The sequence below is a fragment of the Terribacillus sp. AE2B 122 genome (assembly GCF_902497585.1).
Taxonomy (GTDB): domain Bacteria; phylum Bacillota; class Bacilli; order Bacillales; family Amphibacillaceae; genus Terribacillus; species Terribacillus saccharophilus_A.
Genome location: NZ_LR700942.1, coordinates 548974 through 599250 on the forward strand (window position 1 = coordinate 548974; position 50277 = coordinate 599250).

52 protein-coding genes, 1 other RNA gene and 1 pseudogene are annotated in these 50277 nt (G+C 43.7%); 47 read left to right on the plus strand and 7 right to left on the minus strand.

Translation table 11 applies throughout. From position 1 onward, the window contains the following. The 13 genes and pseudogenes from AE2B122_RS19085 to nth all read left to right on the plus strand — a co-directional run. Positions 1 to 176, plus strand: a pseudogene (locus AE2B122_RS19085) (methylglyoxal synthase); the annotation flags it as partial. Beyond that, a complete protein-coding gene (bshA, locus tag AE2B122_RS02885) occupies positions 173 to 1297 on the plus strand; it encodes an N-acetyl-alpha-D-glucosaminyl L-malate synthase BshA (protein WP_095217903.1) in 1125 nt (374 codons plus the stop codon). The pseudogene AE2B122_RS19085 and the gene bshA, both read left to right, overlap by 4 nt. Further along, entirely contained in the window at positions 1297 to 2466 is a 1170-nt protein-coding gene (locus AE2B122_RS02890) for a CCA tRNA nucleotidyltransferase (protein ID WP_175073028.1), read from the plus strand. Before bshA ends, AE2B122_RS02890 begins: the two co-directional genes overlap by 1 nt. Further along, positions 2450 to 3430, plus strand: a complete 981-nt coding sequence (locus AE2B122_RS02895) for a biotin--[acetyl-CoA-carboxylase] ligase (protein ID WP_095217901.1) — start codon at positions 2450 to 2452, stop codon at positions 3428 to 3430. Before AE2B122_RS02890 ends, AE2B122_RS02895 begins: the two co-directional genes overlap by 17 nt. Positions 3431 to 3434: 4 nt before the next feature. Further along, positions 3435 to 4265, plus strand: coding sequence for a 3-methyl-2-oxobutanoate hydroxymethyltransferase (gene panB / locus AE2B122_RS02900; protein WP_175073029.1), 831 nt, complete (start codon positions 3435 to 3437; stop codon positions 4263 to 4265). Between the two features lie 2 nt (positions 4266 to 4267). Continuing rightward, on the plus strand, positions 4268 to 5137 hold the full coding sequence (panC, locus tag AE2B122_RS02905; RefSeq protein WP_175073030.1) for a pantoate--beta-alanine ligase: 870 nt from the start codon (positions 4268 to 4270) through the stop codon (positions 5135 to 5137). Positions 5138 to 5153: 16 nt separating this feature from the next. Continuing rightward, a complete protein-coding gene (gene panD / locus AE2B122_RS02910; protein WP_095217898.1) occupies positions 5154 to 5540 on the plus strand; it encodes an aspartate 1-decarboxylase in 387 nt (128 codons plus the stop codon). Positions 5541 to 5618: 78 nt separating this feature from the next. Continuing rightward, complete coding sequence (gene dinG / locus AE2B122_RS02915; protein ID WP_175073031.1) at positions 5619 to 8384, plus strand: ATP-dependent DNA helicase DinG; 2766 nt, start codon at positions 5619 to 5621, stop codon at positions 8382 to 8384. Between the two features lie 201 nt (positions 8385 to 8585). After that, positions 8586 to 8759: a YpmA family protein gene (locus AE2B122_RS02920; protein WP_084160690.1), complete on the plus strand. Its 174-nt coding sequence runs from the start codon at positions 8586 to 8588 to the stop codon at positions 8757 to 8759. Next, positions 8725 to 9255: a DUF5590 domain-containing protein gene (locus tag AE2B122_RS02925; protein ID WP_175073032.1), complete on the plus strand. Its 531-nt coding sequence runs from the start codon at positions 8725 to 8727 to the stop codon at positions 9253 to 9255. The genes AE2B122_RS02920 and AE2B122_RS02925 overlap by 35 nt, the downstream gene beginning before the upstream one ends. Positions 9256 to 9294: 39 nt before the next feature. Beyond that, positions 9295 to 10587: an asparagine--tRNA ligase gene (gene asnS / locus AE2B122_RS02930; protein WP_095268806.1), complete on the plus strand. Its 1293-nt coding sequence runs from the start codon at positions 9295 to 9297 to the stop codon at positions 10585 to 10587. Between the two features lie 72 nt (positions 10588 to 10659). Beyond that, positions 10660 to 11367 carry a DnaD domain-containing protein gene (locus AE2B122_RS02935; protein WP_095217894.1) on the plus strand — a complete coding sequence of 236 codons (708 nt, stop codon included), beginning with the start codon at positions 10660 to 10662 and terminating at the stop codon, positions 11365 to 11367. Between the two features lie 16 nt (positions 11368 to 11383). Then, a complete protein-coding gene (nth, locus tag AE2B122_RS02940) occupies positions 11384 to 12037 on the plus strand; it encodes an endonuclease III (protein ID WP_095217893.1) in 654 nt (217 codons plus the stop codon). 52 nt (positions 12038 to 12089) lie between these two features. Here the strand turns inward: nth and AE2B122_RS02945 are convergent, their stop codons facing one another. Both AE2B122_RS02945 and recU read right to left on the minus strand, forming a co-directional pair. Then, positions 12090 to 14714 (minus strand): transglycosylase domain-containing protein, encoded by a 2625-nt coding sequence (locus AE2B122_RS02945; RefSeq protein WP_175073033.1) that lies wholly within the window; start codon positions 14712 to 14714, stop codon positions 12090 to 12092. Continuing rightward, entirely contained in the window at positions 14714 to 15322 is a 609-nt protein-coding gene (gene recU / locus AE2B122_RS02950; RefSeq protein ID WP_371809490.1) for a Holliday junction resolvase RecU, read from the minus strand. The genes AE2B122_RS02945 and recU overlap by 1 nt, the downstream gene beginning before the upstream one ends. Before the next feature lie 92 nt (positions 15323 to 15414). On the opposite strand from recU, the gene AE2B122_RS02955 reads away from it, so the two are divergent. From AE2B122_RS02955 to AE2B122_RS03040, 18 genes are all read left to right on the plus strand, one after another. Then, the gene (locus AE2B122_RS02955; protein ID WP_175073035.1) at positions 15415 to 16374 is read left to right on the plus strand and encodes a DUF2515 family protein; all 960 of its coding nucleotides are present in this window, start codon (positions 15415 to 15417) and stop codon (positions 16372 to 16374) included. A gap of 268 nt (positions 16375 to 16642) precedes the next feature. Beyond that, positions 16643 to 16858, plus strand: a complete 216-nt coding sequence (locus AE2B122_RS02960; RefSeq protein WP_038560843.1) for a hypothetical protein — start codon at positions 16643 to 16645, stop codon at positions 16856 to 16858. Positions 16859 to 16903: 45 nt separating this feature from the next. Next, positions 16904 to 17311: a DUF1798 family protein gene (locus tag AE2B122_RS02965; RefSeq protein WP_254593398.1), complete on the plus strand. Its 408-nt coding sequence runs from the start codon at positions 16904 to 16906 to the stop codon at positions 17309 to 17311. Continuing rightward, on the plus strand, positions 17289 to 17705 hold the full coding sequence (locus AE2B122_RS02970) for a cytidine deaminase (protein ID WP_175073036.1): 417 nt from the start codon (positions 17289 to 17291) through the stop codon (positions 17703 to 17705). Before AE2B122_RS02965 ends, AE2B122_RS02970 begins: the two co-directional genes overlap by 23 nt. Positions 17706 to 17831: 126 nt before the next feature. After that, complete coding sequence (locus AE2B122_RS02975) at positions 17832 to 19355, plus strand: NAD(P)/FAD-dependent oxidoreductase (protein ID WP_175073037.1); 1524 nt, start codon at positions 17832 to 17834, stop codon at positions 19353 to 19355. Further along, entirely contained in the window at positions 19352 to 20833 is a 1482-nt protein-coding gene (locus AE2B122_RS02980) for an NAD(P)/FAD-dependent oxidoreductase (protein ID WP_175073038.1), read from the plus strand. The genes AE2B122_RS02975 and AE2B122_RS02980 overlap by 4 nt, the downstream gene beginning before the upstream one ends. Then, positions 20802 to 21656: a phytoene/squalene synthase family protein gene (locus AE2B122_RS02985; RefSeq protein ID WP_175073039.1), complete on the plus strand. Its 855-nt coding sequence runs from the start codon at positions 20802 to 20804 to the stop codon at positions 21654 to 21656. The genes AE2B122_RS02980 and AE2B122_RS02985 overlap by 32 nt, the downstream gene beginning before the upstream one ends. After that, positions 21653 to 22384, plus strand: coding sequence for a carotenoid biosynthesis protein (locus AE2B122_RS02990; protein ID WP_175073040.1), 732 nt, complete (start codon positions 21653 to 21655; stop codon positions 22382 to 22384). The genes AE2B122_RS02985 and AE2B122_RS02990 overlap by 4 nt, the downstream gene beginning before the upstream one ends. Further along, on the plus strand, positions 22350 to 23012 hold the full coding sequence (locus AE2B122_RS02995; RefSeq protein ID WP_175073041.1) for a lysophospholipid acyltransferase family protein: 663 nt from the start codon (positions 22350 to 22352) through the stop codon (positions 23010 to 23012). The genes AE2B122_RS02990 and AE2B122_RS02995 overlap by 35 nt, the downstream gene beginning before the upstream one ends. A gap of 16 nt (positions 23013 to 23028) precedes the next feature. After that, positions 23029 to 24150: a glycosyltransferase family 2 protein gene (locus AE2B122_RS03000; RefSeq protein ID WP_175073042.1), complete on the plus strand. Its 1122-nt coding sequence runs from the start codon at positions 23029 to 23031 to the stop codon at positions 24148 to 24150. Next, entirely contained in the window at positions 24147 to 25616 is a 1470-nt protein-coding gene (locus AE2B122_RS03005; protein WP_175073043.1) for an NAD(P)/FAD-dependent oxidoreductase, read from the plus strand. The genes AE2B122_RS03000 and AE2B122_RS03005 overlap by 4 nt, the downstream gene beginning before the upstream one ends. 23 nt (positions 25617 to 25639) lie before the next feature. Beyond that, positions 25640 to 26680 carry a type 2 isopentenyl-diphosphate Delta-isomerase gene (fni, locus tag AE2B122_RS03010; RefSeq protein WP_175073044.1) on the plus strand — a complete coding sequence of 347 codons (1041 nt, stop codon included), beginning with the start codon at positions 25640 to 25642 and terminating at the stop codon, positions 26678 to 26680. An 80-nt stretch (positions 26681 to 26760) separates the two neighbouring features. Continuing rightward, positions 26761 to 27201, plus strand: a complete 441-nt coding sequence (locus tag AE2B122_RS03015; RefSeq protein ID WP_175073045.1) for a CotD family spore coat protein — start codon at positions 26761 to 26763, stop codon at positions 27199 to 27201. 80 nt (positions 27202 to 27281) lie between these two features. Beyond that, entirely contained in the window at positions 27282 to 27851 is a 570-nt protein-coding gene (locus AE2B122_RS03020) for an SLOG family protein (protein WP_095268818.1), read from the plus strand. A 75-nt stretch (positions 27852 to 27926) separates the two neighbouring features. Further along, entirely contained in the window at positions 27927 to 28301 is a 375-nt protein-coding gene (gene gpsB, locus AE2B122_RS03025; protein WP_175073046.1) for a cell division regulator GpsB, read from the plus strand. 62 nt (positions 28302 to 28363) lie between these two features. Then, an RNA gene (gene rnpB / locus AE2B122_RS03030) (RNase P RNA component class B) lies at positions 28364 to 28737 on the plus strand. 94 nt (positions 28738 to 28831) lie between these two features. After that, entirely contained in the window at positions 28832 to 29965 is a 1134-nt protein-coding gene (locus tag AE2B122_RS03035) for a class I SAM-dependent RNA methyltransferase (RefSeq protein WP_175073286.1), read from the plus strand. A gap of 17 nt (positions 29966 to 29982) precedes the next feature. After that, entirely contained in the window at positions 29983 to 31473 is a 1491-nt protein-coding gene (locus AE2B122_RS03040; protein WP_175073047.1) for a carboxypeptidase M32, read from the plus strand. Positions 31474 to 31506: 33 nt separating this feature from the next. On the opposite strand, the gene AE2B122_RS03045 is transcribed toward AE2B122_RS03040, so the two are convergent. Next, positions 31507 to 32034 (minus strand): hypothetical protein, encoded by a 528-nt coding sequence (locus AE2B122_RS03045; protein ID WP_175073048.1) that lies wholly within the window; start codon positions 32032 to 32034, stop codon positions 31507 to 31509. Positions 32035 to 32225: 191 nt separating this feature from the next. Between AE2B122_RS03045 and AE2B122_RS03050 the strand changes: the two genes are divergently transcribed. Beyond that, the gene (locus AE2B122_RS03050; RefSeq protein ID WP_095217875.1) at positions 32226 to 32507 is read left to right on the plus strand and encodes a DUF6123 family protein; all 282 of its coding nucleotides are present in this window, start codon (positions 32226 to 32228) and stop codon (positions 32505 to 32507) included. Here AE2B122_RS03050 and AE2B122_RS03055 read toward each other — a convergent pair. The 3 genes from AE2B122_RS03055 to AE2B122_RS03065 all read right to left on the minus strand — a co-directional run bounded on the left by AE2B122_RS03055 (position 32501) and on the right by AE2B122_RS03065 (position 33919). Then, complete coding sequence (locus AE2B122_RS03055) at positions 32501 to 32893, minus strand: ribonuclease HI family protein (protein ID WP_095268821.1); 393 nt, start codon at positions 32891 to 32893, stop codon at positions 32501 to 32503. The genes AE2B122_RS03050 and AE2B122_RS03055 overlap by 7 nt on opposite strands. A 12-nt stretch (positions 32894 to 32905) precedes the next feature. Continuing rightward, entirely contained in the window at positions 32906 to 33589 is a 684-nt protein-coding gene (locus AE2B122_RS03060; RefSeq protein ID WP_175073049.1) for a queuosine precursor transporter, read from the minus strand. A 129-nt stretch (positions 33590 to 33718) separates the two neighbouring features. Further along, a complete protein-coding gene (locus AE2B122_RS03065; RefSeq protein WP_095217872.1) occupies positions 33719 to 33919 on the minus strand; it encodes a cold-shock protein in 201 nt (66 codons plus the stop codon). Between the two features lie 381 nt (positions 33920 to 34300). Here AE2B122_RS03065 and AE2B122_RS03070 point away from each other — a divergent pair, with 381 nt between their 5' ends. The 9 genes from AE2B122_RS03070 to AE2B122_RS03110 all read left to right on the plus strand — a co-directional run bounded on the left by AE2B122_RS03070 (position 34301) and on the right by AE2B122_RS03110 (position 43342). Then, positions 34301 to 35152, plus strand: a complete 852-nt coding sequence (locus AE2B122_RS03070) for a DUF72 domain-containing protein (protein WP_254593399.1) — start codon at positions 34301 to 34303, stop codon at positions 35150 to 35152. 15 nt (positions 35153 to 35167) lie between these two features. Further along, positions 35168 to 35782 (plus strand): HD domain-containing protein, encoded by a 615-nt coding sequence (locus AE2B122_RS03075; RefSeq protein ID WP_175073050.1) that lies wholly within the window; start codon positions 35168 to 35170, stop codon positions 35780 to 35782. Between the two features lie 14 nt (positions 35783 to 35796). Then, complete coding sequence (locus tag AE2B122_RS03080) at positions 35797 to 36753, plus strand: thymidylate synthase (RefSeq protein WP_095268824.1); 957 nt, start codon at positions 35797 to 35799, stop codon at positions 36751 to 36753. Between the two features lie 12 nt (positions 36754 to 36765). Beyond that, positions 36766 to 37260, plus strand: a complete 495-nt coding sequence (locus AE2B122_RS03085) for a dihydrofolate reductase (protein ID WP_175073051.1) — start codon at positions 36766 to 36768, stop codon at positions 37258 to 37260. A gap of 111 nt (positions 37261 to 37371) precedes the next feature. Next, positions 37372 to 37587, plus strand: a complete 216-nt coding sequence (locus AE2B122_RS03090; RefSeq protein ID WP_095268826.1) for a YozE family protein — start codon at positions 37372 to 37374, stop codon at positions 37585 to 37587. Between the two features lie 129 nt (positions 37588 to 37716). Continuing rightward, positions 37717 to 38313, plus strand: a complete 597-nt coding sequence (plsY, locus tag AE2B122_RS03095) for a glycerol-3-phosphate 1-O-acyltransferase PlsY (protein WP_175073052.1) — start codon at positions 37717 to 37719, stop codon at positions 38311 to 38313. A gap of 6 nt (positions 38314 to 38319) precedes the next feature. Next, entirely contained in the window at positions 38320 to 39921 is a 1602-nt protein-coding gene (locus tag AE2B122_RS03100; RefSeq protein ID WP_175073053.1) for a GNAT family N-acetyltransferase, read from the plus strand. Next, entirely contained in the window at positions 39921 to 41756 is a 1836-nt protein-coding gene (locus AE2B122_RS03105) for an LTA synthase family protein (RefSeq protein WP_175073054.1), read from the plus strand. Before AE2B122_RS03100 ends, AE2B122_RS03105 begins: the two co-directional genes overlap by 1 nt. Before the next feature lie 194 nt (positions 41757 to 41950). After that, entirely contained in the window at positions 41951 to 43342 is a 1392-nt protein-coding gene (locus AE2B122_RS03110; RefSeq protein ID WP_254593400.1) for an L-cystine transporter, read from the plus strand. Positions 43343 to 43390: 48 nt separating this feature from the next. Here AE2B122_RS03110 and AE2B122_RS03115 read toward each other — a convergent pair whose 3' ends face one another. Then, positions 43391 to 43723: a YolD-like family protein gene (locus AE2B122_RS03115; protein WP_095217864.1), complete on the minus strand. Its 333-nt coding sequence runs from the start codon at positions 43721 to 43723 to the stop codon at positions 43391 to 43393. 113 nt (positions 43724 to 43836) lie between these two features. On the opposite strand from AE2B122_RS03115, the gene AE2B122_RS03120 reads away from it, so the two are divergent. From AE2B122_RS03120 to vrrA, 6 genes are all read left to right on the plus strand, one after another. Next, positions 43837 to 44055 carry a transcriptional regulator gene (locus AE2B122_RS03120; protein WP_095217863.1) on the plus strand — a complete coding sequence of 73 codons (219 nt, stop codon included), beginning with the start codon at positions 43837 to 43839 and terminating at the stop codon, positions 44053 to 44055. A 73-nt stretch (positions 44056 to 44128) separates the two neighbouring features. After that, positions 44129 to 44866: a YqcI/YcgG family protein gene (locus tag AE2B122_RS03125; RefSeq protein ID WP_095217862.1), complete on the plus strand. Its 738-nt coding sequence runs from the start codon at positions 44129 to 44131 to the stop codon at positions 44864 to 44866. Between the two features lie 72 nt (positions 44867 to 44938). After that, positions 44939 to 46090, plus strand: a complete 1152-nt coding sequence (locus tag AE2B122_RS03130) for an exonuclease SbcCD subunit D (protein WP_175073055.1) — start codon at positions 44939 to 44941, stop codon at positions 46088 to 46090. A gap of 1 nt (position 46091) precedes the next feature. Next, positions 46092 to 49199, plus strand: a complete 3108-nt coding sequence (locus AE2B122_RS03135) for an AAA family ATPase (protein ID WP_175073056.1) — start codon at positions 46092 to 46094, stop codon at positions 49197 to 49199. A 13-nt stretch (positions 49200 to 49212) separates the two neighbouring features. Continuing rightward, the gene (locus tag AE2B122_RS03140) at positions 49213 to 49461 is read left to right on the plus strand and encodes a DUF2584 family protein (RefSeq protein ID WP_175073057.1); all 249 of its coding nucleotides are present in this window, start codon (positions 49213 to 49215) and stop codon (positions 49459 to 49461) included. A gap of 167 nt (positions 49462 to 49628) precedes the next feature. Continuing rightward, positions 49629 to 50186 (plus strand): VrrA/YqfQ family protein, encoded by a 558-nt coding sequence (gene vrrA, locus AE2B122_RS03145; protein WP_175073058.1) that lies wholly within the window; start codon positions 49629 to 49631, stop codon positions 50184 to 50186. The last annotated feature ends 91 nt before the right edge of the window (positions 50187 to 50277 follow it).

The window sequence follows — 50277 nt, forward strand, 5'->3', positions numbered from 1 at the left end:
ACCCGCTCACCGCCCAGCCACATGAACCTGATGTGAGTGCACTTATGCGGCTTTGTGATGTGCATCGCATACCGCTCGCTACCAATCTGGCTGCAGCAGAGATCTTCATACGTGGATTAGATAGAGGCGATTTCGATTGGCGCAAGATCATTCGTGATCGTGAGCCAGAGCTATGAAAAAGCTGAAAATCGGAATCACTTGTTATCCGACGCTTGGCGGCTCCGGCGTCATTGCGACAGAACTCGGAAAAAAACTGGCTAAAAAGGGACACGACATTCATTTCATTACATCCAGTGTCCCTTTCCGGCTGGATATGCTGCTACCGAATGTATTTTTCCATGAGGTCGAGATGAGTCATTATCCTGTTTTCCAATACCCACCGTACGATTTAGTGCTAGCCAATAAAATGGCTGAGGTGATCGACGAAGAGCAGCTGGATATCCTGCATGTCCACTATGCTGTTCCGCACGCTATATGTGCGATCTTGGCTAAAGCTATTGCAAAACGTGATGTAAAAATCGTTACAACATTACACGGTACGGATATTACGGTGCTTGGAATTGATAATGGCCTGCGCAAAATGATCATTCATGCGATCGAGGAAAGTGATGTCGTCACTGCCGTTTCACAAAGTCTTGTGCAGCAAACAAGGGAAATGCTTGATGTAGCAAGTCCAATCGAAGTTGTTTACAACTTTGTAGATGAAGAAGTATACCGACCGGCTGATGTGCGTGACATAAGAGAGCAGTTCGGAATCAAAGAAGATGAAAAAGTACTCGTACATATAAGCAATTTCCGTAAAGTGAAACGTGTACAGGATGTTGTACAGGTTTTTTCGTATGTACAGGAGAAATTACCTGCCAAGCTGATGCTGATTGGAGACGGTCCTGAGTATTCGGATATCTTGCGAGATGTGCAGCAGCGTGGTCTCGAAGATAACGTCTTATTCCTAGGTAAGCAGAATAATGTTGCTGCGCTTTTAAATATGGCAGACATAATGCTGCTTCCTTCTGAAAAAGAGAGCTTTGGCTTGGTTCTCTTAGAAGCTATGGCCTGTGGGGTGCCGTGTATTGGAACTGATGTCGGTGGCATACCAGAAGTAATACAGCACGGAAAGAATGGGTTTATATCGCAGCTAGGGGATGTAGAGCAGATGGGAGCATTTGCATTGGATTTGCTGACAGATGAAAAGTTGTGGCAGCGATTTTCCGATGCATCCATCCGTTATGCAGCAGAGAACTTCCATTCTGATCAAATTGTCGCGCAATATGAAGCAATTTATGAAGAGGTTTTGTAATGAAGATATTTGAAAAAGCATTCCGGGTCATACAGGAAATCGAGTTACACGGTTATGAAGCATATCTGGTCGGAGGAGCTGTGAGGGATTACCTCATCGGTAAAGCTGTCGGCGATTTGGATATCGCAACGTCAGCAACGCCGGACCAGGTAATGAAGGTGTTCGATAAGGTCATTCCGATTGGTATTGAGCATGGAACTGTTCTTGTACGTTTCGAGAAGGAGAGCTTTGAAATTACGACTTTCCGGACAGAAGGAGCATATTCTGATTACCGGCATCCTGATAGCGTAAATTTTGTTACTGATGTTGCAGCTGATTTGGCTCGTCGTGATTACACAGTTAATGCAATTGCAATGGCCAGAACCGGGGAGTTAGTAGATCCTTTTGATGGCAGGAGCGCTATTGAAAAGAAAGAGCTGGTTACAGTAGGCAAGGCCTTTGACCGTTTTCAAGAAGATCCGCTGCGTATGATGCGCGGTGTCCGGTTTGTATCACAGCTAGGGTACAAATTGGATCATAATGCACGAAAAGTGATGGAGGATCAGCGTCTTTGGTTATCGCGTATTGCAATTGAACGCATATGCATTGAAATGGAGAAATTATGCTCTGGTAAAAACGTAAAAACAGCTATCCAGCTTTTGCATGATACGGGATTATGGGAAGCAATGCCGATTTTTAAAGATCATCCTGAGCTGATGCGTGCGCTAGCCAAAAAAATCGAGCCTCTAGGCACTTTGGCAGAATTGGTTGCCCTTTGTTCGTTGTTTAGTACAAGACCAGTTCTTGATTGGGTTAAGGAATGGAAGCTGTCCAATGCTATCAAACAGGACGCTCAACATTTAGTGCGCATACTTCAAAGTAATCTGGATGCTTGGGCAGTTTATCAGCTGCCTGTTCACCTTGATGAGGGTTTTTGCCGACTTGAAAAAATCTATAAAGAAAAAGATGTACAGGATAACGTTTCATCCATTAGACATATGCTCCCGATCCGAAACAGTTCAGAACTGGCCATTTCCGGCGGAGATCTGATCAGCTGGTTTCCCGATAGAAAAAAGGGGAGCTGGATTCGTGATCTTTTGCTTGCTGTTGAAAAGGCTGTTGTAGAAAACAAGATTCCGAACGATAAAGAACAGCTGAAGGAGTGGGTCATTCATGGATACAACACGTAATCGTCTCATCAGAATCCTTCAGGATCATAAGACATCATATATTTCTGGCCAGAATCTGTCAGAACAGCTTGGTATTTCAAGAGCTGCAGTCTGGAAGCATATGAAAGCGTTGGAAGCAGACGGGTATGAGATAGATGCTGTTCCGCGTAAAGGATACCAAGTGAGACGTTCGCCAGACAAACTCAGCAAAAATACGCTGAACTGGAAGCTTGATACCGAGTGGATCGGACGCAAAATCATCTTTGAAGAAGAGCTTGATTCTACACAACTTTTGGCCAAAGCTTTGGCAGATCAAGGTGCAGTACATGGAACTGTTGTTATTGCTGATCAGCAGACAAGCGGTAAGGGAACTAAAGGACGCAGCTGGTATTCTCCAGCTGGAACTGGAATATGGATGAGTTTGATCATCCGGCCTGAATTCGGTCCTCGGGAAGCAGCGCAGCTGACGCTGGCTGCAGCAGTTGCACTTACACGCGTATTTCGTCAGAACGATATTGAAGCTCACATTAAATGGCCGAATGATATCTATCTAGGCGGTAAGAAGCTCGCCGGAATCCTGACAGAGATGCAGGCGGAACAGGATTATATTCAGCATATCGTACTGGGTATCGGAATCAATATCAATCAGACAGTATCGGAGATAAACCCGGATATCCGCAATAAAGCAACATCTTTACGTATCGAGACAAATAAGGAATGGAAGCGGCAGGAGCTTATTCATTTGATTTGGAAAGAGTTCGAGAATGTCTATTCGCTATACATAGAAAAAGGTTTTCAAGAAATTCGGGACGAATGGATGCAGTATGCTTTACGTCTGGGGCACCGAGTAAAAGCAGCTACACCATCAACTGTCTTTGAAGCAGTTTTCAGAGGAATCGGGGAAGACGGAGAGCTTATTCTTGAAAATGATGATGGCAGTACACAGCGCTTATATTCTGCTGAATTGGAATGGAAAGAGGAGTAACATAATGAAAACTAGACTCGATTTTCAAAAGATGAAAGAAAACAATGAGAAAATCACCATGGTCACCGCCTATGATTATCCGACTGCAAAATTGGCCCAGCAAGCTGGTATCGATATGCTGCTTGTCGGCGATTCACTTGGAATGGTCGTACTCGGATATGATAGCACCATACCTGTAACAGTGGAGGATATGATTCATCATGGTAAAGCCGTCACTCGCGGCGGAAACGAGACGTTTGTCGTAGTGGATATGCCGTTTATGACGTACCACGTATCCGTGGAGGCAACTGTACCGCAAGCGAAACGCATCTTCCAGGAAACCGGAGCGCAAGCCTTGAAACTGGAAGGAGCAGATCAGGTCATTCTGGACAGTATTAAGGCATTAGCAACAGGCGGTATCCCAGTTGTCGGTCATCTTGGTCTGACGCCGCAGTCAGTTCATATGCTTGGCGGTTATAAAGTACAAGGGAAAAGCAAACAGACGGCAAAACAGCTGCTGGAGGATGCACGCAAAGTCGAAGCAGCCGGAGCAATTGCTGTCGTGTTGGAATGTGTGCCTAAGCAATTAGCAGCACTTATTGCTAAAGATATTTCGATTCCGGTCATCGGAATCGGCGCTGGTGTTGATGTGGACGGTCAAGTTCTAGTTTTCCATGATATAAGCAGGTACGGTGTTGATCGTCTGCCAAAATTCGCAGTCAGCTATGCAGACCTTAACGAAACCATTACAAATGTCTTCTCCACTTATCGCGAAAATGTAAAAAACAGTATCTTTCCGAATGACGATCAAAGTTTCACAATGGACGAAGCAGCATTACCTAAACTAGGAGAATGAACATGAAGATCATTTCGACATTAGAAGCATTGCAGCAAGAAAGAGTAAAACTTGCAAAAGAGCAGAAGTCAGTTGGCTATGTGGCAACAATGGGCTTTTTACATGAAGGACACCAATCCTTGATGAAGCGTTCTAAAGCGGAGAATGATATTACAGTGCTTAGCATCTTCGTCAATCCGCTGCAATTTGGGGCGGGCGAAGATTTTGAGACTTATCCGCGAGATGCTGTCCGTGATCAGCGTATTGCAGAACAAGAAGGCGTCGATATCGTCTTCATGCCAGAAGCGGCGGCAATGTATCCGGGCAATAGTACAATCAAACTGCATGTTGCTGACCGGGTAGATGTGCTTTGCGGCAAATCGAGACCAGGTCATTTCGATGGCGTGGTTACAGTTTTATCAAAGCTTTTCCATTTGATTCAGCCGAACAGGGCATATTTCGGGCTGAAGGATGCGCAGCAAGTAGCAGTTGTACAAGCTTTAGTGCATGACCTTAATTTCCCGCTTGAAGTGGTTCCGGTACCGACGGTCCGCGAGGAAGACGGATTAGCGAAAAGCAGCCGTAATGTCTATTTGTCAGAGCACGAGAGACAAGTTGCACCAGCAATTTACCAAGCACTGCAGCAGGCTAAACAAAGCATCCAAGATGGAGCAAAGAATCCTGAAAAAGTAGCATCTGCTGTAAAAGAATTTATAAACAGCCAAACAAGTGGTAGAATAGACTACGTTGAAATTTTGTCTTATCCCGCATTGAAGCCAGTCAAGGAAATAGATGCGCGTATTATCATTGCCGCAGCTGTCTATTTTGACAAGGCGAGATTGATCGACAATCTAGTATTGGAAGCTGACGGCTCCATCATGGACCGTTTTTAATATAGGGGGAAATAGGATGTTTCGCACAATGATGAAAGCGAAGATACATCGCGCTCGTGTCACCGAAGCGAACTTGAACTATGTTGGCAGTATTACAATCGATACACACATTCTGGAACAAGTGGGCATACTTCCTCATGAAAAAGTGCAGATTGTGAACAATAATAATGGAGCTCGTCTCGAAACATATGTAATCCCCGGTGAGCGGCATAGCGGAGTCATCTGCCTGAACGGTGCTGCTGCACGTCTTGTACAAAAAGATGATGTAGTGATCATCGTTTCCTATGCCATGCTATCTGAAAAAGAATTGGCTGACTTTAAGCCGAAGATCGCCCTGATGAACGAAGATAATACAGTTCAGGAAATCATCGAGGAAGAACCGCCGCTTACTGTGATGATGTAACGGCATAAAAGAATCGTACGATAAGACTCTTATCTGTGATAAGAGTCTTTCTTTTCTAAGCAGTATGGAGGGTGGAGTATGGAAAAATTTGTAGTGGTGGATCTTGAAACAACTGGGCACGCGCCGTCGAATGGCGATAAAATCATAGAGGTCGGGATTGTCGTCATCCAAGGACGTGTGATCACAGATCAATTTCAGACGATGCTGGATCCCGGTATGCCGATTCCACCTTTCATTTCCCAGCTGACAGGTATTACTGATGAAGATGTGGCTGGTGCTCCGCAATTTGAAGAAGTAGCGGAAGAGGTTTCTGCTTTCTTCAAAGATAGCTATGTGGTCGCTCATAATGCGAATTTTGATTTGCGGTTTCTCAACAGCGCTTTGGAAGTGGCAGGACTTGCTCCAATCCAGCGCCCAGTGCTTGATACGGTCGAGTTGGCTCGTATTCTGCTGCCAACGGCACCGAGCTATAAATTGAGTGTTCTTAGTGAGCATCTTTCTTTTGAACATGATCAGCCCCACCGGGCACTGTCCGATACGCTCGTAACAGCAGAACTCCTGTTGTCTCTTTTAGAGGAGCTAGGCAAGCTGCCATATGAGACAATTTCTCATCTATTAACACTGGAAAAATCATTGAAAAGTGATTTGCGCAGCTTGCTTGAGTATCGTTTGGAAGAACTCGCATTCGACGATATACACGATGATGGGCTTGAGGTTTATCGAGGACTGGCTTTTCGAAAAGTCCATGAAGAAGATGATACCGTTTCTGCTATTACCCAGTCTTTCGGTGAGATGGCAGATCAGCTGTATCAAAAAGAAGGCTGGCTTTCAGAGGGAATGAAAGGCTACGAGCCGAGAAAAAGTCAGCTGGAGATGAGTGAACAGATCTTTGATGTTTTCCAATCAAATAGAAACGCACTTCTCGAGGCTGAAACCGGTACTGGAAAATCTCTTGCGTATCTTTTGCCAGCAGTCTACACTGCAGTAAAAGAAAAGAATCGCATCGTTATCAGTACACATCTGACTCAGCTTCAGGCACAATTGATGGACAAGGAAATTCCGCTTTTACAGCGCATCCTGCCGTTCTCCTTCAATGTAGCACTGCTGAAGGGAAAGCAGCATTATCTAAGTCTCAGCCGGTTTGAATCAGAGCTGCAGCAAACAGCAAATGACAATTATGATATCGTACTAACTAAGGCCATTCTACTTGTTTGGCTGACAATGACCGAGACTGGGGATATTGATGAAGTGAATCTGCCTTCCAGCGGAAAGCGGTTTTTCCTGCATATGTCCGCAGATGCAGAGGATACGCAAGACCCATTTTCGCCATGGTTTTCACGCTCGTTTTATCAGCGGGCAAAGAAAGCAGCTTGGCAGGCAGATATTATCGTTACGAATCACGCTTTGCTTTGCAGTGATATGCAGGAAGAGTACCAGCTCCTGCCATCATATCAGCGAGTCATTATCGATGAAGCACATCATTTCGAAGCGACAGCAGCGAAGCATTTCGGGTTGGCACTTGATTATGTCTCCATCCACCATATGCTTTCTCATGCGAATAAAGTGTACGAGAAAGCAACAGATGAGCTTCCAATTACACAAGCGGAGTTGCTGATTTGGCAAAGTTTATGGGACCAAACCAAAGAAGAAGCAGATGAAATGTTCCGTTATATCCATGATTTTGTTTTATCCCAGCATAAAAAGAAGCTCGGCACCAATGACATTGGCAGATTACAGCTGCGGCTTGAGGATGTTCGAGAGACGAAACAGGTCCTAGTGATTGCTGAAATGAGTAACAGATTATTATTCGGTGTGCGAGACTGTATCCACCATTTGCTTCAGCTGATAAAATCAGCCGATAAGCAAGGGGAGAAAAAGATTGCTGATTCCATACGAAATGCTGCGGATCAGCTACAGACGATTATCGATGCGATTGAACGGATGTTCCTCCTATATGACGATGAAGAAGTGAAATGGATAGAAGTCGATATGTACGGCGCCCGAAATGCGGTTTATTTATACAGTGAACCATTAGATATTGCTGATTTGCTGCTTGAACATTTCTTTTCGGAAAAGAAATGTGTTGTCCTCACGAGTGCAACTTTAACAATGAAGCAATCGTTTGCTTTCATTCAGGAACAACTTGGCTTGGATGAACATACCGTCACAAGACGTTTCGATTCTCCTTACTCGTATCAAGAGCAAGTGCAGCTGCTCGTTCCAAATGACTTTCCAGACGTCCGAGGAAAAGATAACTATCCCTTCATCTATGCTGTTTGTGAAGCGATACTCAGTCTTGCCGCTATAACGGATGGACGAATGCTCGTTCTGTTCACTTCCTATGACATGCTGAAAAAAGCTTTTGGACTTGTGAAGGAACTGACAGAGGACCAAGATTATACCTTGATTGCCCAAGGTATTACAAGCGGTAGCCGCGATCGGCTGAAAAAGAATTTTCAAAGCAATAAGAAGGCCATCCTATTCGGAACCAGTTCATTCTGGGAAGGCGTTGATATTCCTGGAGAAGACTTAAGCTGTCTGGTCATTGTCAGACTGCCATTCCAGCCTCCAGATCACCCAATTTATGAAGCAAAAGCTTCCAAACTGAAGGCAGAAGGGAAGAATGCCTTTATGGAGCTTGCATTACCTAATGCGGTCATCCGCTTCAAGCAAGGTTTCGGCAGGTTGATCCGGTCGTCAAACGATAGAGGTATTGTATTCGTTTGTGATGACAGGATGATGAAAACGAGATATGGCAGCTACTTCACCGCTTCCATACCAGATGTACCGACACATTATAAAAGTACAGCTGAACTTTTAGAGCTTGCAGAGGATTGGCTATAAAAAAAAGTGCGTCACAAGGACGCACAACTGCTGGGGAGAAGGAAGATTTTTGTTGAAAAAACTTTGAACTCGTCTTAGAATTACACCAGGACAACTGGTATAATAAGAATTGGATTGCTTCTCAACATACATTAGTTTGCTGCAGAAAGCCATCTCTATGAGTAACAAATCATGTAAATGAATTGCTCGGAGGTAACGATGATGGAAAATAATAAGATGGAAACCATGTCCACTGTACGTGTACAATACAGCAGCGATCTGTACAAACTGGTCGATTCACTGAACCGTACACTGAAGGAAAAGGACTTGATGTTCGGATTAGCATTGGATGAGGAAGATCATGATACGGCGATATTCACGATTTACCGTACCTAAGTGGGCAAAGATCACACTGTTCAGCGCTTTAGCTGTTTTGATCATTCTCCTCGGCTGCGGTATATACGTTTATAGCACTGCACAAAATGCACGCACAGAGGGCTTTGAAGCTTCAGAGGATTTTGCACTTGAGAATACGGACTTAGAAACCGTAGATGAAGTGACACGCTTCAATGGCGAACATATCTATCATGTCGTCAAAGGCAAGCAAGCCGATGGAGAAGATGCTATCGCTTTTGTTAAAAAGAGCGAGAAGGATTCAGAACAGATTATCTATACAACCGACACAGCTGATGAACAGCAAGTCGAGAGCAGCTGGCAGTCAGCATGCGGCGCAGACTGTGAAATGGAAGATGTCCGGCTAGGATTGTACGAAGACGCACCAGCATGGGAAGTCACATTTCGCGATGAACAGGATCGTCTTGGCTACAGCTATTACACACTAGATGGTTCCGAGCAGCTGGAAAGCTTTGCTCTATCCAACCAATATCAATAACACAACTACATATGTAGGACAGACAATGGAGGGTTCTTTTTGAAGACAACGATTGCTAAGCTAAGTGAGCATGTAGGAGAAGAAGTAACAATAGGAGCGTGGCTCCGCAATAAACGTTCCAGCGGGAAAATCGCATTTTTGCAGCTGCGTGACGGAACAGGATTCGTTCAAGGTGTCGTCGTGAAAAGCGATGTACCCGAGGAAGTGTTCCAGACAGCGAAGAACATGACACAGGAAACATCCCTTTATGTTACAGGCAAAGTAGTGGAGGACAGCCGTTCTTCCTTTGGATATGAAATTCAAGTAAGTAATGTAGAAGTAATTCATGCGGCAACAGATTACCCGATTACACCGAAAGAGCATGGTACTGAATTCCTGATGGATAACCGCCATCTATGGCTTCGTTCTCAAAAACAGCATGCGGTTATGAAAATCCGTAATGAAATCATTCGTGCGACGTATGAATACTTCCATGAAAATGGCTACACGAAAATCGATCCGCCAATTCTGACAGGTTCTTCTGCAGAAGGTACAACTGAATTGTTCCATACGAAATACTTTGAGGAAGAAGCATATTTATCCCAAAGCGGACAGCTTTACATGGAAGCAGCTGCAATGGCATTTAACAAAGTATTCTCCTTCGGTCCGACATTCCGTGCAGAAAAATCCAAAACAAGACGTCATTTGATCGAATTTTGGATGATCGAGCCAGAAATGGCGTTCGTTGAGCACGCAGAAAGCTTGGAAATCCAGGAGAACTATATCAGCCACCTTGTTGCTTCTGTGCTGAAGAACTGCAAACTGGACCTTGAAATCCTTGGACGCGATACAGAGAAATTGGCAAAAGTAACTGCGCCATTCCCACGCATCACGTATGACAAAGCAATCGAATTGCTGAAGGAAAAAGGATTCGATGATATTGAGTGGGGCGAAGATTTCGGAGCACCGCATGAGACTGCGATTGCTGAAAGCTTTGACAAACCAGTATTCATCACTCATTACCCAGCTGCAATCAAAGCATTCTACATGAAGCCAGACCCAAATCGGGAGGATGTTGTGCTGTGCGCGGACTTGATTGCACCAGAAGGCTATGGTGAAATCATTGGCGGATCCCAACGTATCGATGATCTCGAATTGATGGAAAAACGCTATGAAGAACATAATCTGACTAGCGATGCATACAACTGGTACTTGGAATTGCGTAAATACGGTAGTGTGCCGCATTCAGGCTTTGGACTTGGTCTGGAACGGACAGTCGCATGGCTATCCGGCGTGGAGCACGTTCGCGAGACAATTCCATTCCCGCGTCTTTTGAACCGCCTATACCCATAATAAATAGATTACCTGACGATCCCTTGTCGAAACGACGAGGGATTGTCCTATTAATTGAAGGAGAACCCAGATATGAATAACGACTTGAATTACCAACGAATGCTGGGAAATCCATTTTCATTTCCCGGTATCCTAATGAATAAATATGTATCTCTTGGTCTGAATGAAACAGAAATGATGGTCATTTTGCATATATGCTTTTTCCAGCAGCAAGGCATTATGTTTCCGACTACTGATGAACTAGCTAAGAAAGTAACGCTTTCTGAAAGAGATGTAGCCCTGATATTACGCAAGCTCGTTCAGCGTAATTTGCTTCAGATTGAAGACGTGCAGGAAGAAAATATGCGCAGTCAAGCTTATAGTCTGAACGGATTATGGCATCTTGCGTTTGCGGAAACCGTCTATCCAGAACCTGAAAAGAAAACAGACAAAGAAGAAGAGGCGGCTATATTTATTCTCTTTGAGCAGGAATTTGGCCGTCCGTTATCGCCTTTTGAAATAGAAACTGTCACATTATGGCTGGATGAAGATATGCAGCCTCCATCTCTTATTAAAGCTGCTTTGCGAGAAGCAGTATTGATGAGTAAATTGAATTTCCGCTATATAGATCGTATTCTGCGTGAATGGAAGCGCAAAGGTATCCGATCCGTAGATCAGGCCCGGAAGCAGAGCAAATCATTTCATGAGAACCAACGGCCTACAGCGGCTGCGGTACGTTCTGAGCAGCAAGCACCAGCCCGTGATGTGAGTATTTACTATAACTGGCTGGAAGAAGATTGAGGAGGAAAAGCATACAATGCTGAACAAAACACAGATACGACGGGCATTGGATGTGATGCGTGACATGTTCCCGGAAGCAGCGTGTGAACTGGTGCACCGTAATCCGTTCGAGCTGGTGATCGCCGTACTGCTGTCTGCGCAGTGTACCGATAACCTTGTCAATAAAGTTACAAAGGATTTGTTTGAAAAATATAAGACACCGGAAGATTACCTGGCGGTTCCGCTTGAAGAGCTGCAGCATGATATACGTTCTATCGGTCTTTATCGCAACAAGGCAAAAAATATCCAAAAGCTCTGTCAGACTCTGATTGATCAATATGATGGAATTGTACCAGACACACGTGATGAATTGGTCAAACTGGCTGGAGTAGGGCGCAAGACAGCTAATGTTGTGGCATCGGTTGCGTTCCACGAGCCTGCCATTGCTGTAGACACCCACGTTGAACGCGTATCCAAACGGCTTGGTTTCTGCCGCTGGAAAGACAATGTGACCGAAGTAGAAAATACATTAATGAAAAAGGTGCCGCGTGATGAGTGGAGCGATACACATCACCGCATGATCTTTTTCGGACGCTATCATTGTAAAGCCAGAAACCCAAACTGCCTGGCATGTCCGTTGAACGACATTTGCCGGGAAGGGAAAAAACGGCTGAAAGCCGAAGCAAAATAAAAGACAGTCACTCCAAATCGAAGTGACTGTCTTTTTTTTGTTGTATATATTGTTATTGCTGATCTTCTGTTTCAGGTTGATCGGCTCCAGAATCAGCATCTCCGCCGGTATCAGCTCCCTGATCACCTTCAGCAGGTTCTTCTTCTGTATTGCCTGAATCCTCGCCTTGACCAGAGTTTTCATCATTACCATTGCCGTTGCCGTTGTTATTCTCATTACCGTTACCATTGCCATTGTTCTGGTCACTGTTTTCATCGGCATTCTGGTCTTGGTTCTGTTCATCATTCTGATCCGGGTTCTGCTCGTCCTCATTTTGCTGCTCTTCATTGTTTTGATCTTGTTGATCCTCAGCATTTTCATCAGGATTTTCTTCTTCTTCTGCATTCTCTTCTTCACCAGGGACGGTGACAGAAGTTGATTTCGCCTCACTAGTCTCGCCATCAACTGATGCTGTAACTGCAATGTTGTAGGTTTGTCCAGCTTCGGCGTTCTCAATTACTGCTGAAGTATCAGACGTGGACGTAGAGCCGCTTGGATCAGCATTTACACTGAAGCTTGCATCGCCATCGTAGTTCCAGCTGATATTGATACTGTTGCTTGCTTCATCATAGCTTGCAGAAAGTCCGGTTACCGGATCGATTTCTTCCTCTTCATATCTTTCTGACGTAGTTCCAGGAAGATTGCCCTTTAGGAATAATTCCGTCAGGATCTCAGAAGAGGGGGTGCCAGCACTTGGTGAGGCAGCAGGGCGAGAGCCTTTTTCGACTTTCGCCTCCACTACGTCACTAGGTTTCTTAAAACTTTCTGTATCCTTGCCTTGATGTACTTCTGTCATGATTTGTTTGAACAAGTATTTGGCTACATTTGTACCAGCACTGCCGCCTGAAATTATAGTATCATCCGGAGTACCAGTCCAAATGGATAGTGTGTAGTTTGTTGTCAAGCCATTCATCCACGAGTCAGGACTTCCTTCTTGACCATCTTTGTTAGTTGTACCCGTTTTTCCTGCAATATCTAAACCAGATACGTTTGCCATTGTTCCTGTTCCTTCTGTCATAACAGAACGCATCATATCAGTAACCATGTAAGCAGTAGATTCACTCATTGCTGCTTCAGATTCTGGCTTCATGTCCAACGTACTACCGTCGCTGAATTCGATTTTCGTGATAGTGTACGGCTCTGTATAAATACCTTCATTACCAAATGCTGCATATGCACCGGCAAGATCGATTGGGCGAAATTCTGATGCCCCCCCGATGCTATCTGAATAATTAATGGTATCATTCTTAAATTCCAATCCTAGGCCATTGGCAAATTCTTTCGCTTTTTCAGGACCGACAGCCTGGAAAGTCTTAATGGCTGGAATATTATAAGATTTTGCTAATGCAGTTCTAGCACTCTGCCAACCATGGAATTGATTATCATAGTTACCTGGTTCCCAATTCTGAGCTTCTTCTACAGTAATTGGTTCATCATTGATTTGTTCGTAAGTAGATGTATACACACCATTTTCAAAAGCAGGGGCATAATCAATTATTGGCTTCATGCTTGATCCTGGCTGATTCGATCCTTGAATCGCGTAATTGAAACCACCAAGCTCATTATTTTTATTTCCGCCAATTGCACGGATAGCACTGCTTTTCGTATCGAGTAGCGTAATTCCAGCTTGAAGGTTTTCATCTACCCATGAAATACCGCTGTCTTCGCTTAGTGCACTTTCTACAGTCTCCTGTGCATCCGGATCTAAAGTTGTATAGATCTTCATGCCATCCAGGTTAAGGTCTGTATCCTCAAAGCGCTCACTAAGCTCTTTTTGTACTTGATCCAGGAAAGCACCGTACTTATTAGATTGCGGTTGCTTTTCGGCAAGTAAATCTTCGACTTTCGTCTTTTTCGCTTCATCAGCTTCTGCCTGGGTAATCTTCTCGTGCTGTACCATCAAGTCAAGCACGGTGTTCATACGTTCCTGTGCCAAGTCAGGGTTTACAAATGGATTATAAGCAGTAGGGCGCTGCGGCAGACCAGCTAGTAGGGCTGTTTCCGGCAACGTAAGATCATTCAGATCATCTTTACCGAAATACGTCTCTGCAGCTGTAGCAACTCCGTAAGCGTATTGACCGTAAAATACTTTATTCAAATACATTTCTAGGATTTCTTCCTTGGAATATTGACGGTCAAGCTGGAAGGCAAGCCACCATTCCTGCATTTTACGTTTTACTGTCTTTTCTGGAGATAGGAAGGAGCGTTTGATGACCTGCTGGTCGATCGTACTACCACCTTCTGCACCGAATCCATTTTTAAAGTTGGAGACCAGCGCGCCACCAGTACGGATGATATCGATTCCGTTATGTTCAAAGAATCGGGAATCCTCAGTTGCTGTTACTGCATCAACTAGCTGCTGCGGCAGATCGTCATAATTCACTTTTCGTCTGCTTTCCGAGCCTAATTCCGCAAATTCATCTCCATTCATGTCGTAGACGATATTGGAAGCTGGGTCGGATAGTTTCTCTTCATCCAGCTTAGGCGCTGTAGCTGCGTAATAACCAAATACGGCACCGCCCGCAACAACACATAGGACACCTATTAAAACAATCGTAAGTAAAATTTTCTTCCAAATAGGTCTTTTCTTCTTTTTCTGTTTTCTTCTTGATGCACGAGATTGGCCCTTTTCTGCCATTACTCCTCTTCCTCCGTTCTAAAATGAAGCTCATCGATAATGTGCAAGTAATCGACCTTTGCCTGATACTTCATTGGAATAAGAAATCCTTCCTCACAAATCACTTCATAGGGAATAGATTTTCTGCCTCCATCATATTGACGTTTCCACCACGGAAAAAGTTTCTCTGCTTCGAAAAAAAATGTTTGATTGTGTGCAGAGAAACGCATAATGACGAAGCAGATAGCCCCATGACTGCATACATGCTCCATATGAGCGATCTGATGCTCGTGGAAATTGGAGAGAGGGAAGCTGGTCTTGTTTTTAGTGACCTTCGCTTCAAAATCTACATATTTTCCGCGATATACGCCATTATAATCCGTAGTGGATGCTTGTTTGAAATATGCTTCCTTAATGACCGCTGCACTTCGTTTTGGATAGTCGACCTGGACAATCTGCACTGGGGTAGGTTTTTTATGGATGATAGCTTTTTGTTGAGCGAGGTAATACTCGTTTGTCTCATTGATATCTTCCTCTAAAGTCATCCCCCTGTTGCCGAAATCGATAGGCTGTGAGAGCCTCGATGCAACGGTTTGTCTGATGATCTTTTTCCCGTTAGGATATTGCACGGTTTCTCCCCCCACTATAGGAATGATCATACCATAATCCTTAGAATACTTCACTTTGTGCATGTAACTCAACTGAAAAAAGGGGCAATTCGATGACATTTACTGACATAGCGCAGTTGCTTGCTTCCATCGAAGAGAAAACAGCCGCTGCAAACTTAGATAATATCCGAAGAACGATGGCTTATCAAGCTTTTTATGAAAGGAATCCAGAGATCAAGTGGGCATTCCTAGCATCAATGGTTTCCAGAAACGCTGGCTGGAATATGACAGATCTACAATTGGATATGTTTCAGAACTTGTTATCAGCACGTATAAGAAAACAGCTTTTCTCTCTTTATGAACGTGCCAATTGGCTTATCTTCTCTGATGCATATCCGCAGCTGCTCTTATATGAAGCTCATAAAAAAGGACAAATTGATATGGTTGAACATCTGCGCCATTTTCGTGTTTCTGTCTTTATGGAAGAAACGTGGCAGCTTTACTTAAAAGAGGGTGACATGCAGCAGCTGCTTTGTTGTCTTATTATCAACGAACAGCATGTCATCGGTTCACCTGTCATTGTCCAGCCTTTTTATAAAAAGCATATCTTCAGCCGGTGGCCATACCAGCTACAGGATTTATTCCGTCTGAATGCCATATTTTTCCCGACATTGGATGGAAGATTATATGGACTGTATGCTCACCATTTTACAAGTGTGGATGAACGGATACAGGTGGGGATTAAGTTGAGTCAGCTCCTTTTTGATGAGCAGCTTCATACCGCTTTTCTGCAATTTGCCAAAGTTGCTCCTTATACGGGGTCTCGTGATGACTATGAATGTTTTGGCCGGTTTAGAACTACCGGCAGTTGTCCGCTGCGGACTTGTTATCCAGTCATTTCACACGAAGATAATATTCGAACGGATTGGTACAGATATGGGGGCATTAAACAAAGTTGGCTCATCTCTGCAAAAAAAAAGCGTTATCGACCAACTGGATCCGTCTTTTATTGGAAAAGGCGGTTGATGAAAGTAGCCGCATTAATCAAGAAAAAAAGCAAAGCGGTCAATTGATCGCTTTGCTTTTTCAAACTTATATGGAAGGACGATTTGGTCCATCAAGCTTTTTGTCATACCCGTCACCTGCAGTGCGAGCTGTCGGCCGTTTCTGGTCATTTGATGTCTTTCTATCCTGCTTTTTCATCATTCACCCTCCTTTATAGATAGGATGAGCGAAACAGCTCTGAATCATGCGAATGTGCCCGTATTTTTTGTTGTTTTGTCAGCTGTGCAGGAGAAGTCTTTTCTTAACAGAAACAGTAAGGAAAAAGGGGGCATACGGATGAACAAGCAAAATGGTGTAACCAAAGAAGAATTGCAGCTGGCTTTGTTCCAGCTTGCTGGCGCATATCGGAAATTGGACCAAAGACTCACCGTACAGGCAAACCGTTCCAGGACGACACTAAAACAACCTTTGATTGAACGCGTGCTCCGAGCAGAGTCCCAGCTAGATAAAAAGCATGATAAATGGAACCATGAGCATGGTAAATTAGCCTGACTGCTTGTATAATAGAACAACACGATAAGCAGAGAAGGGGTTATATTGACGACATTACAGATATATAATAAGCAGCTATCCGACTTGATGGCACAACTGAAAGAACGCTTCCTTAATCATGAGCCGCCAAGCGAAAAGCATGATAAAGCATTTTTCGAGATGGTGAAGAAGGAAACAGAACCTATGTATCAGCTTCTTCAGGAATGGCATCAGGCTGCAGCGGACTTTGTCCAGCAGCGCGAGATTAGTGTGCATCCGCAGCAAGTTCAGTCTACAGAAGAAAATGTCCACTTAGTCATCCTGCATAGCTACTACATAGACATCCGGCCCGAACGATATATGGATTATCATCAATCGATCGGCTACGTCATTCAGTTGCTTGATGAAGATATGGACCGATTAGAAGGACACGACGGAGAGGAAGAAAACAATGACGAAAGAAGAATTGATTAATCTAGCTAAAGAAGCAAGAGAACGGGCATATATACCTTATTCTAAATTTGGAGTAGGTGCAGCAGTCCTAACCAAGGCAGGAAATGTTTATCAAGGCTGCAATATTGAAAATGCTGCTTATCCTGTGACATGCTGTGCGGAACGAACTGCAATTTTCCAAGCTGTTGCAAATGGCGAAAGAGATTTTTCTGAGATCGCTGTTGTAGCGAATACAGAACGTCCAGTTCCTCCATGTGGATCATGCCGGCAAGTAATGGCTGAATTCTTCCCTAAGGATGCTGTCATCCATATTTCGAACATGAATGGCGTTTCGAAGACAGTTACTATGGAAGAGCTGCTTCCGTTTTCTTTCCAGCCAGAAGATCTCTTTTCTGACGAAAAAGCTGCCCAGTAAAAATTAAATGTAATCTAAAGACCTAAAGTGTTTTTACACTTTAGGTCTTTTTTAATTTATCGTTCGATAGGTTTCTCCATTAGGCGAACAGGGTATAGAGAACTATTCAGAATGGAGGTCTGACCGTTGACTAAGAAAAAAGTAGCAATCATCGGTGCTGGTCCTGGGGGTCTAACAGCAGGGATGCTGCTTGCAGCCAAAGGATACAAAGTAGAAATATATGAAAAAAATGATGTAATCGGCGGCAGGACTTCACGTTTGAAGCATGGTGAGTTCCAATTCGATCTTGGTGCAACTTTCTTTATGATGCCCAAGCTTCTAGAGGAGCTTTTCGAGGAAGCTGGCCGCAACCTTAACGATTATGTTCAGCTGCATCGGCTGGATCCATTATATACGCTCCGGTTTGGGGACGTCACATTTACACCGCGAGTTGATAGACAAGATATGCTGGATGAAATAGAACGGGTCTTTCCGGGCGAAAGCCAAGGTTTTATTCAGTTCATGGAAAAAGAGGGAGAGAAGTTCGACCGAGTGGAAAAGCTTCTACGCCGACCTTTCGTACATAGACGCACTTATTTGAGCAAGGATGTACTGTATGCCCTGCCGAAGCTCGATATGTTCCAGACAGTATACAGTAAGCTTTCTTCCTATTTTAGTGATGAACGGTTGAAATATGCCTTTACTTTCCAAGCAAAATACTTAGGAATGTCTCCTTGGAAGTGTCCGGGGACGTTCACGATACTTTCGTATCTTGAACATAAGTTCGGTCTGTATCATCCGATTGGAGGCGTCAACCGAATTTGCGAAGCGATGCGACAGGTGATTGAGGAATACGGAGGCGTGGTTCATACTGGGAAACCAGTAGCGCAAGTCCTAACGGAAGGCAAGCAAGCCACAGGTCTTCGTCTGGAAGATGGACATGAAGTTCAAGCTGATGAAGTTATTATCAATGCTGATTACAGCTACAGTGTCCAGCATTTGTTCGAGGATAAATGGAAAAAGAAATTCCACAAGAAAATTGAAAACAAGAAATATTCCTGCTCCACCTTTATGCTTTATTTAGGTTTGAAGCAAGAAGTTGATCTTCCTCATCATATGGTTGTCTTTGCGAATGACTACAAAAAGAATGTCGAGGAGATGACAGAGCAGCTCGTGCTTTCAGAGGATCCTTCCGTTTACATTCATTATCCGACTAAACTCGATCCAACAACAGCACCTGCTGGAAAGTCTACAGCATATTTGCTGATGCCTGTTCCAAATACAGAGGCTGACATTGATTGGGAAGAAGCGAGTCCTCGTATGCGTCAGAAAATGCTTGATATTCTTGCACGTGAAACAGGTATAGAGAATATCGAGTCTCTGATTGAAACAGAACATTGTATCACACCGTCAGATTGGGAAGCGATGAACATTCAGCACGGGGCAGTATTTAATCTGGCACATTCACTAGATCAGATGATGTACAACCGACCACATAACCAGGTGAAAGAACTTTCCCATTGTTATCTTGTCGGAGGAGGAACGCATCCAGGCAGCGGACTGCCGACTATTTTTCAGTCGGCGAAGATCAGTGCCGATTTAGTCGAGAAAAACAGTGGAGCTAAAACTACTCAATCGATAAAACCATCTCAAGAGAAGGTGACAATGTGAAGACGGCTATAATCGGTGCAGGTGTTGGCGGGCTTACAACTGCATTGCTTCTTGAAAGACAAGGACATCAAGTTACAGTCTTTGAACAGCAAGCGAATCCGGGAGGGCGTATGCAATACGAAACAGACGGCGACTTTCGCATTGACCAAGGCCCGACAATCGTCCTCCTGCCCGATATGATTCGCAATGTATTGGATGCATGTGCTATTCCGCAGAATGAACTTGAGCTAATAAAGTGTGATCCGCTTTACAGAATTCATTATGCAGATGATACTGCTTATACAAAATACTCTGATCCAGCAAAACAGAAAGAAGAATTGCTGACAAAGTTTCCAAATCAAGCAGCGCAATATGATCAATTCATGCACGATATGGAAAACGTATACCGGGTTGGAGTGAGTCAGTTTTTGGAGCAAGGTTTTTCTAACAGGTTTCGCTTCTTTACGTCAAGCAATCTGCGCTTCCTTTATAAATCAAAAGCTTACCGTGACGTTCATAGCTTCATAAGTGATTATTTTAATGAACCGAAGCTACAGGATGCATATGCGTTGCAATCTCTGTATATAGGAGGATCTCCTTATACGACACCTGCTATTTATGGTCTGATTTCTTATAGTGAGCATGCGCACGGTATCTGGTATGTCAAAGGCGGCTATGCTGGATTGATTGACACGTTGGTTTCGTATTGTGAAGAACGCGGAGTCACACTTCAATACAACGCAAAAGTTGATAAGATTCAGCAAAAAAGGAAAAGGGTGAGCGGAATAGAGGTAGACGGAGCTTTCCAGCCTTTTAATAATGTAGTGTACAACGGTGATTTTCCTGCCATTCATTCCTTACTTGACGATAAAAAAGCAAAAAAGAAAAAGCAGCCTTCGGCCTCCAGTGGCTGTCTGCTCATCTATGCAGGAACCAATCGGAGATGGGAAGAGCTGCAAACGCATCAATTTGTTCTTCCTGAACAGTTCCAGCAAAATATGGAGGCTATTTTTGAATCTCGAACTATTCCAGAAGATCCTTCATTCTATGTATTCAATCCTAATTCAATAGATGCAACTTGTGCGCCTGCGGGAAAGTCGGCTTTATATTTTCTTGTTCCTGTTCCATCTGGTGACCATATTAACTGGGACCAGCAGAAAGATCTGCTCGTTGAACGCGTACTCCATAAAGCAGAGAAGACACTGCTGCCAGGATTATTGGACTCGATCGAATGGCTGAAGTTGAGGACACCGGCGGATGCGAGTCAGGCTGGATTGTACCAAGGGGGAAGCTTTGGGATCGCTCCCAACCTGCTGCAATCTGGAGGTTTTCGCCCACAGAACAAGCCATTTGGCTTTGAAGGACTTTATGCTGTCGGCGCTTCTGTCCACCCCGGTGGAGGTGTACCGATCGTCATGCAAGGTGCAAAGAATTTAAGTGATCTAATTATGAGTGAGGTGGGAGACTATGCTCAAGAAACCGTACGCAAAAGCGTGTGAAAAGGCGATGAAGCAGCATTCTGCGAGCTTTTATCAGGCTTTTCGCGAGCTTCCTTCACCGCGTAAGGAAGCTGTGTTCGTTATTTATACATTCTGTCGGATGATTGATGACAGCATGGATGAACCTGAAAATAGCGTTTATACCCTAGACGAGCTGGAGTGGAACTTTCAACATCTCAGTAAAGCTGAAGGGCATTTTATCTGGCCTTCCCTACGCTGGCTATTCGACACTTTTCCGAATCTGGAACCAGCGCCGTTCTTCACTCAGATTAAAGGTCAGCGGATGGATGAGATGCATACTCATTATAAGACATTTGAACAGTTGGAAGACTACTGCTACCATGTAGCCGGATCTGTCGGCGAAATGCTGCTGCCGGTATTGCACGATTATCCTTCGGAAAAAATTGTACAAGCAGGAATCAAGCTTGGAAAGGCGATGCAAATCGTCAATATCTTAAGGGATATCGGGGAAGACTTGGAGCGGGGCCGACGATATATACCGCTATCCATTTTGTCGGCATACGACTATACAGAAGAAGCATTTTATGCGCAGGAATTATCCATATCGTTTCGCCAAGTAATTGACGACCTGATAAATACAGCTAACAATTGGTTTGAAGAAGGACTGGAAGGTCTGAATACCTATCCTGAATCGAGCGCATTCGCTATCACTTTGGCTAGCAGCTATTATGCAGCAATTATGGATGTAATCAAAGAGAATGACTATGATGTGTTCCATAAGCGTGCTTATGTATCGCAGTCCCGTAAATTAGCACTCTACCAAACAGCTAAAAAGGCTAGGAAAAGGGAATCAATTACATGATGTACCGTATCTTTTCTATTTGGTTAGTTATTGGGCTTGTACTTCTTTTATTCTGGGAACTTCCGGAATGGCTGTATTTCGCCAATAGTATCTTTATGATTCTTTATACGTCAGCGGTACTGGTAGAAAGTAAAACCTATTTTTTCAGTAAACCGAAAATGAGTAAAATGTTCACCGTTCTGTTTATTATTGCAGCTACTACACTGTTGATTGAGGCACTAAGCGTTTATACTGGATATCCTTTTGGTGAATACGAATACACGACGATGCTCGGCTATCATGTGTTAGGAGTACCTTTTACAATCGCCATTGCTTGGGTTGGTTTTATTATTAACAGCACTATGATCAGCACACAGCAAAATAAGTGGCTTCGGGCTTTAGAGACAGGCGTATGGGTCGTATTTATCGATTTCATACTCGATCCTGTCGCATTAGCTTGGGATTTCTGGAAATGGGATAACGGTGGCTTTTATTATGGTATTCCGGCAACGAATTTTATTACATGGTTCTTCCTCGCTGCGATTCTGTCATTTTTGCTTCCGTTACAAAAAGGTGCAAAGCCGACAGTCCAGTCTTATCGTTTGTTGGAATTGATGTTCCTGTTTTTCGGTCTGCTGGCTCTGAAAAAAGGATTCATCCTTGTTGCTTGTCTAGCCATTCTGTTCATTCTTTTTACAGAAGGGAGGAGAGTACTTGATTCAAGCAGAAAAAAAGCACTGGTTCATTAAACTTTTCGCCGCTTACCAACGATATTATTTGCTTCCCCGTAACTTTGAGCGGGTTGAAGCTACCGGACACGTCCATGTACCAGAAAAACCAGCAATATATATTGCAAATCACAGCTCCTGGTGGGATGGTCTGTTAATTTTTCAAGCCACTGAAAAGCATTTAGAGGGTAATCATTTTATGCTTATGGCCCAAGAAGGACTGGAAACGTATCGTTTCTTTCGCAAGCTCGGTGCTTTCTCAATTGATAAATCAAGAATTCGCGATGTTGTCGCTTCCCTTCAGTATGCGCGACAGCTGCTGGAAGCGGGCAGCTACGTTTGGATCTTTCCGCAGGGACAGATTTTGCATCAAGATCAGAGACCATATTTTTTTGAGACGGGAATAGGGTATTTGCTGCATCAGATGCCGGTCCCAGTTGTTCCGGTTACTTTGCATTATCATTTTGGAGAAGAAAAGAAACCTATTGCTTCAATACACTTCGGTGAACCAATTCAAGAGGACTGGGAAAAAATGACGAGGTCCAGTGTGAGTTTGTATTTATCGAAACTGCTGGAGGAACAAGCAGACGAGCATAAACAGACGATCATCGGCGGGCAGCATATAGAGCCCCAGGAACAGATCAGCTAGGGAGGGAGAAGCATTTATGCTTGTACTGTTACTTGTCATTCATTCCCTACTTATTTTTCAGCTGATCTGGGTGCTCTACAACAGTACAGCTTTTCCGAAAAGTTCATTAAGAGCGAATACACCGATAAAGCCACTGTGTATATTGATACCAGCACGTAATGAAGCAGATAATATTGAACGCTTACTTGAAAGCCTGATTCCACAACAGGACTACATAAAAGAAATCCTTGTATTGGATGATCAATCCACAGATGGAACATCTGCTGTTGTACGTCAATTCCAGTACAAGCTTTCAAACTTAAAACTTTATCAAGGCAAGGACCTGCCTTCAGGCTGGACTGGGAAAAACTTTGCTTGTCAGCAATTAGGGGAACATGCGGAAGGGGAATGGCTGTTGTTCCTAGATGCGGATGTAACAGTGGAAAAAAACGGACTTGCGCTACTTCAGCCGTTTCTTGACAGGAATTATCGGATGATATCCGCGTTTCCGAGGCAGCGTGTTCATACCTTTCTTGAACGCATGCTTGTTCCGTTCATGATTTTCCTCGTTATTTGCCACTTACCAATCCGACAAGTAACAAAAACTCAAGACCCTAAATTTACAGCAGCTCACGGCGCATTTATCTGTATCCACAAGGAAAGTTATCAAAACGCAGGCAGTCATGCAGCGATCAAATCAGCCATAGTGGATGATATGGAACTGATGCGTCTTATGAAGCGGTCTCAGTTTGCAGTCGCGTTGCTTCGCGGAGAGAAGTTCGCCAGTATGCGGATGTACGAAACGAACCGTTCTGTATGGCTAGGATTCCGTAAAAATATCTTCACGGGGACGGGAAGCAATATATTCCTTACTTTATTTATTTGTTTGTTATATGCACTAGTGTATGTGCTGCCGACGGTTTGCATATTTTTTGGATTGATAATTGGAGACATGCAGATTGTGCTCGCGGCTGTTACAGCTTATCTAATAGGAGCAGTCATTAAGGTTTTCATTGATTCCCAGGCGAAGACAAGCTGGTATACGTCCTTTCTCTTTCCTATTGGATGCAGCTGCTTTATTTTGCTTGCTCTGGATGCAATACGGATTCATAAGAAAAGAGAGGGATATGAATGGAAAGGCAGGAGATATTACGAATGAAACGAGCTGTTATTATAGGTGGCGGGTTAGGGGGTTTAACGACCAGTATTTACCTTGCCCACGCTGGCTGGGATGTTAAAATACTTGAGAAGAACAAAACACTTGGCGGCAAGCTCCAACAGGTTAATAAAGGTGGCTTTCACTTTGATCTGGGACCCAGCACCATCACACTAAAGCATATCTTTGAACAAGTATTTCATGATACGGGGCGAGACAGCAGAAATTATTTATCTTTCTATCCAATTTCCCCAATCGGAAAGAATTTTTTTCCGGATGGGAACGTCGTCGAACTGACACCAGATGTTGAGAGGATGCAGGAGCAGCTAGCCGCCTACAGCAAAGCTGATGCAAAAGCTTATCCTGCTTTCCTTGCTGAAAGCAGAAGGCTGTTTCAGATTTCAGAAAAGGCATTTCTTCATAAACCTCTCTTTCTATGGGAGGAAAAGCTGCAGCCTGAACTTTTGCGTAATTTTGCCAAGATTCGTCCGATGCAATCATTTCAAGCTTTATTAAAACAGTACTTTCGACATCCAAATACATTACGCCTTTTCGGCAGGTACGCCACATATGTTGGGTCTTCTCCATTTCAGGCGCCATCCATTTTTGCAATGCTTGCATTTTTGGAAGCAGGGGAAGGAGTTTATGGCATTAAAGGTGGCACGTATAAACTTGTGGAAGCATTTGAAAAGCTTGCTGTGGAATTAGGGGTTACCGTCGAGAAAGAAACAGATGTGACCAGTATAGAGACAAGTAAAGGGGCTGTAACAGGGGTTACGACTACCAAAGGTGACTATGCTTGTGATACGCTTATCGGAAACGGAGATGCCCTCAGTATGTACAGCGGACTGCTGGATAAGTCTGATCGACCGCATTTTTCTGATCATAAAATAAAGAAAGTAGAGCCTTCTTTGTCTGGCTTTACAATGCTTTTGGGTGTAAAAAAGCGCTACGCACAATTAGCTCACCATAATGTTTTCTTCCCTTCCGATTATCAAGCAGAATTCACATCGATTTTTAGGAAAAAACTTTATATTAAGGAGCCGACACTTTATATTTGTTTTTCTGGAGCAAGTGAACCGGACCTTGCACCTGCAAGCATGAGCAATTTATTCGTTCTTGCAAACGCACCGTATCTTACTGGTATGAACCAGTTGCAGGATAAAAAACGGTACAAAGAACAGCTTATACAGCAGCTTGAAGATAAAGGGCTTACTGCTCTATCGGAATCAATTATCATAGAAGAACTTCAGACTCCAGCTGATTTAGCCGTACGCACTCGTGCTTTTCGGGGAGCTATCTATGGAATGAGTTCCAATAATCTTCAGCAAGCCTTTTTCCGAATACCAAATAAAGATACACATATCAAAGGTCTTTGGTTTGCGGGTGGTTCGACTCACCCCGGCGGTGGTACACCAATGGTCACATTAAGCGGAAAACTGACAGCGCAAGCAATAATACAGGGATAGGTTTAGAGCCAGGGGGAAACAGGATGACAGACAGATCCATACATAACCGTAAGGATGAACATATACATATTACGTTGAATGAACAAGTACAAGGAAAAGGTATCTCAACTGGCTTCGAATCATACCGATTCGAGCATCAGGCTCTTCCTGAAATCAGCTTCGATTCAATTGATACTAGTGCCACATTTCTTCATAAACAAGTGAAAGTACCTTTTCTGATCAGCAGTATGACAGGCGGTACGCCCCGTGCCCATGAAATTAACCGGAACTTAGCGAGTGCTGCCGAGGAAAAAGGCTGGGCACTCGGGCTTGGATCTAGTCGAGTGGCGCTGGAAAATAAGGCGGCTGCTGCAAGTTTTCAGCTTCGGGAAGAAGCGCCGACAATTCCTATTTTCGCAAATATCGGTGCTGTCCAGCTGAATTATGGTTATGGACCTGAAGAATGCAGTCAAATCGTTCGTCTGACAGGCGCAGATGCCATTGTGTTGCATCTTAATAGCATGCAGGAAATTTTCCAAGATGAGGGAGATACTAATTTCAGCGGACTTTTGTCTAAAATTGCGAAAGTAGCAGATACATTGTCTGTGCCTGTCGGAGTCAAGGAAGTGGGCTTTGGGATTGCTCCTGACACATGCAGTCAGCTAATTGGAGCAGGCGTACAATTCATCGATACAGCAGGTGCTGGAGGTACTTCTTGGATAGAAGTAGAGAAATATCGTTCTCAGAATACTATAAAACAAAGAGCCGCGTCAGCATTTCTTGATTGGGGCCTTCCGACTGCTAAATGCGTTGAAAGGCTGAGCGGAATGCCAATACCTCCTGACTGTCTGATTGCCAGCGGAGGAATAACAAATGGCGTTGATGCAGCTAAAGCGATAGCTTTAGGAGCTGACATGGCAGGTTACGGACGTTCCATTTTGCCGGAAGCTGTGGATTCGAAAGAAGCATTGCTCCAACGATTCGAGCAGCTGGAGCTTGAACTGCGGATTAGCATGTTCGGAATTGGAGCTCAAAACTTGGAAGCATTAAAAAATACGGACAGGTTAATCAGTCAAAACGCCTGAAATATAGGTGATTGTCATAGTACATGTTCTTTCGCCCTTTCATATGTTATAGAGAATCCAATACAGAAAGGGGAAAGAACATGCGTAAAAGACATTGCTGTCCTCCTCCGCGCCCAGTCCATTGTGGTCCAGTGCACTGCGGAACGAAGACGATAGTCGATCCTGTTATCAACAATGTAGAACACACTTACTCTGAAGAGGTAATTGAGCATATACACCCAGTTCATACAACAGTGGTGAACCATCATAAGGTGAAGAATGTCCACGCGTATCCGCATACGACTTCTTTTGCTAATGAACAATCGATGGAGCAGACACATCTTAGCCCGACTCACAACAGCCCGCCGAGACCGAATCCTTGCAAGGACTGCGGTCCGATGCCGATGGCTATGCCTATGCAGGCTCCGGCACCTATGCCAATGCCGCAGCAGGTAAGCCCGCAAATGTACCAGCCAATGCCTGAGCAGCCAAAACCGCAAATGGCACCAAAACCTAAACCAACGCAGAAAAAGTGGTACTAATAGTCCTATTAGAGCTGGCGTCAGCCAGCTCTTTTATGTTTAGATAGAAACAGTGAAAAGAAGAGGAGCGCATGTCCCAAATGAAGAATTTATACGTTACTGGATACAAGCACTACGAAATGGGAATCTTTAAAATGAGTGATCCTCGTGTGCATTATATCAAGCAAACAATACGGGACAAGCTGCTCGGTCTGATTGAAGCTGGATTGGAATGGGTGCTCCTGTCAGGACAGACTGGTGTAGAGTTGTGGACAGCCCAGGTTGTACTTGATTTAAAGGAAGAGGAATATGATATCCAGCTTGCTGTCATCCCGCCTTTTGATAATCAGGACGCGCGCTGGTCCGAAGATCTTCAGGAAGAGTACCAAGAAGTGATCATGCTTGCTGATTTTTACCAGCCGATTTATGAAGGTGACTATAAGGCGCCTTACCAATTCAAGGCACGTGATAAATGGATGCTGTCTAAAACAGAGGCTGCTCTTGTCATGTTTGACGAAAACCAGACAGGCAGTGTCGATTTTTTCCTAAAAGAAGCACGCAGCTATCAAGAAGCGCATGATTATGGGCTCTACTATATAACTGCGCTGGATTTGCAGGACACACTTGAGCGGGAACAGATGAACGATCCTAATTATTGGGACCAGACATGAGAAGAAAATTGACAATCACGGATGATTTTGAAAGAATGGACTTATATACAATTGTATAAATGAGGTGACTTGTGTATGGCTTTGGCAAACATCCAACTGACACAAAAAGATATCTTTGAAAAGAATTTTAAAACAGGTATGCGTGGTTATAATCAAGATGAAGTCGATGAGTATTTGGATAAGATCATTCAGGATTATGAAACATTCCAAAAAGAAATCGATCGGCTGAAAAGTGAGAATGAACGTCTTAGACAACAGCAGTCCTCGAACGACACGACCAGATCATCCAGATCTGCACAGCAGTCGAAAGAACAAGCTCCACAGCCAGCTGCTCCTGTGCGAGAGCGAGAGACACAGATGAATCACCAAGTGAATTATGACATCCTTAAACGTCTGTCCAATTTGGAAAAGGCCGTTTTCGGGAAAAAATTCGCAGAGAATGATGTTTGATGCTGGGCGGTCTTGACTATTGACGTCGAACCGCGTACAATAGGTTAGCAACTTAAAAATGAATGTTTGAGTAATCGCTGCAGTGATGCAGAGGAAAGTCCATGCTCACACAGGCTGAGATGCTTGTAGTGTTCGTGCTTGGCGAATTCATAAGCCAAGGTAGCAGTAATGCTAACGGCAGGCAGAAAGCCTAAGTCTTCGGATATGGCTGACATGTCTTGAAAGTGCCACAGTGACGTAGTCAGCTTGGAAACTTGCTGAGTGGAACGAGGTAAACCCCACGAGTGAGCAACCCAAATGTTGGTAGGGGCACCCTTGATTATGGGAATTCAACCTAAAAAGGGACAAGCGATGAGCTTGTAGATAGATGATTACTGCCGTTGTACGAGGCTGACCACCGCTCGCAGTGCATCGGTACAGAACATGGCTTACAGAACATTCATTTGGTCCACTGTATACAACAAACAGCCCTTTCTAACTGGTTTCAGCTAGAGAGGGCTTTTTAATACATAAAAGCGAGGTTTTACATGATGAAAAGGCAAGTGACCCTAATTGCCACTGCTGCGATGGGATTGGAATCAGTTGTTGCACGTGAAGTGAAGCAGCTGGGCTATGAAGATGTACAAGTAGATAATGGCAGAGTAGTATTCCAAGCGGATCCGTCCGCTATTGTACGCTGCAACCTCTGGCTGCGGACAGCCGATCGTATTAAAGTGCTGGTAGGAGAATTCAAGGCGACTACTTTTGATGAGCTCTTTGAACAGACAAAGGCATTGCCATGGGAAACGTACATACAGGAAAACGGAGAATTCCCAGTGATTGGAAAAAGTATCAAATCGACGCTTTATAGTGTCCCTGACTGTCAGCGTATTGTAAAAAAGGCGGTAGTAGAAAGACTGAAACAGAAGCATGGCATTGCTTCTTGGTTGGATGAGTCAGGTCCAAGACACCGGATTGAAGTGGCTATCTTGAAGGATACGGTCAGTTTGACATTGGACACAAGCGGTACAGGGTTGCATAAACGCGGCTATCGCGTCGGGCAAGGAGAAGCACCGATTAAAGAAACACTTGCAGCTGCGATGGTACTTTTGACGAATTGGCGTCCGGAATTTCCACTTCATGATCCATTCTGCGGTAGCGGAACGATTGCCATCGAAGCCGCACTAATCGGTCAGAACATTGCTCCTGGATTTAACCGCGAATTTGATGCCGAAAACTGGCATTGGATAAAATCCGACCTATGGGAAAAGGCGCTGGAAGAAGCAGAGGATTTAGCTAATTATGATCAAGAACTCTATATTTCCGGTTCGGATATCGACCATAAAATGGTGGAAATTGCGAAGGCAAATAGTATTGAAGCGGGTCTTGGCGAATTGGTCAACTGGAGACAAATGCAGGTGGCGGATTGGAATCCGAAGCAGGATAATGGCTATATGATAACGAATCCGCCATATGGGGAAAGATTGGGAGATCGCCCTGAGGTGGAAAAGGCCTATAAAGAGCTAGGTTCCATCATGAAGGATAACCCTTCTTGGAGCGGTTATATCTTAACATCTCACGAAGGCTTTGAAACATTCTATGGCAAGCAGGCAACTAAGAAACGCAAGCTTTTCAACGGTTTTATCAAAACCGATTATTATCAGTATTTCGGTAAACATATCTGAAAAAGGGAGCGGATAGTATGTCAGATGCAACACAGCAATATTGGGACTTGATCAAGGAACAAAAAGCTTATGAAGAAGCAATTGCCCTCATGCATTGGGACTTGCGGACGAAAGCGCCGAAATCCGGTATGGAATATCGGGCTGAAGCGATTAGCTACTTATCACAGCAGTCGCATCGTCTATCCACATCTGACAAACTGAAAGAACTGATTGATGAACTTAAGCCCATCGCCGAGGACGACATTCTAATCAAATCACTAGCTGAGAGTGAAAAAGAATACAATCGCAACAAGAAAATTCCTGAAGCAGAGTTTAAAGCATATATCATGCTTCAATCCAAAGCCGAATCCGTTTGGGGAGAAGCAAGGGAGAAAGGGGATTTCAGTTTGCTCCAGCCATATTTGGAGGAGCTGGTCACTTATAAGAAGAAATTCGCTTCCTATTGGAATGCTGAACAGCATGCTTATGATGTTCTGTTGGATATGTATGAGCCTGGCGTGACGATGGAGACACTGGACGAAGTGTTCCCAGCATTACGCAAATCTCTTACAAATCTACTTGAGCAAATCAAACAATCGAATGTGAAACCAGACACTAGTGTGCTCCAGACACATTTTTCTAAAGAACAGCAAAAAGCTTTCACGATATCTGTCCTGAAGAAAATGGGATATGACTTTGAAGCGGGAAGACTGGACGATACAATTCACCCGTTTGAAATCACACTAAACCCGAAGGATGTCCGAATTACAACTCGTTACGATGAAGAAGATTTTCGTATGGCTGTCTTCGGTACAATTCACGAAGGCGGACATGCGCTGTATGAACAGAACATAGCAGAAGCATTAGCGGCAACACCTTTAGCAAGCGGAACGAGCATGGGAATCCATGAATCTCAGTCTCTGTTTTGGGAAAACTTTGTCGCACGAAGCGAAGCATTCTGGAAGGGCCATTTTGAGGAATTCAAAACCTATGCTCCATCAGCACTGCAAGAAATTGATTTTAACACCTTCTATCAGGCGGTGAATGAAGTAAAAGCATCATTCATCCGAATCGAGGCTGACGAATTGACATACGCATTGCACATTATGATTCGCTATGAACTGGAGAAGGCATTATTCAAAGACGAAATTGCTGTAAAGGATCTGCCGGAAATCTGGAATAGTAAAATGGAAGAATACCTTGGTATTGTGCCTGAAAACGATGCCCAAGGTGTGCTGCAGGATATCCACTGGTCAGGTGGGGACTTCGGCTATTTCCCATCGTATGCACTAGGTTATATGTATGCAGCACAGTTCCATGCCAAAATGCAGGATTCTTTGGATACAGATAATCTGATAGAAAAAGGCGACTTTGCCCCGATCAAGCAATGGTTGACAGATCAAATCCATCAATATGGAAAAGCTAAAAAACCGTTGGAATTGCTGCAGGATGTTACAGGTGAAGGATTGAATGCTGATTATCTTGTAAGTTATCTAACTGAGAAATACAGCAAAATCTATCAATTATAAAAAACGATGCAGACTAGTCTGCATCGTTTTTCTTTAGCTTAGAGCTGTTGCCATATCCGGTACTTGAAGTCCAGCATCTTTATAGATTCCTTCCAAGTCAGACTGGAAAGTATCGAATTGTTTCTGAGCTGCATCTAAGTTTGGTTCTGTTTGAGAAGCATCGATTGCTTTGCTCACTTCTTCAAAGTATGCTTTAAAGGACTCAAGTGAAGCAGTGAAAGCTTCTTTCTCTTCATCTGGAAGATTACTTTCCAGTTTGTAATCAGCAAGCTTTGCTGCACCTTCATCTGCTGCTTTCTTAGCAGCCTCAGCGGAAGTTTTGATAACATCCTCAGTTGAAGCTTCATCAGCTAGAGCAGCCTGATAATCTGCAATTGGTGCATAATTAGGACTGAAATCCGCAGTGAAATCCATTTGCGTATTGATCAGTTCCTTTTTGACATCAGTCGTTTCTGTTTTTTCCGAACCGCTGTCAGATTTACTTTCTTCAGCATTTGAACAACCTGTTGCAAAGATGGCTACGATAGCCGTTAACGCAAGCAAATACATAAGCTTTTTCACGCTAACATCCCCTTTCTAATTGGCTTTTTTAGTTTAATGCTAACTTTTTGAATTGTAAATACTTAGGAGAAATGTTGCGCAAGTTAGAAAAATATAATAAATCCGATAAAACAGAATTATCATTAAATCATTGAAACCGCAAACAAGAATGCTATAATAAAAGTCGGATTCTGATAAAGGGGTTTTGCAAGTTGACGAAACATAGCTTGGCCTATTTTCTGGACGATTTATGGGCAAAAGGATTCAAACTGACAGACGAAGACGTACAATTCATCTATTTTGGTAAAAATTATGCCAATGCTCCTGATTGGAAGGTTATTTTTGCTGTACAAGTGACGTTGAGATTCCAGCATGCCTTTGATGGCAGCTTCTATCTTAGTGTGCTTGATTTAATAGGGGAAGATAAGATACATACAAAAAAACAAGCAGAAGATCTGCTTGCTAGAAAAGGGTTCCAACTTCAATATCATTGATTCTGCCGAATCGCTTCCCGAGCAAGCTGATCAGCTGCTTTGTTTTGTTTTTCCGGTATCCATTTAATGAAGAAATAAGGAAACTGCCTGCTAATCTGCATGATTTGTTCTAATAGTGGCTGGAATTCCTTGTTCTTCGTATGTTCCTTATCAATTGCTTGTACTGCCGCTTGGGAATCAGAACGTAAGGAAATGATAGCGTCGGGGTAATCGCTCTGACAGATTTCCAGTGCTTTGATGATGGCCCAAAACTCGGCTTGATGATTTGTCATCATTCCGAGCGGTACACTGTAAGTATGACGTGTACTATCATTTATAATTACGATACCTGCACCGCTTTGCCCAGGATTACCACTAGTGGCACCATCCGTATATACCTCGATCAATATCTATTCCCCCTAATCGTTGATTTGCCTGTACATCCGTTTTGCGCCGTAAAGGAACGGTGTCGAAATGATACTAACCACGAATTTCAACAAATACGTCGAGATGAAGATCTCAATCCATACTGACCATTCATATGTCCCTGCGAAGGCGATTGTACAGAAAACGAGCGTATCCAGCAGCTGACTGAGCATCGTGCTGCCATTGTTTCGCACCCAAAGAAACTTATCATCTGGTAGCATTCTTTTAACGAGGGCATATAGCCAGACATCCACATATTGACTGATACCGTATGCAATTAAGCTTCCAAGTGCGACTCGCGGCAGGAATCCAAATATTGTATTGAGGGATGAATGCGCAATGTCGCTTGGCGCCGGGTCGAACACAAGAACAATCTGCATGATGATTGTCATGATAATCAGGGTAGAGAAGCCAAGACCAACTGCTTTTCTTGCGATTTTCTTACCATAATTCTCATTTAGTATATCTGAGGCCAAGAAGATGGTTCCATATATGATATTTCCCATTGTCGCTGTCAAACCGAACAGCTCGATTGTCTTCGTCACCTGGATATTCGCCAATACTGTAGCCATACCAACCCACACGAACAACCCCAGACGTCCGAACAGCCGATACATGATTAACAGCAGGACAAAATTTATAATCGAAAAGACAATCCAAAGTAAATCGTTATTCAATGCTGCTCCTCCTAGTGAAAAAATATTAGACAATGGAAGAGTATACGCGCTTTTCCAAACGGATGCAACTTAAGGAAAGATATGTATACAGAAAAGCGGCAACCCAGTGGATTGCCGCTTAGAGTTATATTATAGTTTTTCTACGTTAGCTGCTTGAGGTCCTCTTTCGCCTTCGATTACTTCAAAGGATACTTCCTGACCTTCTTCAAGATTCTTGAAGCCTTCTTCCTGGATGGCGGAGTAATGTACAAACACATCGTTACCGTCCTCTACTTGAATGAATCCGTAACCTTTTTCAGCGTTGAACCACTTTACAATTCCGTTTGGCATATTCCTTATCCTCCTAAAAGACGTTTCACAGAAAACGCATGTAGTAATGCAAAAAGACGTGCATGAATTATAAAAGGCAGTCTGCTAGAAGGGCGGAATTACTTAGCTCTTCTAGCAAGCTGCCAATGTGTTTATTCCGCTCATCTTGTTTGCTTGACACAAATATAGCTTATTTTGAAAAATGCGTCAAGTAGGGGAAAATGTTGGTTTATTGGGAAAGTAATCGCTTCCTGACTGAATTGAAATACTATATTGCTGTTTCTTTCTTATCAATTTGCGACATCTTGTGTTTTTTCATGACAAGTAACGTTCTACATTGATGGGTTGATACGATTCTATTACAATATAATAAATCGTATATTGTCGGAAGGAGGCGAAAGTTTGACAATTCAAATCGGCGTGACCGGATGGGGAGATCACGATAAACTTTATCCGGACGCAAAAGCCAGACAGCAGAAATTGAAAACATATGCGACCCATTTTGAAGTTGTCGAAGTGGATTCATCTTTCTATGCCATTCAGTCTGTCAGTAATTATACGAAATGGGCAGAGGAAACTCCCGAACATTTTTCCTTTATTATTAAAGCGCATCAGGACATGACCGGCCAAAGTAGGAAAAAGATGACGCGAGCAGAAGCAGCAGCTCTATTTGATTACTTTTTAGCTTCGATTCAGCCAATTATAGAAGCAGATAAACTAGCTGCAGTCCTTTTCCAGTTTCCGCCTTGGTTCCAGGTGGAAAAGACAAGCATCGATAGGCTCCGGTTTATTCGTGAGCTGACGAAAGGACTGCCGGTAGCGATTGAATTCCGGCATCAGTCCTGGTATGCAGAAGAATACAGAGATAGAACGCTGCGTCTATTGCGTGAACTAGGATTCATACATACAGTTTGCGATGAACCGCAGGCGGGGAGCGGTTCCGTTCCTACTGTTCCCGAAGCAACGAACGACCAGTTGACACTCGTCCGTTTTCACGGACGAAATGTACATGGCTGGAACCAAAACGGCCGTGAAGACTGGCGAAAGGTCCGTTTTCTTTATCGATATAATCAGACTGAATTGAAGGAATGGCGGGAAACTGCATTGGAATTGGAACATTCCAGCATACGTGTCATTTTACTATTCAATAATAATTCCGGCGGTGATGCCAGTGATAATGCTAAGGAGATGATGCAGCTCCTCGGTCAGCAGCTGCCGGACCCGCCGCCAGAACAGCTGAACCTATTTGACTAGGAAGGACGATGAATGATGGAACAGAAAAGACAATTGGAAGAGATGGAGCGTTATGCATATACCATTTTCCGTAAAGATGCGACAGGACACGATTTCTATCACATGAAACGGGTAGCTAAGATGGGAAGGAAAATCGCATTCGAAGAAGGTGCAGATCCGTTCCTGACAGAGGCAATTGGATGGATGCACGATATTGGCGACCATAAACTGTTTGACGAGCCAGCAGACGCTGTGGCTGAGGCTCAAGGTTTTCTGCGGCGTATCGGGTTGGAAGAAAACGTAATGCAGGAAATATTCCAGGCATGCCGCAATATTTCCTTCAGTAAAGGACGCACACCTGATACATTGGAAGGAAAGATCATTCAGGATGCGGATCGTCTGGATGCAATAGGTGCTATCGGGATCGCCCGGACGTTCGCTTTTGGCGGAGCAGCCAGCCGCCTAATCCATTGGCCAAATGACCCCAAGCATTCGAGCGTTCAGCATTTTTATGATAAACTATTGAAATTGAAAGAAACACTGCATACAAAAACAGCATTGCGTATGGCTGAATCGAGACATGCTTACATGCAAGACTTCCTGAACCGATTTTTTGAGGAATGGGAAATGCCGTGTGATGATATACGATAAAGGAATGATATCTTATGACAACCTCTGAACAAGCTTATCTGGATCTATGCAGATATGTTCTTGAAAATGGCGCAAAGAAAGAAGATCGTACAGGCACTGGCACAGTTTCTGTATTTGGCTACCAGATGCGCTTTGACCTTCAAAAAGGCTTTCCATTGCTAACAACAAAAAAAGTCCCTTTCCGGCTTATCGCAAGCGAACTGCTTTGGTTCCTCAAGGGAGATACAAATATCCGTTATTTACTGCAGCATAACAATAACATCTGGAATGAATGGGCGTTTAAGAATTGGGTGGAAAGTGAAGCATATGATGGTCCGGATATGACCGATTTTGGACGCCGTTCACTGCAAGATGATAACTTCCGTGAAGCCTATGAAAAGCAAATGGGACGCTTCAAGCAGCAGATTCTAACCGATGATGTCTTTAGCGAACGTTTTGGCCATCTTGGGGACGTGTATGGAAAGCAGTGGCGAAACTGGAAGACGACACAAGGAGAAAGTATCGATCAATTGCAAGACATAATTGAAATGATCAAGAAAAATCCAGACTCCAGAAGATTGATAGTTTCCGCGTGGAATCCAGAAGATGTACCATCGATGGCGCTACCGCCTTGTCATACAATGTTCCAATTCTATGTAGCGGACAATAAACTTTCTTGCCAGCTTTATCAGCGCAGCGGCGATATTTTCCTTGGTATCCCATTCAATATTGCCAGCTATAGTTTACTGACACATTTGATCGCCAAAGAATGTGGATTGGAAGTCGGGGAATTCATCCATACAATTGGAGATGCCCATTTATATACGAACCATCTTGAGCAAGTGGAGACGCAACTAAGCCGTACACCGAAAGCATTGCCAACATTGCAGATTAAAGACAGCTTGCATTCTGTTTTCGATGCTTCTATGGAAGACTTGGAGATCATCGGATATGAACCACATCCTGCCATCAAAGCACCAGTCGCCGTTTAAGGAGGGACAAGTATGATTTCATTATTATTTGCAATGGATCAGAACCGAGGCATCGGGTATGAGAATGACCTTCCGTGGAGACTTCCGCGAGATCTGCGATTCTTCAAAGAAAAGACGACCGGTCAAATCATCGTCATGGGGAGGAAGACGCTCGATTCTATGAATGGTGCACTGCCGAATCGGACGAATGTCGTGCTCACGAGGGATAAAGCATTCAAAGCAGATGGTGTTACAATTTTGCATGATGTGAATGCAGTAAAGGAATTAGCGGACGAGCACTCCGAAAAAGAGATTTTCATTATCGGTGGAAGCGAGATTTTTTCCCAGACATTGGAGATCGCTGATCGTATTTATATGACGTATATAGAGGATAACTTTCCGGCAGATACGTACTTCCCTGACTTTCCTTTGAATAAGTGGCAGGAAACATCACGTGAGAAGGGCGTCAAAGATGAACGAAATCCATACGATTACTACTTCATTCAATATGATCGGGTAAGGCACTAAATGTTGTATGTATTTTTGCCACCTGTTTTTTTCTTCTTACTTATAGTGCTGACAATTTATTATCCTGTGTGGAGGAAGAAGAGAGGAGTACTACCGAAAGAAGGTGAATAAATGCGTTCTTTTTATCATTTTATGATGACATACCGAGGACGGAAGAAGCCAACGGATGAGAGTCGTCTTGCTGACTGGATCTTTGGAGATCATAATTTTCCGAAGCATAGCTCATCCTATGACGAAATCAGCGAATACTTGGAATGGAACAGTCCTTTCCATGGAGCGCTGCAGGTTTTTGATCGTCTATGGCGAACTTATGAAACAACAGAATAAGTGATTATTATGCCTGTATCAGCAGATACAGGCATTTTTATTCCATCTTTAGGTAAAATTTTGTCAAATGTCATTGAAGTTTCAGATATTTATTTATACTATGGAACTAATGCAAGGTGGTGTAAGTTTATGGAAGTCGTCGGGCTTGCTATAATAAGTCTCATATTGGCATATCTGCTGGGCTCTCTAAATGGAGCCTATTATATGGTGAAATGGAAGCATGGAATCGATATACGCTCGACTGGAAGCGGGAATGCAGGAGCAACGAATGCCGGAAGAGCGATGGGAAAGAAAGGCTTCTTGTGGGTGCTTGTTTTCGATTTAGCTAAGGGTATGCTAGCTGTGCTACTTATCCGCTGGAGCGGTCAGACTGAGATTATTGCAGGTTTGGGTGTGATTGCAGCAGTGCTGGGTCATATATTTCCCATTCAGCTTCGTTTTAGAGGAGGCAAAGGAATAGCAGTTTCCCTCGGAGCACTTGTCATCTTCTCTAACCAAGCAACCTTCCTGCTGCTCGCTGTTTTTCTATGTATCTATCTTTTTGTTAGAAAATTTAGCATCTCAGGGTTACTTGCTTATGCATGCACTGCCCTGCTACTCCCATTTTTACGATTGGACATGCTAACTATTGCTGTTTACGTTGTAGTGACTGTCCTTATCCTGGCAGCCCATCATACGCATCTGAAAGCTGCTTGGAGCTATATGCTATTACGTAACGAAAGGTGACATACGATGAATTCGACACAATTAAAGTACAAGATTGCTACAGATCCATGGGAATACGAACAGATCCATGCGCTAAATTACCGTACTTTCACAGAGGAAATTCCACAGCACGAGACCAATCAGGAGCGTAAAAGAATAGACAGGTTCAATAAGGAAAATACATATATTATCGGCCTGGATGGGGAGACGGTCGTTGCAATGATCGCTATCCGCTCAGCCAGGCCCTTTTCGCTTGATGAAAAAATAGAGGGACTAGATGATTACTTGCCTCCTCATGATGCCAAATGCGAGATCAGATTACTGGCAGTCGAAAAAGCCTATCGTGAAAGTTTCGTATTTTTCAGGCTAGCAGAAGCGCTTATTCAATACTGTCTCGAAAATGGTTTTGATATGGCCGTTATTTCTGGCGTCTTACAGGAGCAGAAGCTGTATAAACATATGGGATTCGTTCCATTCGGACCGTTAACTGGGTCAGGAGATGCACAATTCCAACCGATGTATGTGACGGAAGAACTGTTCCAGCGCAAAGCGCGAGCTTTTCAGCGCGTTCTTCTACAAAACCAAGATCCGATTAGTTTCCTGCCAGGGCCTGTTCCAATGGCTGACCAAGTAAAAAAGGCAATGGGTGAGACAGCATGCTCTCACCGTGCACCTGTGTTTCTTGATCAGCTCTATCAGCTGCAAGGTCGACTAAGAAGTTTGACCAAAGCAAAGCATATTCAAATATTGCTGGGAACCGGAACCCTAGGAAATGATGCCGTGGCAGCTCAGTTACGCACACTGAATCAGCGGGGCCTGATTCTTGTTAATGGAGAGTTCGGCTCGAGGCTGACAGATCATGCGCAGCGGGCGGGTCTGCATTTCAGCAAAGTGGAAATACCTTGGGGTGAAAGCTTTGATTATGAACACATATTGGCAGAGGCAAAAGTTTGTAATGCCGACTGGATATGGGCTGTCCATTTGGAAACCTCAACCAGTGTGCTGCAAGACTTAGATCAGCTGAAGTACATTACGAAGACGACAGGCAGCAGGTTGGTTCTGGACTGCTGCAGCTCCCTAGGCAATGTACCACTTAATTTGCAAGATGTGTTCCTAGCCACTGCAGGCAGCGGAAAGGGCATAGCTTCTTATGCTGGATTGGCTTTCGTGTTTTATCACCACACAATTGAAATATCTAATAGCATACCGCGATATCTGGACCTGGGTCTTTACCATACATATGACAGCGCGCCGTTCACGCATTCATCTAACTTGACCAGAGCTTTGTCTGCTGCAATCGATCAATGGGAAGATGCAAAGCTGCTGCATCGGGTCGGTAAATTGACAGAAATACTGATCAAACTTTGCAGAGAGAAGGGATTGACGCTCTTAGCAGATGCAGCCTGGGCACCTGGAATTGTTACTATCGTTCTGCCGGAGGAGCAACGCGCGGATATCGTAGGCCGGGAGCTCGCAAAGAAAGGCTATTTGATAAGCTGCAATAGCAGTTACCTTATCGAACGCAATTGGGTGCAGATTTCCGTCATGGGACATCATAAGGAGAAGGATTTGGAGCATGTGACGGATGCGCTTGCCGTTCTGATCGGAAAGAAGGAAACAATCGCCTAATGAATTTTCTTGCTACCGCTAAAGGATTCTGCTCGGTAGGGGCAGTTCTCCTTTTATGTAAAATGTACCTAATTTGTATCATCTATTTCGATTTACCTCTTTATGAACCATTTGATTACATGCTGCTATTCCTGTCCTGTATGTCATCCGTTGCAGTATTGTTTGTCCTGTTGTATCTATTTGCCAGAAAGCTGCGCGCAGGCGCATTTCTTATTTTACATATCATCATAACTGGAATTTTATACGGAAATCTGCTGTATTTTCGTTTTTATATCGACTTTGTAACACTGCCTATTCTTTTTCAGTTCAAAAATGTCGGGGGACTCAGCCAAAGCACTGCTGAATTGATTGATCCGCTGGACTTATTGCTTTTTGCAGATACTATGATTCTTCTTTTATGGTGGATCCTCAAACGTCCGCATCCTGCAGCTTTCAAGTGGAAGCGAAAGGGTATTCTCGTTGTGTGCACTGCGTTATTAATTGGTATTAATGTCGGATGTTCCTTTATCGGCGGAGGAGATCAGCATGATGGCAGTTATAACCGATCAGCAATGGTGAGTACACTAGGACCTGTATATTATCATGGCTATGACATTTACCAAACAACGCGCGCAGAGCTCAGCAGTACGTTTGCGACAAAACAGGATTACAAGAAAGCTGCAGCGTACTTGGCAGCTGCCGACACAGATATCACATCAGAATATTTTGGCGTTGCAAAAGGAAAGAACGTCATCTTAGTTAACTTGGAATCCACCCAGCAATTTGTCATCGACAGAAAAGTGAAAGGAGAGGAAATCACTCCTTTCCTGAACAGCTTGATAGAGGAAAGTTTCTATTTCGATCAGATTTATCACCAGACTGCTCAGGGAAAGACCTCGGACGCTGAATTCATGTTCGATCAGTCTTTCTATCCGCTTCCAAGCGGTTCTGTTTATGTAAGACGGCCGGAGAATGAGTTTATTGCTATGCCCGAAATCCTTACAAAATCCGGATATCACAGCGCTTCGTTCCACGGCAATGTCGGCAGTTTCTGGAATCGGGAGGAAGCATATGATGCTTTTGGCTATGATGAATTCTTCTCTAAGGATTCTTATCAAGTTTCCGAAGAAAATTCTGTTAATTACGGTATAAAGGATGAGGCTTTCCTCGAGCAATCCATGCCTTATCTGGAAGAACTGAAACAGCCGTTCTACAGCAAGTTTCTGTTGCTTACAAACCATTTCCCATTTCTCTTGGATGAAGAGGATATACTAATAGAAGAAGCAGATACAGGTCTCGATGTCGTGGACCGCTACTTCCAGACTGTACGATATGAGGATGAAGCGCTTAAAGAATTTTTTGGTGAACTGAAACGCTCCGGCTTATACGAAGATTCCATCATTGTGCTAGTTGGTGATCATTATGGGATATCAGAGAATTATTATGATGGAATTGCATCCTATCTGAATGAGAATCTCTCGACACCGGAAGAGCTTGACTTGCAGCGGGTTCCGCTTATCATTCATGTACCTGGACAGGAGGGAAAAACCTTTCATAGTCCTGGAGGACAGATTGATATCCAGCCAACCATCTTGCATCTGCTTGGCGTGGATACGGCTGCTTATCCAAATTTCGGCCAGGATCTGCTAGCTGTTGATCGTGATCCATTCGTTGTTTTTCGAGATGGTGATTTTGTTTCGGAGGAAGTTATCTACACAAAACAGCTTTGCTATGATAAGACTTCAGCTGAACAGACAAAAATGGAAAAATGCTCTCCTTATTTTGAAAAGCGCAATAAAGATTTATATTATTCAGATGCTATCCTGAATGGTAATCTTCTTCGTTTCGCTGATTGATGAAAACCGGTTCCGATTAGAGGAACCGGTTTTTTGTTGGAATTCATATGATTAAACAGTATCCCACTCCTTACCTGCTCATTTCCTAATCATAGATTCATATTTACATAATCTTTCCATCATGGTATTGTGTAAAAGGTCAATTCATACTTAGTTGATTGGAATTATATTATTTAATTAGGAGGATGATTTAATTGGACTTATTCACATTTGTGAACATTATTATTCTTTTAGGCTTAATCGGCTTACTCTTTTACATGCAGAAGAAGCATATTTCCTTTTCTAAACGAGTACTGACCGGATTAGGTCTCGGTATTGTATACGGAGTTATATTGCAGTTGGTTTATGACCCGGCTTCTGAAACCATCGTCATGACAAATGATTGGTTTGGGTTGGTGGGAAGCGGATATGTGAAGCTTTTGCAGATGATCGTTATGCCGCTAGTTTTCATTTCGATTGTAGCTGCTTTCACGAGACTAGAGAAGTCTTCTAATCTTGGAAAGATAAGTGGACTTGTCATCGGTACACTTATGGTGACAACAGCAATCGCCGCAGCAATCGGTATTGCAGCTGCTGCAGGTTTCGATCTGAAAGCAATTGATATAACTGCTGGTGATGCGGAAATAACACGCGGAGAAGATTTGGAAACAAGCCTGACTGAAGTACAAAGTACAACAGTCCCACAAAAAATATTAGAATTTCTACCTGCTAATCCATTCTTGGATTTGACAGGAGCAAGACCTACTTCCACGATTGCAGTAGTCATATTTGCGGCATTTGTTGGAGTAGCTTACCTTGGAATAAAGAGAAAGACACCTGAGCATGCTGCTTTCTTCCAAAAAATAATTGAAGCGCTGCATAGTCTTGTCATGCGTATTGTCACATTGGTATTGCGTTTAACGCCATATGGCATACTTGCTTTGATGGCAAAGACAGTTGCAGGCAGTGATTTTAACGCAATCGCAACATTAGGTAAGTTTGTTATCGCTTCTTACGTCGCGCTGATTGCTATGTTCGTTGTTCATTTGATTGTTCTGGCTGTACTTGGACTAAGTCCAAAGCAGTATCTAAAAAAGGTCTTTCCGGTATTGGCTTTTGCCTTCACTTCCCGTACGAGTGCTGGAACTCTGCCGCTGAACGTTGAAGCACAGCGAAATAAATTAGGTGTACCAGAATCTATCGCCAATTTCTCAGCATCATTTGGTATCACAATCGGACAAAATGGATGTGCTGGAATCTATCCAGCTATGCTCGCGGTTATGATTGCGCCTTCTCAAGGTATAAATCCTTTATCACCGTCATTCATTGTAACCTTAATACTAGTTGTTATGATCAGCTCATTCGGTGTAGCAGGAGTAGGCGGAGGAGCAACATTTGCTTCTTTGATTGTTCTTTCTACGATGAATTTACCCGTAGCTTTAGCAGGAGTGTTAATATCGGTTGAACCACTGATTGATATGGGGCGGACAGCACTCAACGTTAGCGGATCAATGGTATCAGGACTTGTTACCAGCCGAACACTTGGCGAATTGGACACAAAAACATATACTTCCAATGAAGCTCCAGCGGAAAATATGACACATTAATTTTTCTGCTGCACTAAAAGAGCCGCTCCCAGATGGGAGCGGCTCTTTTTAATGCAATGTGATATCTATAATATGGTCGAATGGAATGCGAATAGGATACAGCCTATCCATTGTATCCAGAAGCAAATATTGCTCGGACTGCTTCAGTCCTGTAACGATGCCTGACGCATTTTCCACATTTCGCCCTTTTCGGTACATCATACTGGCTTTCGTTTTGCCTACCTGAATATAACGAACCTTCTGTTCCAATTCTTCCAGCTGCTGTTCATCCATGATCGGGGGAGTTGCTTTTCCGATCTCCCGCCCCATTTGCTGCAGCATCTCCACATGCTCAGGCAGCATCAAGGATGTCCATTTGATTTTCCCGCGATCATTCACCATACGTCATTCCTCCTGTAAATAGTATAATCGAACGTGTGTTCTTTTTCAAGTGACACGGAACATACGTTCGTATATAATAAATATATGAATTTATACAGAAAGCAGGGATCTTAATGGAAAGAGCCGCATTGGCGAAATTCATAGAGCAGCAGGTTACGATGATTTATATGGCAAAGGATGGCTCCTTGACGAAGCGCCAGGTAAAGATCGAACGAATCAATGACGCATCAGTGACTGGCTATTGTTTTTTGCGCAAACAGCTGCGCACATTCAGACTGGACCGAATTCTTGCCATTCATCCACAGCAGAACGTTTGGCGCATATCTTCATAATTCCTGTTATTCACCTGCTATCTCCATCCTGAATAAATTACTAGGGATAAACCCAGGAAAAGGAGAACATGTGATGACGATCTTGTTCGACAGCTCTAATGCTGAAAATCACCTCAAGACTTCTTGGCAGCAAGAAGCACTACTCGCCTTCCATAGTAAATTATACGATCAGCAATCCCTGTTCCCTTGCATACCGGCCACGGTAGGCCATAGGCTTGGACAATTCCGTTACGGTTTTGCGGTTGATCCTACGACAGAGGATGCAACTAAGCAGCTGGCGGATTTTTTGCACACATACGGACAGCAAGCAAAGGAATTTGGTTCTTATACTTCCCTCATTATTTTCTTTGATACAACGAAGCAGCAGGAGCTACACCTTGATGTACCTGCTTATTTCGATATTTTTTGGAATCTGCTCAGCAAGACGACAGCTCACGATCAACAGAGCTGGCCAATTCACATTCCAAATGATCCAGCAAATGCATTGTGGGAATATTGCTTTGGGGGTGAGCAATATTTCATGTATTGTGCCACGCCAGTACATTCCAATAAGAAAAGCCGGCATTTCCCGTGTATGATGTTAGCCATAACACCAAGATGGGTACTGGAGACATTCGAATCAAAACCAAAAGCTGCTGCTGGTATCAAGCAGAAAATCCGGGAACGTATCCTCAAATACGATTCAAGTGATATACATCCGGATTTGAATGCATACGGCAATAAGGACAATCTCGAATGGAAGCAGTACTTTCTCCATGATGACAATAGTTCGCCTTCCAAATGCCCTTTTCATAGAAGAAAGCAAGACTAGCAGTTTCCTGCCGGTTCTTCCCATACCACCCTTTTCTAAATCATGCTAGAATAATAGCAGGAGGAATTCGTTATGAAACTATTGCATACCGCTGATTGGCATCTTGGTAAGATTGTCAATAGCGTACATATGACAGAAGACCAAGCTCTTATCCTGGAGCAGATCAAAACGATAATTGATAGAGAACAGCCTGATGCGGTCATCGTAGCAGGCGATTTATATGATCGGGCTATTCCGCCCCGAGATGCAGTAGAACTGCTCAACAATACATGGAACTGGCTTATCGGTGATAAGGAAATACCTGTATTGTCCATTAGCGGCAACCATGACAGCCCGGATCGCCTCGATTTTGGCAGCCAACTGTTCAAGGCAAGTAAGCTGTACATTGAAACGAAGCTGAGGCCTGGAATGACACCAGTCACACTGGTAGATGCACATGGTCCCGTCCATTTTCACCTTATTCCATATACAGAGCCAGCTGATGTACGTGCGTTCTTTGGAGATAACAGCATTACTACCCATCAACGAGCAATGGAGCAAATAATTTCCTATATTACCGACACATATGACATGACAGAACGTCATGTATTTGTTGGACATGCCTTTTTGGCAGGCGGTATGGAATCTGACTCTGAAGAACGTCTCTCCATGATTGGCGGAAGTCCGTATGTGGATGCAGCTCTTTTCAAACCATTTACGTATGCAGCGTTTGGGCATTTGCATCAGGCACAGCGAATCGTCAGTGATCATATACGCTACAGCGGTTCTCCGCTCAAGTATTCCTTTTCGGAGGCAAATCATAAGAAATCGGTGACGATGGTGGAGCTTGATGCTGCCGGATTCAAATCATTTGAGAAGATTGATCTTGTACCTGAACGTGATATGCGCATTGTGGAAGGATACTTTGATGATTTAATGGAAGGATCGGCAGGAAATCCAAACGATTACTTGCATATACGTTTATTGGATGACGGGCAGCTGCTGGATCCTATGGGGAAACTCCGTAAACTGTACCCAAATATCCTTCGATTAGAACGAAAGGCTAAGGTCGGCGCCAGCTCCATGTCTGATATCAAACAAATCAAGGAAAAGCAGCGCATGTCGCATATGCAGCTATTTGCTGCCTTTTATGAGGAAATGAAAGGTGAAGCTATACCGGAACACCGTCAGACTCATATGGAAGCGGTCATCCAGCGTCTGATCGAGCAAGAGAGGAGAAGCTGATATGCGTGCCATTACATTGAATATGACCGCTTTCGGTCCATATCATAAACCACAGACCATTGATTTCAGAGAGCTTGGAGCAGAATCCATCTTCTTAATCACAGGTCCGACAGGTGCAGGAAAGACAACCATTTTTGATGCGATATGTTACAGTTTGTATGGACGGGCCAGTGGAAGTGATCGTGACCAAGATTCTCTTCGCAGCCATTACGCAGCACCAGGTGAAACAACAGAGGTACGATACCGTTTTGCACTTCGCGGTACGGAATATGAAGTCATCCGTTATCCGAAACAGCAGAAAAAGAAAGAACGCGGAGACGGCTTTACGGATGATCCGGCAAGAGCAGAATTTTATGAGTGGAAAGATGGGGAGCAGATACTCATCACTTCCAGGATCAAGGAAGTGAACGAGGCAATCGAAGAGAAAATTGGCCTCGATTATGAACAATTCCGTAAAATGATCATGATTCCTCAAGGAGAATTCCGGAAGCTCATCTCTGAGAACAGCAAAGAACGGGAAGAAATTCTTCAACGCATCTTCCGCACGTACTTTTATGAACGAATGACAGATGCGCTAAAGGACGAAGCCAAACAACTGAAAGATAGTTTGCAGCAGACGGAATGGAAAGAACAGCAGCAAATCAGCAAAATCGAATGGCGTACACAGGAGCCCGCGGAGACAGACAGTGTACCCGAGACGATGCAGAAGCTGCAAATAGAACTTGAGGCTATAACAACTGCTGTTAGGCAGGGCGAGCAGGAACTTGTACAGCATAAAAATATTTGGCAGGAACGTCAGCAACAATATTATGAAGCAAAGCACCTTCTTGAAACGTTCAAACTGTTGGAGCAAGCACTTGTTCAAAAAGAACAGCTCGAGCACAAGCTTCCTGATATCAAACAAAAACAGCAGCGCCTTCATGATATGGAGCGCGCAAACCGCTTAGTGCCGTACGAGCAGCAGCTCGTCACCCGTAAACAGGAATGGCAGCGTCAAGTAAAAGCCCAGCAAGAGACAAAAGAAAGAAAAGATGTGCTAGAGCAGCGGTACACCACCATCTCCTCTTCTTACACAAAAGCAAAAGAGCAGGAACCGCAGCGAAAAAGCCGCCAAGAAAAGCTGCAGCTACAAAAGCAGCAGCTCGAACAATGGAAAGAATATGAGAAGCGCAAACTAGAGTTATCACGCATTCAAAAGATGCTTGAAGATAAGCAGCAGCGTTTGCATAAGTTAAAAGAGTCACACACAGATAAAAAGAGCCAGCAAAATAAACTGGAACAAGATTTAAGCCAGGAAGCTGCTCTGATTCAAGCATTCTATGAGGATCAGGGAAAACTTGAAAAACTCGAACGACAATTGGAGGAAGCAGCGCGATTGAAAGATGCTTTCCGCCAGTTACAGGAAATGCGCACCGTTTATCAGCAAACCAAACAGCTGCTGCAAGAAAACGAGAACAACGTGCAGCAACTGCGGCGTGAGATTGCTGAAATGGAAGAAGCTCAGGCTGCCCATCACGCCGCCCATCTTGCCGGACAGCTTGCATCTGGTGAACCTTGTCCTGTTTGCGGATCTACCGAGCATCCATCACCGGCTCAGACAACAACACATATCCAATCATTTGAGATGCTGAAACAAAAGAGAATGATGCTCGAAGAGGCCCAGCGTGCATATGATGAAGTACAGAAAAAATATGTAGAAGCAAAATCGAATGGGCAGGCTATCCGCCAGGTGACAGATGAGCTATACCAGAACATCACTGGAGAAGCTTCTTATGATCAGATAAAACTGGATGAGCTGAAACAAGATATACAAACGAAAAAGGACAAAATAACTGGTTCCCTTCGTGTGAAGCAGGCAGAGCGTAAGCAGCTGGAACAGAAAAGACAGACACTTGAGCAGCTTAAACAAACGTTTGAACAAGAGCAGAAGGCCGCAGAAGAGCTCCAAAATGATCTGCGTATATTAGAAGAAACGTATACCCGCGCTGAGGCAGAAATAAGTTATCAACGCAAACAGCTGCCTGAAGTGCTTCAGGATCATTCCGAATGGGAACATCAAATCAAGCAAGAAGAAGCTGCAATCGAAGCTGCAAATAACGAATGGGAAGCATTGCAGCACCAATTCGAGGAGATCTCCAGAAGCAGACAGCAAATAGCAGCAGCTCTGGAATCAACTGCAAAATTCACAGCAGATTTGGAGCAAACATACATCCAGGAGGAAAAAGCTTTTCTCGCTAAGCTCGAAGAAGCAGGATTTTCTGATACGGAATCTTTCAGGCAAGCCAGCGGTTCGGAGCTAAACGTAAGGAAGCTTCAAGAAGAATTGGAGCGGCATGAACAGCAGCGCCGCAGTGTTACTGAACAGATTGAGTCACTGCTCAAGCAAACCGATAAAAAGGAAAAGCCAGATTTAAATCTGTTTGAACAAGCAGTGACAGAAGCGGAGAAAGTATTCGAAGCAAAAAATAGCAGCCTGAATATGGCAAGAAGCTACGCCTCTCACCATAAAGATATTATGACATCCTTAATACGTCTTCAGGAAGAAGCCGCAGAGCAAAAAACACAGTATTACGATATTGGCGAACTAGCTAATTTAGCAAAAGGAGATAACAGCCTGCGACTTTCCTTTGAGCGCTATGTGCTAACCAGCTTCTTGGATGAAATCATTCTTCAGGCGAATATTCGATTAGAAGAAATGACAGATCACCGCTATCAGCTCCAACGAAGCGGGCAGATTGCCAAACGTGGTGCTCAAAGCGGATTGGATTTGGAAGTGATCGACCATCACACTGGACAGGAACGCCCAGTCAAGACATTATCCGGCGGGGAAGGCTTTAAAGCAGCATTATCGCTTGCTCTTGGCATGTCTGATGTTGTTCAAGCGCATGCAGGCGGGGTTGAACTCGAAACCTTATTCATTGATGAGGGCTTTGGTACACTGGATGAAGTGTCACTTGAGCAGGCCATTGACAGTTTGAAAGGATTGCAGGCGAGCAATCGAGTACTCGGCATCATTTCACATGTACCACAGCTGAAAGAGGAGATTCATACAAAACTGCAGATTGATACTTCGCCGACAGGGTCATCTGCAAAATTTATTTTCCAATAAGGAGGAAGACAATTTGGGAACACCAATCAATTTTGAAACAGTTCTGCGTACAGAAGGAAAAGAAAAACGAATTGACAGCAAAGAAAATATTTTTCAGCTAAAACTGCAGGGATATCATATATTTCCCCTTCATCAACCGATTGATATCAAGCGAGCGAAAGATACCGACGAAATTGGCAGAGCAATCATTGTCGAATTGACGTTGAAAGAGAAGCAAACTATTTGTACTTATCAGCTTGTTTCGTTATCAAGTGTCAATTAACGACATAATACCCTGCTTTAAAAGGAGATAGAGGGAGAATTTTGCGCTTGCCCGGGAAATAGGAGCTGGATAGGGAAATATATTGCCTGCATACGGAATAGAATGGAACAAAATACTTCTTGCTTGCGTAGACTGGTAGAAATATTGACGTGAGAAGAGGTATGTGAATGGCAAGAAATCTATTCGGTCCTTCCGCCTTTGGGCGACGAGGCCAGCCACCTGTAAGAAGGAACCCATTTCTTTCCCACCAAAGAGTTGCACCTCAGCCCCAACCTCAGCCTCAGCGTACATCTGGCGGTTTACCTGGTGTTCTGCAAAAGATTCTCAACCGGGGAAGCAGAGGCGCACAAACTGGGGTTGGGGCAGCTCTTCCTGCTAGGAGCAGTTCTACTGGCGGAGTATCGTTACTTGACATGCTGAATCATACACAAAGCGCACTAAGAGCGGCTGAGTCCTTCATGCCGATGGTACAGGAATATGGGCCGATGGTGAAGAACTTGCCTTCCATGCTTAAGATGATGAAAGCTTTAAAGGACATCAACTTTGATGAAGACGATGAGGAAACAGCATCTGAGACCGAAGCAAAGGATAAGGATGAGGTAAAGGATAAAAGCGAGGAAGGCGACAAGATCTTAACCTCTATCTCTAAGGATGAAAAACCACCATCTAAACAGGAACCGAAGAAAAGCGGATCTGGAGAGTCTCTTCCGAAAATGTATATTTAAGCGTGCTACTTGATTTTTTTCTGCAAAAGAGGAAAATATATAGCATACGATGAAGGAGGGATTTATTATGGCATTACAACACGCTACCTTT

Coding starts and splice junctions, on each gene's coding strand:
- AE2B122_RS02945 (WP_175073033.1), bottom strand. CDS start 14,714: ATGGCAGAAAAGGGCCAATCTCGTGCATCAAGAAGAAAACAGAAAAAG.
- AE2B122_RS02890 (WP_175073028.1), top strand. CDS start 1,297: ATGAAGATATTTGAAAAAGCATTCCGGGTCATACAGGAAATCGAGTTA.
- AE2B122_RS02990 (WP_175073040.1), top strand. CDS start 21,653: ATGATGTACCGTATCTTTTCTATTTGGTTAGTTATTGGGCTTGTACTT.
- AE2B122_RS02920 (WP_084160690.1), top strand. CDS start 8,586: ATGGAAAATAATAAGATGGAAACCATGTCCACTGTACGTGTACAATAC.
- AE2B122_RS03090 (WP_095268826.1), top strand. CDS start 37,372: ATGCGTTCTTTTTATCATTTTATGATGACATACCGAGGACGGAAGAAG.
- AE2B122_RS03075 (WP_175073050.1), top strand. CDS start 35,168: ATGGAACAGAAAAGACAATTGGAAGAGATGGAGCGTTATGCATATACC.
- AE2B122_RS03080 (WP_095268824.1), top strand. CDS start 35,797: ATGACAACCTCTGAACAAGCTTATCTGGATCTATGCAGATATGTTCTT.
- AE2B122_RS02960 (WP_038560843.1), top strand. CDS start 16,643: ATGAACAAGCAAAATGGTGTAACCAAAGAAGAATTGCAGCTGGCTTTG.
- AE2B122_RS03125 (WP_095217862.1), top strand. CDS start 44,129: ATGACGATCTTGTTCGACAGCTCTAATGCTGAAAATCACCTCAAGACT.
- panD (WP_095217898.1), top strand. CDS start 5,154: ATGTTTCGCACAATGATGAAAGCGAAGATACATCGCGCTCGTGTCACC.
- AE2B122_RS03065 (WP_095217872.1), bottom strand. CDS start 33,919: ATGCCAAACGGAATTGTAAAGTGGTTCAACGCTGAAAAAGGTTACGGA.
- plsY (WP_175073052.1), top strand. CDS start 37,717: ATGGAAGTCGTCGGGCTTGCTATAATAAGTCTCATATTGGCATATCTG.
- AE2B122_RS02970 (WP_175073036.1), top strand. CDS start 17,289: ATGACGAAAGAAGAATTGATTAATCTAGCTAAAGAAGCAAGAGAACGG.
- AE2B122_RS02895 (WP_095217901.1), top strand. CDS start 2,450: ATGGATACAACACGTAATCGTCTCATCAGAATCCTTCAGGATCATAAG.
- AE2B122_RS03005 (WP_175073043.1), top strand. CDS start 24,147: ATGAAACGAGCTGTTATTATAGGTGGCGGGTTAGGGGGTTTAACGACC.
- AE2B122_RS02925 (WP_175073032.1), top strand. CDS start 8,725: ATGATACGGCGATATTCACGATTTACCGTACCTAAGTGGGCAAAGATC.
- AE2B122_RS02935 (WP_095217894.1), top strand. CDS start 10,660: ATGAATAACGACTTGAATTACCAACGAATGCTGGGAAATCCATTTTCA.
- AE2B122_RS03135 (WP_175073056.1), top strand. CDS start 46,092: ATGCGTGCCATTACATTGAATATGACCGCTTTCGGTCCATATCATAAA.
- panC (WP_175073030.1), top strand. CDS start 4,268: ATGAAGATCATTTCGACATTAGAAGCATTGCAGCAAGAAAGAGTAAAA.
- gpsB (WP_175073046.1), top strand. CDS start 27,927: ATGGCTTTGGCAAACATCCAACTGACACAAAAAGATATCTTTGAAAAG.
- nth (WP_095217893.1), top strand. CDS start 11,384: ATGCTGAACAAAACACAGATACGACGGGCATTGGATGTGATGCGTGAC.
- AE2B122_RS03015 (WP_175073045.1), top strand. CDS start 26,761: ATGCGTAAAAGACATTGCTGTCCTCCTCCGCGCCCAGTCCATTGTGGT.
- panB (WP_175073029.1), top strand. CDS start 3,435: ATGAAAACTAGACTCGATTTTCAAAAGATGAAAGAAAACAATGAGAAA.
- AE2B122_RS03115 (WP_095217864.1), bottom strand. CDS start 43,723: ATGGTGAATGATCGCGGGAAAATCAAATGGACATCCTTGATGCTGCCT.
- fni (WP_175073044.1), top strand. CDS start 25,640: ATGACAGACAGATCCATACATAACCGTAAGGATGAACATATACATATT.
- AE2B122_RS02955 (WP_175073035.1), top strand. CDS start 15,415: ATGACATTTACTGACATAGCGCAGTTGCTTGCTTCCATCGAAGAGAAA.
- vrrA (WP_175073058.1), top strand. CDS start 49,629: ATGGCAAGAAATCTATTCGGTCCTTCCGCCTTTGGGCGACGAGGCCAG.
- AE2B122_RS03105 (WP_175073054.1), top strand. CDS start 39,921: ATGAATTTTCTTGCTACCGCTAAAGGATTCTGCTCGGTAGGGGCAGTT.
- dinG (WP_175073031.1), top strand. CDS start 5,619: ATGGAAAAATTTGTAGTGGTGGATCTTGAAACAACTGGGCACGCGCCG.
- AE2B122_RS03020 (WP_095268818.1), top strand. CDS start 27,282: ATGAAGAATTTATACGTTACTGGATACAAGCACTACGAAATGGGAATC.
- AE2B122_RS03085 (WP_175073051.1), top strand. CDS start 36,766: ATGATTTCATTATTATTTGCAATGGATCAGAACCGAGGCATCGGGTAT.
- AE2B122_RS02985 (WP_175073039.1), top strand. CDS start 20,802: ATGCTCAAGAAACCGTACGCAAAAGCGTGTGAAAAGGCGATGAAGCAG.
- AE2B122_RS03040 (WP_175073047.1), top strand. CDS start 29,983: ATGTCAGATGCAACACAGCAATATTGGGACTTGATCAAGGAACAAAAA.
- AE2B122_RS03100 (WP_175073053.1), top strand. CDS start 38,320: ATGAATTCGACACAATTAAAGTACAAGATTGCTACAGATCCATGGGAA.
- AE2B122_RS03120 (WP_095217863.1), top strand. CDS start 43,837: ATGGAAAGAGCCGCATTGGCGAAATTCATAGAGCAGCAGGTTACGATG.
- AE2B122_RS03000 (WP_175073042.1), top strand. CDS start 23,029: ATGCTTGTACTGTTACTTGTCATTCATTCCCTACTTATTTTTCAGCTG.
- AE2B122_RS03035 (WP_175073286.1), top strand. CDS start 28,832: ATGAAAAGGCAAGTGACCCTAATTGCCACTGCTGCGATGGGATTGGAA.
- AE2B122_RS03130 (WP_175073055.1), top strand. CDS start 44,939: ATGAAACTATTGCATACCGCTGATTGGCATCTTGGTAAGATTGTCAAT.
- bshA (WP_095217903.1), top strand. CDS start 173: ATGAAAAAGCTGAAAATCGGAATCACTTGTTATCCGACGCTTGGCGGC.